Source organism: Acinetobacter sp. NIOH-H-8, assembly GCF_046635365.1.
In the GTDB taxonomy this organism is placed as follows: Bacteria; Pseudomonadota; Gammaproteobacteria; order Pseudomonadales; family Moraxellaceae; genus Acinetobacter.
The window spans coordinates 115344-173014 of the sequence record NZ_JBHDVN010000002.1; the positions used below are offsets into that span (position 1 = coordinate 115344).

The following is a 57671-nucleotide window of genomic DNA, read 5'->3' on the forward strand; positions in this document are numbered from 1 at the left end:
GTATGGCAGAGCGTATGCTGGAAGACGCTTTAAATTATGCAGTGGAACGTAAGCAGTTCGGTCAACCAATTGCGAATTTCCAACTCATCCAAGGCATGCTGGCAGACTCTAAAGCTGAGATTTATGCGGCGAAATGTATGGTTCTAGATGCTGCTCGTCTGCGTGACGAAGGCAAGAATGTAACCACTGAATCTTCATGCGCGAAAATGTTTGCCACTGAAATGTGTGGCCGTGTAGCGGATCGCTGTCTGCAAATTCATGGTGGCGCGGGCTATATCAGTGAATATTCAATTGAACGTTTCTATCGTGATGTGCGTTTGTTCCGTCTGTATGAAGGTACTACTCAAATCCAGCAAATCATCATCGCACGTGAAATGATTAAACAAGCGACTGCTTAAGCAGCAGATTTTTAGAATATTGGAAATATTAAAATGAGCACAAGAATTAGATTTGACTGGCAAGATCCATTTTTACTGGAACAGCAACTGACTGAAGAAGAACGCATGATCCGTGACAGCGCGCATGCGTACTGTCAGGATAAGCTGATGCCACGTGTACTAGAACAGTTCCGCCATGAAAAAACTGATCCAACCATTTTCCGTGAAATGGGTGAACTCGGTCTGCTGGGTCCAACCATTCCTGAGCAATACGGCGGTGCCGGCTTAAATTATGTCAGCTATGGTCTGATTGCCCGTGAAGTAGAACGTGTGGATTCAGGTTACCGTTCTATGGCCAGTGTGCAAAGTTCTCTTGTGATGGTGCCAATCAATGAATTTGGTTCTGAAGAACAGAAACAGAAATATTTGCCAAAACTGGCGACCGGTGAATACATCGGTTGTTTCGGTCTGACTGAACCAGATCATGGTTCAGATCCGGGCAGCATGATTACCCGTGCGAAAAAGGTGGATGGTGGTTACCGTCTGACGGGCGCGAAAATGTGGATTACCAACAGTCCGATTGCTGATGTCTTTGTGGTTTGGGCAAAAGAAGTGTCTCCTGAAGGCAATGTCGGTGATATTCGTGGCTTTATTCTAGAAAAAGGCTGGGAAGGGCTTTCTGCACCAGCGATTCACGGTAAGGTTGGCCTGCGTGCTTCGATTACCGGTGAAATCGTGATGGACAATGTTTTTGTTCCAGAAGAAAATGCGTTCCCGGAAATTCGTGGTCTAAAAGGTCCATTTACCTGTCTGAACAGTGCGCGTTATGGTATTGCCTGGGGTGCGATGGGTGCAGCTGAATTCTGCTGGCATACAGCGCATCAATACACCATGGACCGTAAACAGTTCGGTCGTCCATTGGCTGCGAATCAGCTGATCCAGAAAAAACTGGCGGATATGCAAACTGAAATTGCGTTGGGTCTGCAAGTGGCTTTACGTTTTGGCCGTATGAAAGACGAAGGCATTGCTTCAGTAGAAGGTACTTCACTGATCAAGCGTAATAATTGTGGTAAAGCCTTAGATATTGCCCGTTTAGCGCGTGACATGATGGGTGGTAACGGGATCTCTGATGAATTTGGTGTAGCTCGTCATCTGGTGAATCTGGAAGTGGTCAACACTTATGAAGGTACCCATGATGTACATGCCTTGATTCTAGGTCGTGCTCAAACAGGAATTGCTGCATTCTCCAACTAAATGCAGATCAACCTCTAGCCAGCATTGCTGGCTAGTTTGTTTTGGCTGACTTCTATTGAAGTCATCCAATCCAGTTCTGGGATAGATTTTAAAAATCTAGTCAGATTCAGAATTAAAGATCAATCAAACCCTTTATGTTTCATTTAATTAATTAGGTGAAACATAAACTTCTAAAAGGCACAGGAGTGCCAGCAAAGTGTAAAGGACATTATGAATACGCTTAATTCACAACAAAACCTTCTACCAGAAGAAAATATGCCTAAGAAAAAGGTCTGGATTCTGGCTTTTATCTTTTCATTTTTAGCGTTATTGGTAGATGGTGCAGATCTTGCACTATTAGCCTACAGTCTAACCAGCCTCAAACAAGAATTTTCTTTAAGTAGTATTCAGGCAGGTGCACTCGGTAGCTGGACACTTGCTGGTATGGCAATCGGTGGCTTTTTTGGTGGCTGGGCTTGTGACCGCTTCGGACGAGTGCGGGTGATTGTTGTTGCGATCGCTTTATTCTCTTCATTAACCTTCTGGCTGGGCTTCACTCAAAGCTATGAAGAATTCAAATGGTTGCGATTCTTTTCAGCAATTGGCTTAGGTGCCCTCTATATTGCCTGTAATACTCTAATGGCAGAGTATGTGCCAACAAAATATCGTTCTACAGTACTTGCTGCTTTAATGACAGGTTGGACACTTGGTTCAGTCGTTGCCACTGTACTTGCAGGATGGCTGCTTCCAGAGCTAGGCTGGCGTTACCTTTACTATATTGCCATTCTTCCGATTGTTCTTGCCATTGGCATGTTCTTCCTGGTACCAGAACCACAAGCCTGGTTAAAGGCACGTCAAGAAAGATTGGCCGCCAAAGCCAGTGGCGTAGTGCAGGAAAAACCGAAGAATACGTTTAAAATGATTTTTGCCGATGCTTTAAGCCGTCGCATGTTCATCCTCTGGTCATTCAGTACTGCATTTTTACAGTTTGGTTATTACGGTGTAAGTAACTGGTTACCGGCTTATCTGGAATCAGACTTAGGTATCAAATTTAAAGAAATGACTACCTATATGATTGGGACCTTCCTGATCATGATGTGTACCAAAGTGATCGCGGGCATTATTGCGGATAAAATTGGTCGTCGTGCTGTATTTGCTTTCGGTACCATGGGCACCGCAATCTTTATTCCTATCATTGTCTTTGGTAACACACCGGACAATATCTTATGGCTGATGCTGTTTTTCGGATTCCTTTACGGTATTCCATATGGCATTAATGCGACTTATATGACTGAAAGTTTCTCTACTAAAGTCCGTGGTACAGCAACAGGTGGCGCTTATAACATTGGCCGTCTAGGCGCAGTATTGGCACCTTTAACCATCGGTTATTTTGCGCAAGGTGGCTCAATTGGTACAGGTCTACTCATCATGAGTGTGGCTTATTTTATTTGTGGTTTGATCCCGGCAATTTTCATTAAAAACCGTTTGTTTGACCCACAAAAAGCTGACTAATTAATTGATCAAATATTTATAAAGACAGGAAGATGCTAGGAAGCAATTAAATGAATAAAATCACACAGGATATCGAAACCATACTCAAGCAGATTCCAGATGGTGCACATATTATGACCAGCGGCTTCGGTCTGGCAGGACAGCCAATCGAACTGATTGAAGCTCTGATTGATATTGGTCCTAAAGATTTGACTATCATCAACAATAATGCAGCTTCTGGTGATCGTGGCCTAACCAACCTGTTATTGTCAGGACTGGTGAAGAAAATGATTTGTTCATTTCCTCGTGCCAATAACTCAAAGGTGTTTGAAGAGCTGTATAAAGCTGGAAAAGTAGAGTTAGAACTGGTGCCACAAGGAAACTTAGCTTGCCGTATCCAAGCAGCGGGTGCAGGTCTAGGCGCTATTTTTACGCCTACAGGTTACGGCACTAAGATAGCTGAAGGTAAAGAAACCCGCCATATCAATGGCAAGGACTATGTGCTGGAATATCCAATTCATGCGGACTATGCCTTGGTTTATGGCAATCAGGCTGATCAATGGGGCAACTTGACCTACCGTAAAGCAGCACGAAACTTTGGCCCGTTAATGGCAAAAGCGGCCAAAACCACGATTGCCCAAGTGCATGAAATTGTAGAGTTAGGCGAGCTTGATCCAGAGATTATCGTAACGCCGGGTATTTTTGTGCAGCATGTGGTGAAGGTAGGAGATATCAAATAATGACAATTCAAAAACGTACACGCGAACAGATTGTAGAAAAAGTTGCACAGGATATTCCGACCGGTTCTTATGTGAATTTAGGCATTGGCTTACCAACACGCGTTGCCGGTTATTTAAAGCCTGAGCAAGATATTGTCTTGCATTCCGAAAATGGCGTTCTGGGTTTTACCGCTTTAACTGATCCTGATCAAGCTGATGATGATCTGATTAATGCCGGTAAAGAACTAGTCAGCATGCTGGATGGCGGCAGTTTTATGAACTCTGCCGATTCTTTCGATATTATGCGTGGCGGCCATTTAGATTTCTGTATTATGGGCGCCTTTCAGGTTGCTGTGAACGGTGATCTCGCTAACTGGCATACCGGTGCACTGGATGCGGTTCCAGCGGTGGGCGGGGCGATGGATCTGGCGGTTGGTGCTCGCTGTGTCTATGTCTGCATGGAACATGTCACTAAAAATGGCGAACCACGAATTGTGGAAGAACTGACTTATCCGATTACCGGCAAAAACTGCGTTGACCGCATTTATACCGATTTATGCATTATTGAACTCAAAGATAATCAGGCTTGGGTGCTAGAAATGGTCGATGGCTTGAGTTTTGAGGAACTTCAGCAACAGACCGGATGCAAGTTGCTCGATGGCCGTGCAGCTGCACAGTTAAAAGCATCCGTATAATGACCTAAACTATTTAAATATCATAAAAAATTGCAGCTTAGGCTGCGATTTTTTTTACGCTGTATTTTTATGCGTTTAGTTACGTATTCTAAAAGTGGACATTTCTATTTTTAGATTGCAACTAAATTTTGCATAATCGCCATTATGTTAAATGGGCTAGAAATTTTTAGGCAAAGCTTATTACAAAATCAATAATTAATAAGATACATCCAATTTTCCCTAGTGTATGAGCAAAGATCCCAACTGGTGAGAGATATAGAGATTTATCTTTGGAAAAGAAATTTCTTAACGTTACTTCAGCTGTGAGTCGTTCATAAGTCATTAGAACGCCCATTTCAATGCATACTAGAAATAACCCGATATTTCCTAAATATGCACCAATTTCTGTTTTACCATCTACGATATCCGAATAAATTAGGAATAAAGAGAATGCTGCAAATCCAAAACAGAAATACTTGAAATATGATTGCATCTTCATTCGGCTTCTATTCAAAAGATTAAGTGCCATCAATCTAATGTATTTGTACAAGAAGTAATAGATATACCTGGAACAAGAGAAAACATTTCTTAGCAACTACAAGGCTAAAAAATTTTAAACTTTCATTAGAAGAGACCATGTAACGAATGACATATTATTTAAGAAATTTATTAGGCTCATTTGTAGGTTTAGTAGCTTTAACTGGTGCTGTATTAACCCTGTTTGCATATAGCTCTGGGCCTTATATGACCCTAGGTATTATCTGCGGAATCATTGTTATGATATTAGGATTAACGCTTATTGGTTATATCAATGCAGCTACCGCACTGCAAAGTAAGACTCAACAAACCTTATACTTACATTCCGTATTAGTGATCTTGCTCTTCGCTACAGACTTAATTTTTGGCAATTTAGACTTATTGTTTACTATTTTAAGAAACATAGGCTTCTTTGTAATACTCCAATTTGGAGTCTATCTTTATGTAAAAAAGCGACAAATGAGCTTTAAAGAATTTCTAAAATTAACATAGATAATGTGTCATGTACTGCGCACCCAATCTTATATTCTATGAGTGCACAATGTGTGAGTCTAAATCGATTAGGATTGGGACTGAATATTGACCAGATTGCGTTCGCGGCTTAGGTCATAGCGGTTAATACTAAAGATGAGCAGGGCAAAGCCAAAGCCCAATGCAACACAGGCTGACCAACCATACATTTTCCATAGGTTTAGCGATAGAAATGCACCGATTCCAGCACCTGAAAAATAACAGGTCATATAGATTGCATTAATACGGGAACGGGCCTGCACTGAGATCCGATATACCAGATTCTGGTTTAAAACATGTAGCGAAGAAATCCCAAAATAGGCAGGAATTAATCCAATGATATACACCCATAAATAGCTTTGCGCATAGAACAGGGGAATCCAGGCCAGAATTAAGCCCGTTGTAGCGAGTTGTGCCACCCATTTTTCTCGGTGCCGTCCAATCATTTTACCAGTCCATTGTGATGACCAGATGCCAACCACACCAACAATGCCCATCAAGCCAATCTGGAAATCATTAAAATGATAGGGTGCTTCCGCCAGCACAAAAGTCATGGTGGTAAAAATAATACTCAGCATCCCAAAGCCCAAACCACCAATGATGCTGCGTCGAATCAGCATCGGTTCGGTTTTGGCAAAGGTAAATAGTGAGCGATAAATCTGCAAGATGCTCATTTGTAGCTGGCTTTTCGCTTTAGGTAACTGATACCACATGGCGATGCTGAGCAAGAGAATAGAACAGCCACTCAATAGGTATACGGCGTGCCAGGACCATAAGGTAGAAATCAGTCCTGATACAGTTCGGGCAAACAGGATACCGACCAAAACACCACTCATCAGCAGACCGACCACTTCAGCACTTTTTTCTCGTTGAGAAAGGTTGGCCGCAAAAGGAATTAGAATCTGGGTGGTAATCGAACAGAAAGAAGCTAGTAGAGTAAAACCATAGAGCATATGCAGATTAGTACTGGCAGAAAGTCCGATCAGTGCCAGTCCGGTACATAGCATGAGGCTGCAAATATAGAGACGTTTTTCAAATAAATCGCCTAGAGGTACAAACAAAAATAACCCAGTGGCATAACCAATCTGGGTTAAAACGACAGTCCAGCCAGACTCGGCCACACTGATATGCAGATCCTCTGCAATAGAATAAATTAATGGCTGGTTAAAATAGTTACAACCTGCGCAGAGTGCGCAGGTCATAGCCATCATAAACATAAACTTTCTTGAAATTTGCCCTTGGGCTGACATCCTTGTCTCCTAAGGCTTTAGAAACTATAAGTCGCTGATAAGTTCACACGAGAAACATCCGCTTCTCGATTATCAAAAGTTTCACGCTTACCGTGGTGATATTCTGCGCCCAGATTAACCTTTGGAACTGGAGAATAAATCACGTTTGCTACATAGTCAGTTAAACGTTTATTGGTTTCAGGATTCGCGCGTGCATAGTCGCTGGAATCATCAAAATCAACAACGCTAGCATTAATGCTACTACGTAGTTTCGGCGTGAATTTATGTGTAAAGCCGATATTTAAGCTATTAAACTCATTCAGTAGAAGTTCATTATTGATTGGATCGACTGAGTAATCTCCACCCCAGGCAGCACCGTCGGTGGTTGAACCTTGAGTCAAGAAAGCTGCAATACGCTGGTCGCCGACCATATGGAAATAGTTACCCTGAATCGAGTTTTGATCATTGAGATGATAACGTCCACCAAGGCCTACACCCCAACCAACTTTTTCAATATCACCTGTATCTGTTTGCGCCTGCTTTTGATTGACAAAGCCTTGAGCCAATAAATGCAGCGGACCTGATTGATGAACATATTTAGTGGTTAAAGCAGGCAAGGCAGAAGAGCGATCACCACCGGCCATATACTCCAGACCTACATTCCAGGTATTTTCCGGATCAAGTTTGAAAGCATAGCTGACTTGAGGGGTACGTAGAACTGATCCACCCAGCAATAAACTGAAATCGACAGCTTCAGTACTAATTTCCGGTGTCGACATTAATGACCAGGCCTGACCAAAGGTCCAGTTATAGTATTTTAAGTGGGCATGACGAATACGTAATCCACCGTCACCTTTACCATTATTGGTCCAGAAGTCGGCTTCTAAGCGTGCAGAAACATTCGGGTTTCCACCCAAGTCTTTCGCCAAGAAACCAATTCGGCTGGCAGCTGCAGTAAAATCTGAACGGGTAGAGTCAGGTTCAGTGAAAGGCACTTTATTAATCTGGTTAATGGTACGGCCACGAGCTTCAGTAGTACTTTTGAAATCGACTGCGCCATCAAAGCGAATCAATCCATAAACATCGACATTATCTACCATTGAACTCAAAGTTTTAGAGTCTTGTGCTTTGGCTTCTTCTTGCTGGTTCTTTAACGCAAGTTGCGCGGCTTTTTGCTGTTCCAGTTCGGCCTGGATTTGCTTTAACTGTGATTCTAAAAACTGCATCCGGTCTTCAGAAGCTTCTGCTGAAAATGCCTGTGCTGAAGCAATACCACATAACGTCGCTAAAACTAATTTTTTCATTTCTTAATCCCTAAAGAAATTTTCTGATATCTAAAAAGGAAAATCTTTCCTTGTCATTGCTCTCATTGCTAAATGCAGAGATGCTGACTTTTGAATGATGAATACGATTCTCGTTCAACCCAGAAACATCCTGTTCAGGTCAAAGGGTATGTATTCGATATTTAAAGTCATAAAAATATGGATGAAGGAGGGCAATGAATTCATAGCTCTCCTAAGTTAAAACTTATTCTGCTTTTTGTGGATCGTATAAACGGTCTTTAATAAACAGGGCAGGAATCAAGCCGCAAAGGAAGTAAGCTGCACCCATCACCAATAGACCCGTACCGATCGAACCATTCATCGCTAGATAACCAATCGTAATTGGAGCGAAGATTGCACCGATACGACCGATATTGAATGCACCACCGACTGCTGTACCACGAACACCAGTTGGGAAACTTTCAGTGAGATAGGTTGCATTAATCGCATATGGAATACCGTACAGGAAGCCGAAGATCAGCATCAGCACACCAATGTTATCGGCATTGTGCATATATACGACAACAGGAATAAACAGCGCTGTTCCCATGGTGCCGAAAGCAAACACAATACGACGACCAATTTTATCAGCCACATAACCTGCAATGATTTTGGCAAACATCATGGTGACAAAGGTACCTACCATGTATAGCGCCATTTCCTTGAATTTAATACCTAATTCAGCTTCAAGATAACTTGGTAACCAGTTACTTACACCGAAATAACCAAATAGCAGGAAACCAGAGCTGAAAGACCACAAGATGAACATCTTGCCATGGGTTTTATCTTTAAGAATGGTGATATATGGATTGCCTTTTTTGGCATCATTATCCACGATCTGACCAGTTCTTTTCATTTCACGGACACGTTTCCATGACTCTGGCTCTGGTACCATGAAGTGCATCAAAATACCCAAAGCTAATGGGGCAATTGTTACCCAGTACAGCATACGCCAGCCGAATTCAGGAATAATCCAGCCAGAAACCATGGTAATCACCAATGAGCCTAAAGTGAAACCAGTCATTAATGTTGCCAGTACTGTAGTACGGTATTTGGTCGGTACGTATTCTGACATCAGGGTATTACAGGCAATATATAAACAGCCTAAACCTAAGCACGAAAGGGTGCGTAAAATCGCAAACTCTTGATAAGACTGGGCAAAACCTGAATAGGCAGACAAAATCGAGAAGGAAATAGTGGCCAATACGATGACACGTACGCGACCGAATTTGTCACAGGCCCATCCGCCAATAAAGCCACCGATCCCCATACCCAAAAGAGAATAACTTCCCAAGGCACCGGCCTGTACAGAAGTTAGCCCCCATTCTGCTTTCAAACTGGTCAAGCTGAAAGCCAGAATACCAATGTCTGCACCGTCACATAGTAAAATCAAAAAAGCGAAGACAAAGGCCGTCATCCACAGGCGTTTAGGTGCCTGCTTAACGGTGTCGTCGGAGGAGACCCCCGTTTTAGTTTCCTCAGCTACGATGGTATCGCTTGTCATTCTTATATCCTCTATATATTAAAGTAGCATTCCTCTGCTACCGCTAAATCCATTTTCTTCCTCACGGAAAAGCATTTTCCTCATCTAAGGTCTAAGCGTCTGTGCGCATTCGCCCTGTTACGATCAGGCTGGATCTGATTTTTCCGTTTCACCTTGAGTGAAAAATCACTGAACAACGTAGTATCCTTATGACGGAAATTAATTTTTTTATTTTGTATTGTGGTTAATATTTACATAAATGAATAACCAAAATTCGAATTAAATAATTAATTCCGTATTGCGAAATCAATTAATCATAAAATAGCCAACTGAACAAGAGTTTTTACTCTAATTTTTATTAAAAAATAACTTTTTTGAGTTTTTGAGAGAAAAAATCTTGATTTATGGGTCTAGAAACCGTAGTTTTATATAAAATAAAATTTCGCTATACAAAATAAATGGAGATTTTTGATGGAACAGGTAGTTCAAGTAGAGCAAATCTCGACACATGTGGCGATGGTCAAGATCCATCGTCCAGAAGCTAAAAATGCCCTGAATACAGAAGTGCGTCAGAAACTGGCTGCGGCTTTTCTGCAATTGAATGACGATGAAAATATCCGTGCCATTATTCTCACTGGCGGTGAAACTGACTTCGCTGCAGGCGCTGACCTTAAAGAACTGGCAAATGCTGAAACGATCCAGATGATGCAGCGTCGTACCGAACGTTACTGGCAAGCGATTGCACAATGTTCAAAACCAGTGATTGCAGCAGTAAACGGTTATGCATTGGGCGGCGGTTGTGAACTGGCAATGCATGCGGACATTATCATTGCTGGAAAAAGTGCCCAGTTCGGTCAGCCTGAAGTCAAAGTAGGGGTAATGCCGGGTGCTGGTGGTACACAGCGTTTATTCCGTGCCGTGGGTAAATTTCATGCAATGCGCATCATTATGACGGGTTGTCTGGTTCCTGCACCAGAAGCGTATCAGATTGGTCTGGTGTCTCAAGTAACTGAAGACAGCGAAACCCTTGCAACAGCAATCAAAATGGCTGAAGGTTTGGCAAAAATGCCGCCAATTGCGCTTGAACAAATCAAGGAAGTGGCTTTACTGGCTGAAGATGTGCCACTCAATGCCGGCTTAATGCTGGAACGTAAATCTTTCCAGATGCTGTTTTCTTCAGAAGATCAAAAAGAAGGTATGCAAGCCTTTATCGAAAAACGTAAACCAAATTATCAGGGACGATAAGCATGAGCATTCAAATTCAGAAAATCGGTATTATTGGTGTAGGTACCATGGGTGCGGGCATTGCCCAGATCGCAATTCAATCTGGCCACGATGTCGTGTTGTTTGATGCCAAAGCAGGTGCTGCTGAACAGGCACAGGAAAAGCTGGCTAAAACATTAAATACCCTGGCTGATAAAGGTAAATTCAGCCATGAAAAAGCTGCTGAAGATCTTGCTCATTTATCCATTGCTCAGCAGATCGAAGACCTGAAAGATTGCGATTTAATCGTTGAAGCGATTATTGAAAATCTGGAAATCAAACAAAAACTGATGCAGCAACTGGAAGGTATCATAAAACCGGAAGCGATTCTGGCATCTAATACATCTTCATTGTCGATTAGTGCGATTGCTGCTAATTGCAGTCAGCCAGAACGTGTTGCTGGTTATCACTTCTTTAACCCGGTTCCACTGATGAAAGTGGTTGAGGTCATTGAAGGCTTTAATACCCGTGCTGATATTGTGGATGCGCTCACTCAGTTATCTACGAAAATGGGACATCGCCCGGTAAAAGCCAAAGATACCCCAGGATTTATTATCAACCATGCTGGCCGTGCTTTTGGTAGCGAAGCCTATGCGATTCTGAATGAAAATGTCACTCCATTTTATGACATTGACCGCATCTATCGTGACGGGATCGGTTTCAAGATGGGGCCATTCGAGTTAGGCGATCTGACCGGGATGGATGTATCTCATCCAGTGAGCGAATCGATCTATCACCAATATTATGAAGAAGCGCGTTACCGCCCAAGCGTGATTACCCGCCAGCGTTTTATTGCTAAACAGCTAGGTCGTAAAACCGGTAAAGGTTTTTATGATTACACTTCAGGGAGCAAAGTAGGTGATGTGGCTCCAACCTTGGTTGAAAAGCTGGATCAATATCCATCGGTTTGGTTAGGTACAGAATATAGCGAAGACCGTCAGGCGCTTGAGCAATATCTGCAGCAGTTCAATATTCAGATCGAGCAAACAGAAGCACCTTCAGCAAATGCTTTAATTCTGATTGCCACTTATGGCGAAGATGCCACTTCAGCCGCAGTCCGCTATCAGGTGTCTCCGCAGCAAGTAGTCTGCATTGATCTGCTTTATGGCCTAAATAAACACCGTACCTTGATGCCAACGTTTGTGACCAAAGCTGAACTGATTCATGCAGCACAATCGATTTTCAATCTGGATGGTGTGACCGCGAGCACAATTCAGGAAAGTGTTGGTTTTGTGGCTCAGCGTGCTTTGGCAATGATTGTGAATCTCGGCTGTGATATTGCCCAGCAAGGCGTTGCAACTGTAGAAGATATCAATATCGCGGTGAAATTAGGCCTTGGCTATCCATATGGCCCAATTGAATGGGGGGATGTGCTGGGAGCTGAAAAAATCCTGAAAATTCTGGATCGTATGACTGCGATTACTCGTGACCAGCGTTACCGCCCAAGTCCTTGGTTGCGCCGCCGCGTTCAGCTCGGTTTAGCTCTTGTTCATACTACACATTAATTAAAAAGTTAAAGGAATAACACTCATGTTAAATGCCTATATTTATGATGGTTTACGTTCACCAATCGGTCGCCACGCAGGAAGCCTGGCCACTGTGCGTCCAGATGATCTGGCAGCAACAGTCATTAAAAATCTGCTAGAAAAAACCAGTATTCCAGCAGCTGACGTAGAAGATGTGATCTTTGGTAGCACGAACCAAGCCGGTGAAGACAGCCGTAATGTGGCTCGATTTGCAGCATTGCTTGCTGGTATGCCAGTGACCGTTCCAGGTCAAACAGTTAACCGTCTATGTGCGTCGGGCCTGGGTGCTGTGATCGATTCAGCACGTGCCATTACCGCAGGTGAAGGCGAACTGTATATTGCAGGTGGTGTAGAGAGCATGACACGTGCACCGTTTGTAATGGCTAAAGCTGAAAGCGCGTATTCACGTGATGCCAAAATCTATGACACCACCATTGGTACACGTTTCCCGAACCGTAAATTCACCGATCAGTTTGGCGCGCACAGCATGCCGGAAACAGGTGATAACGTCGCTGAAGAGTTTGGCATTACGCGTGAACAGGCAGATACTTTTGCTGCTGCATCACAAGCGAAATATCAAGCTGCAAAAGAAGCAGGTTTCTTTGAAGGTGAAATTACCCCGATTGAAGTTTCACAAGGGCGTAAATTGCCGCCTAAATTAGTGACTGAAGATGAACATCCACGTCCATCTTCAACATTTGAAGCATTATCCAAGCTAAAACCGCTTTTCGAAGGTGGTGTAGTGACTGCGGGTAACGCATCAGGTATCAATGACGGCGCTGCAGCACTGATTATCGGCAGTGAAAAAGTTCAGGAACAGTATGGCTTAAAACCTTTAGCACGTATCCTGTCTTCTGCAGCCGCTGGCATTGAGCCACGCATCATGGGCGCGGGTCCAATCGAAGCAATCAAAAAAGCCGTAAAACGTGCAGGTTTGACGCTAGATGATATGGACATTATCGAGATCAATGAAGCATTTGCCAGCCAGGTATTATCTTGCCTGAAAGGCTTGGATGTTGCATTTGATGATCCGCGTGTGAATCCAAATGGTGGTGGTATTGCGATTGGCCATCCATTGGGCTGTTCAGGTGCGCGTTTGGCTTTAACTGTTGCGCGTCAATTACAGCGTACTGGTAAAAAATATGCCGTGATCAGCTTATGTATCGGTCTAGGTCAAGGTCTTGCGATGGTGATTGAAAACCCTGAAGCTGCATAACCACTTTAGTCATCGTATTAATGCCATGTATAGCTGATATACATGGCATTTTTTATTGGATTATTTATATAGAAATAAAAATCCCTGCATATCGCAGGGATTAATTTAATCAGCGTCAGGATTATTTGCGGCTAGTGACTAATAAAGTTGCTGAACCAAAGGCATAAATTTTACCGTCTTTGTCGACAATTCGGCCTTCTGAAGTCAGCACATTACGACCGATCCGGATTACTTCACCAATGGCTGTATAAGTTTCACCATTTTTCATGGCTTTGAGCATTTTGACATTCAGGTCAATGGTTGAAAAACTGACGCCAGCATCAACTGTAGTATGAACTGCTGCACCGGTTACACTGTCCAGAACAGTGGCGCAAAATCCACCATGAATGCCACCTTGCAGGTTGAAATGACGTTCATCTGGATAAACTTCATATTCCACATAGTTTTCACGGACAACACTGAGTTTCATGGGAATCAATTGTCCCATCGCTGAACCAGGCAATTCGCCATTTTTAATTGCAGTTAAATATTCGAGTCCATTCATTTGAGCTGTAGTCATATAGCTTCCCTTTAATAAAAATATTTCGCTTTATGAAATAATATTCTGTTTTTCTAAAATTATGATATAACAGATAGTGATCGAAATGCTATATTTTTCCAGGATGGAATGATGACAATAAAAAATCTCGTCACAGATGCTGAATGGCAGGCACGCTGTGAACTCGCAGCACTTTATCGTATTATTGCGCATTATCGGATGACCGACCTGATTGATACTCATATCAGCCTAAGAGTCCCAGATCAACCAGACTGTTTTCTGATTAACCAATATGGTGTCGCATTTGAAAAAATGCGTGCCTCAACGCTGGTGAAGATTAATCATGAAGGACAGGTGGTAGAAAGCTATGAGCAGGACAAGCCAGTCAATATGGCAGGTTTTGTAATTCATTCTGCGATTCATGACGCGCATCCTCATCTCAACTGTGTCATTCATACGCATACTGCAGATGGTATTGCCGTCTCTGCTCAGAAACACGGGCTTCTCCCAATTTCCCAGCACGCCATGAAATTTTATCAGCATGTGGCCTATCACGAATATGAAGGCGTCGCGCTTTCAACTGATGAACAAGAACGCTTGATTCAGGACTTGGGCAGCCATCGCGCCATGATTTTACGCAATCATGGCCTATTAACGGCTGGGGAAACCATTGCGCGGGCTTTTCATGAAATCTATTTCCTGGAGCGCGCCTGTCAGGCACAGGTGAAAGCCTTAAGCGGCGGTGCTGAATTGCATTATCCAGCAGAAGAAGTCCGAATTAAAACAGCCAAGCAGTTCGCCAGTCCTCTCATTGAACCGATTTTACAGCGTGCCTGGCAGGCCGCTTTGTCCCTGATTGAGCATCAATATACGGAGTATGCATCATGATTGTTATTTCCAGTTCTGTACCAAATATTGAAGCCATTCTGGTCAAGTCTTTTCAAAAATATGCGCCTGCTGGCAGTTTCTGTACAGTGGACAGTCCTGAAGCTGAACAGGCAACCACAGTCGCTGCCTGGTTTCCAGATCTGGAAAAAGTGCAGCAGCTACCAAAGCTTGGCCTGATTCATTCGATTGCTGCTGGGGTAGAACATTTAAACTTAAATGCTGTACGTCCAGATCAAGCCGTTTGCCGGGTACTGGATCCACATCATCAAAAGGGCATGTTTGATTATCTGCTTTGGGGTGTGCTGTATTTTCAGCGCTATTTTGACCGCATGATCCAGCAGCAAAAGCAGCAACTGTGGAAGCAGTATCGCCAGAGCTATAGCCATCATATCCAGATCGGGATTATGGGACTCGGGCATATGGGCGGATACGTAGCAGAACGTTTTGCAGACATGGGCTATCAAGTTTCTGGTTGGTCGAATTCCCCAAAAGATATTAATCAAGTTAAAAGTTATGTGGGTCAAGAACAGCTTTCCGAGTTCCTGGCGCAAAGTCAGATTCTGATTAACCTGCTACCCCTTACCGAAGAGAATACTGGGATTCTTTCTGCTGAATTATTTCAGCAACTGCCTGAACAGTCAGCTTTGATTCATGTCGGGCGTGGCCAGCATTTAATCGAGCAGGATTTATTGGATGCGCTGGATTCTGGTCATCTGCGTGGTGCAATTGTCGATGTCTTTGAGCAGGAGCCGTTACCTGCGGACCATCCATTCTGGCAGCACGAAAAAATTGTGGTAACGCCACATGTCGCCTCACATGCGCCGATGTCTGTGGTGGTAGAGCAGATTCTGGAAAATGACCGTCGTTTAAATCAAGGGCTGGATTTGTGTCATCAGGTGGATGTCAATAAAGGCTATTAATTGTAGGGATACAGACAAAAAATAAGGAAATTGATGATGTGGGAAATGATTCAGACCCAGGTTCAGCAAGGCGTTGCCACTTTAAGTTTTAACCGTCCAGATTCACTGAACAGTTTCAATCGGCAAATGCATGAGGAAGTGCAGCAGGTGCTGAAAAGCTGGAATACAGACTCGGATATTCGGGTGATTGTGATTCGTGGTAATGGTCGGGCATTTTCAGCGGGACAGGATTTAAAAGAACGTGCCGGGCAGCTCGGTAGTGTGCCGTTGCCTCCCGAAGGCTCTCTAGCCAAATATTATAATCCTTTGATCAACCTGATTCGTAAAAGTCCCAAACCGGTGCTTGCGGCAGTAAATGGTGTGGCTGCCGGTGCAGGGGCCAATATCGCGCTGGCTTGCGATCTGGTCATTGCCAAAGAAAGTGCCAAATTTATTCAAGCCTTTTCAAAAATTGGCTTGATTCCTGATGCTGGTGGCACCTGGATGTTGCCGCGTTTAATTGGTTATGCACGCGCTATGGCACTGACTTTACTCGGTGAACCTGTGCATGCCAAAGAGGCTGCTGAAATGGGCATGATCTGGAAAATGATCCCTGATGCAGAATTTGATGCTTATATCGATGAGCTTGCACAGCGACTGGCACGACAGCCGACCTATGCACTGGCCTTAACCAAACAGGCTTTGCAACGCAGTGCTGAAAATAGCATGGATCAGCAACTGGAGCTGGAACAAAACCTGCAATACTTGGCCTTAAGTAGCCAGGACTACAAAGAGGGTGTGCAGGCCTTTGTCGAAAAACGCCCTGCACAATTTACCGGACGCTAAGGAGAGCATTCATGAAAATTCAAACGCGTATCACCGAGCTTTTAGGCATTCGCTATCCGATTATTCAGGGCGGCATGATGTGGGTCGGTACCGCAGAAATGGCCAGTGCAGTCTCCAATGCGGGTGGTTTGGGAACGCTGACGGCATTGACACAACCCACACCTGAAGCGCTGACCAAGGAAATTGCACGTTGCCGTGAAATGACGGATCAGCCTTTTGCGGTCAATTTAACTTTATTACCCGCTGTAAACCCACCGCCGTATGCCGAATATCGTCAGGCCATTATTGAAAGTGGAATCAAGATTGTAGAAACGGCAGGTAACAAGCCACATGAACATATTGAGGCCTTTAAACAGCACGGCATCATTGTGATTCATAAATGTACCTCGGTCAGACATGCACTTTCAGCACAACGAATCGGTGCGGATGTGATCTCGATTGACGGTTTTGAATGTGCCGGCCATCCGGGTGAAGATGATATTCCTGGACTAATCCTGATTCCAGCAGCCGCTGATCAGCTCACTATACCGATTGTAGCGAGTGGTGGTTTTGCGGATGGTCGTGGTCTGGTAGCAGCACTCGCTTTAGGTGCTGAAGGCATCAATATGGGGACACGTTTCTGTGCCACACAAGAAGCGCCAATCCATCCCAACATCAAGCAGTTTTATGTCGACAATGATGAAAGGGCAACGCATCTGCTTTACCGCCAGTTCAGAAATACTGCGCGTGTTGCGAAAAATGCGGTATCTGACCTCGTCGTTAAAATGGGTGAAGATCCAAATCTGGAATTTGAACAGATTCGCCCTTATGTCAGTGGCTTAAAAGGCAAGCTGGCTTTGGAAAATGGCGATGTAGATGCAGGCGTACTGACAGCAGGTCAAGTCATGGGATTGATCCATGATATCCCGACCTGTCAAACGCTGATTGACAATATCATGCAAGAAGCAGAACAGATTGTTCAGCAACGTTTGGCTCAGTTTTTCCCGCGCTAGATCGATTTATTTTGATCATTTAATAAAAAGCCATTCATTACCGAATGGCTTTTTTATACCAAAGTTTTAATTTTTTAAATGTGATTTTTTATGTCATGACTAGATTTTATCCATGCACTTATATTATATTCGACCTAAAACATAATTTCGTATTATGAAATTAATTGTCATAAATATACAAATTAGAACTCATACAAGGGAATTACGATGAGAAATTATATTGCGCCATTAAAAGACATGAAGTTTGTCCTGAAAGATCTGCTCAATGTTGAACAGAAATACGAAGGCTATGCAAAGTTCGCAGACAAAGTTTCTATGGATATTATGGAACAATATCTGGAAGTCGCTGCTGATTTTTGCCAAAACGAACTTCTACCAATTAATGCGACAGGCGACCAGCAGGGCTGCCGTCTGCAAGATGGCGTCGTGACTACACCGGATGGTTTTAAAGCTGCTTATGACAAATATGTAGAACTTGGTTTTACCTCATTAACTGGTGATGAAAAATATGGTGGCCAAGGCTTCCCGACCTTATACCGTATTGCTATTTCAGAAATTATTACGGCGACTAACTGGTCTTGGGGTATGTACCCAGGCCTGTCTCATGGTGCGATGCGTACTTTAGAGCATCATGGTAGCGATGAACAGAAACAGAAATTCCTGGTACCTTTAATTGCAGGTCGCTGGACCGGAACCATGTGTTTAACTGAATCACATGCCGGTTCTGATCTGGGCCTGATCCGTACTAAAGCGGTGCCAAATGAAGATGGCAGCTACAGTATCAGCGGTGAGAAAATCTTTATTTCAGCAGGTGAGCATGACCTGGCTGAAAATATCGTACACATTGTATTGGCGCGTTTACCGGATGCGCCTGCAGGTACTAAAGGTATTTCGCTGTTTATCGTGCCTAAATACAATCTGGATGAAGCTGGAAATGTGGCTTCACGCAATGGTGTGGTGTGTAGCGCGATTGAACACAAGATGGGTATTCATGGCAATGCGACCTGTGTACTGAATTTTGATAATGCCAAAGGTTTCCTGATCGGGCCTGAAAACCGCGGCTTGAACTGCATGTTTACTTTTATGAACTCTGCGCGTATTGGTACAGCGATTCAAGGTTTGGCTGCAGCTGAATCTTCTTATCAAGGCGCGTTGGCTTATGCCAAAGACCGTCTGGCGATGCGTTCACTTGAAGGTGCGAAAGAGCCAAACCTGCCTGCGGATCCAATTATCGTGCATCCGGCAGTGCGTAATATGCTACTGACTCAAAAGGTATTTGCAGAAGGTTCACGTGCCTTGGCTTATTATCTGGCAACGTATGCTGATATCGCTGAAGCAACGGATAATCCTGAAGAGAAGAAAGCTGCAGAAGACCGTCTGGCATTATTGACTCCAATTGCTAAAGCCTTAATGACCGAAACAGGTGTAGAAGCTGCCAAACACGGTATGCAGGTCTTTGGTGGACACGGCTATATTGCTGAACATGGCATGGAACAGATTGCCCGTGATGCACGTATTGCCAGTCTGTATGAAGGTACTACTGAAATTCAATCAATCGACTTGCTGGCGCGTAAAGTGCTAGGTTCAAAATTGGGTTTGCTCACTGCATTAACGGATGAGATTCAGGGCTTTGTTAAAGAGCATCAGCAACATGCCCAGTTTAACCAGCAGGTTGCACAAGTGAGCCAGCTGACTGAGCAATGGCTAGAATTAACCAAAACGATTCAGGCTCAGGCACAACAGTCTGCCAATGAAATCGGTGCGGCATCTGTGGATTACCTATATTTCTCTGGTTATGTGGTGTCTTCGTATTTATGGCTGAAAATGGCGATTACGGCGCAGCAAAAGATTGAAGAAGGTAATACTGATCCGTTCTATGCAGCGAAGATCAAAACGGCACAATTCTTCTTTGCCCGGATTCTGCCAAGAACTTCAACTCACGTTGCCAATATTCAGGCCGGTGGTGAGAGCCTGTTCCTGCTGACTCCTGAAGAGTTTAAATTCGATTAATCCTTTTGCCCACGATCAATCTCTCGATCGTGGGTCTTTTTTTGTTACTACTTTTTTTATCCTGCACAAAACTCAATATCGATAGGTACTTTTCAGTATTACATCGGCCATAAAACAACAAGATCAGGAGTCTATATGGATTTAGACACGATTACTCGACAATGTCCTTATGGTGATCTGCAACTGACTTATCATGAAGTCGGACAGAAATCCTCATATCCCACCATCATTCTGATCCATGGTACGGGTGGAAATACCGACAAGCATTTCAGCCATATTTTCCCCATGCTCGGTATCCATCAGCGGGTTTTATCGCTTGATTTGCATACTCCAGATAAAGCCGATCTGGCAGTGACTGATTTTAGTCAACAAGTTGAAGCACTGATCCAGCATGCAGTTGCAGAAGATGAAGCAATTACTGTGGTGGGTTATTCACTTGGTGCTGTGATTGCTGCACAAGTAGCTGCGAGTCTTAAACAGCGCGTGGCACGTTTGATTCTGTTAGCAGGTTGGGCAAAAACCAGCTCGGTGCAACAACTACGGACCACGATCTGGCAACAGCTATTTAACGATCAATCCGCAGTTTTACCGCATTTTGTGAATTATTGCCTGTATAGCGATGATTATTTGTCTGCACGTAGTGAACAGCAGGTGTTGGATCTGGCACGCTTCGTTAAGCCTTCTCAAGATGCAGCCAAACAGCGTGAACTGAATTATCGCATTGACATCACCGCCATTTTGCCGAACATCTCTGCGGAGACTTTGATCGTGGCTTGCCGTGAAGACCGGATGGTGCCTTTAGCGCAAGCAAAATTACTGTTTGCTTCGATTCAGAACAGCCGCTATATCGAAATAGCTTCAGGACATGCAATCCATATTGAAGCGCCAGCGGAAGTGGTGCAACTGATCAACCAGTTTAGCCAGCATCCAGAACAGTATCCGGCGAATCAGAAAATCCAGCCCATGATGCCTTAAAAAAAGGAGAAAAATAATGCAAGCTCAAGGACAGCGCAGCAAGATTTTAATTGTAGGCAGCGGTTTTGGTGGATTAGGCATGGCGATCCGTCTTAAACAGCAGGGCATTCACGATTTTAAAATCATTGAACGTGCAGCAGAAGTGGGCGGAACATGGCGTGATAATACCTATCCCGGTGTCGCCTGTGATGTACCTTCCCATTTATATTCTTTCTCGTTTATTAAAAATCCCAACTGGTCACGTGTCTTTCCGCAAGGGGCAGAAATTCAACGTTACTTAATTCAATGCTGTGATCAGGAAAATATCCGGCCACATATTGATTTTCATACTCAGCTCGAAAAAGCCAGCTGGAATACCGAAAAACGTATCTGGAATATTCAGACATCTAAAGGTTCTTATGAAGCAAATTTTTTAATTACAGCAACCGGGCATCTGGCAGATGAACATCTGCCACAAATTCCGGGACTAGAAAAATTTCAAGGTCAGGTGATGCATTCTGCACGCTGGAATCACGAAGTAAATCTGGAAAACCAGCGCGTAGTTGTGGTGGGTTCAGGGGCTTCTGCCATACAGCTTGTACCAGAAATTGCCAAAACAGCCAAAAGCCTGACCGTATTGCAGCGCAGTGCACCGTATATCTTGCCGCGACCAGACCGACCTTATTCTGAGTCAGAAAAACAGCTTTTCCGCAAAGATCCGGACAGCATGGCAGAGTTAAGACATTCCTTGTTCTGGGGCAATGAATATAATTTTGCCCAGCGCCGTAATCTGAAAAGCCAGATCGAGCGGGTCAAGAAAAACTGCCTGCAATTCTTGAAACATCAGATTTCAGATCCTGAATTACAGCAGAAACTCACACCGAATTATGAACCGGGCTGTAAGCGCTTATTGCTGTCCAATAATTATTACCCGACTTTTCTAAAGCCGAATGTCACGCTTGAAGATTCTGCTTTGGCTCAAGTGAATAAGGATGGCGTGATCAGTAAGTCCGGCAATGAATTCCCTGCAGATATCATCGTATTCGCCACCGGGTTTGAAGCGGCACGTCCACCTTATGCAGCAAAGGTGGTAGGTAAACAGGATTTAAGCCTGGAGCAGCAATGGTCTAGTGGTATGCAGGGTTATCAGTCTACAACCGTACATAACTTTCCGAATCTGTTTATCTTAAATGGTCCAAATACCGGAAGTGGGCATAACTCAGCACTTTATTTCCTGGAAACCCAGTTTGATCTGGTACTGGACGCCTTGCAGTTTTTTGAACAGGAACAGATACAGGTATTCGAAGCTGATCAAGATGCTGAAAATACCTATATGCAGGAGTTACAGCAGCTTTCCCAAGGCAGTGTCTGGTTATCAGAAAGCTGTAAAAGCTGGTATCTGGACCCGGTGAGCCGCAAGCTGACTTTGGTCTGGCCAGATTATGCGCATTCATTTAGAGACAAAAACCAGCATTTTATTCGCAGTGGTTACCATTATGAATACATGGAAAATGTTCAAAGAAAAGTCGTCTGATTTTTAAATTTTATTCATTAAAAAACCAGTCTATTTGACTGGTTTTTTATCAAAAGATGATAGAGATTAATCTGCTTTTTGCGGATCATATAAGCGATCACGTATAAACAGTGCAGGAATCAGACCACAAATAAAATAGGCGCCTGCCATAACTAGTAGTCCCGTTCCAATTGAACCTCCATGAGCAAAATATCCAATTGTGAGTGGTGCAAATACTGCTCCGATACGGCCTATATTGAATGCACCACCTACAGCCGTACCACGAATCGAAGTAGGGAAGCTTTCAGTCATATACGTGGCATTAATGGCAAATGGCATACCATATAAGAAGCCGAACATGAGCATCAGGTACAAAATATTGGTCGGTGTATTGAAATAAATTACAATCGGAAGAAACAGGGCTGTGCCCATGGTTCCAAAAGCGAACAAGGCACGTCGTCCGAAACGATCTGCCAGAATGCCTGCGACGATCTTGGCAAAAATCATGATCATAAACGTGCCAACCATATAGCCAGTCATGGCCTTAAAACTGATGCCCAGATCCGATTCGAGATAGGCAGGTAACCAGTTACTTAAACCGGCATAACCAAATTGCAGGGCACCTGCACTTAAAATCCATAGTAAAAACATCCAGCGGTGATTTTTATCTTTGAGAATGACTTTATAAGGATTCTGCTTTTTCACCTTAACATTGCTAGCTGCTTCCTGACGTTTTAATTCACGTGAACGTAGCCATGAATCCGGCTCAGGAACAAGGAAATAAAGCAGAAAAGCCAGAACGATCGGGCAAATGGTAATCCAGTACAGCATACGCCAGCCATATTCAGGAATAATCCAACCCGCCAGTAAAGTTGCACATAATGAACCTAAGGTAAACCGGTCATAAGTGCTGCCAGAACAGTCTTCCGGTATTTTTCGGAACATATTCTGACATTAAGGTATTACAGGCGATGTATAGGGAACCCAGTCCAATAGCTGCAATACTGCGGATAATTAAAAACTGATGGTAAGATTCTACAAAGCCCAAGGTGCAGGATAAGCTGGAAGCAAGAATCATATAAAATACAATAACTTTCACCCGGCCAAAACGGTCACAGGCCCAACCGCCAATCACTCCACCGACCAGACTCCAGCTCCCTAAGGCACCTGCCTGAACGGTGGTTAAATTAAATTCAGCTTTGATACTGGTAAGGCTATAGGCCAAGAAAGCCAGATCAACACCGTCTGCAAAGTAAAATAAGAAAACATAGAATAAACGCGGTCATCCATATTTTTTTAGGCTGAACTGTGACCCGTTCAGCTTCTAGCACTGAAGTTTCATACGTCATCATCGACATCCTTTTCTTGTTACGTTGTTGTTTTATAAGAATGAATCCACATTCTTTTGTTGCTTTTACTGATTTATTATTTCGCTATAAGAAATGTTATATTATTAATTGATAAAATATATCCAAATAATTAGCCATAAAATTCGTGATTTTATTTGTAAAAATTTGAAATTAGCCAAATATTGCATTGATTTGGGAGGAAAGATAACGTTATTATTTTTTAATCAAAATAAAGTTTCACAATACAAAATAAATTTAAAATCAAGGATAGGAGTGCTGTAATGACAAGTCAGCCATGGATGGAAGAATATAAAAAATGGAACGTCAATCCGGAATTTACCCGGCCCGATCCTGACAAAACTTTGAGTACGATGATTGCTGAGAATCTGCTTAAGTTTAAGGATAAGACTGCATTCTTTTATCTGGATCGAAAGTTCAGCTATCAGGAGATTGACGTTTATAGCCAGAAACTGGCGACCTATCTTCAAAATCTAGGCTTGGCAGCCGGTAGCCGAATCGCGGTGATGTTGCCGAATATTATTCAATATCCGATTGCGACTTTCGCGATTATTCGTGCGGGTTATATTCTGGTTAATGTAAACCCGATGTACACCCAGCGTGAGTTGTATCATCAAGTTCAGGATTCAGGAGCAGAAGCCTTGATTATTCTGGGCTCAACCTTAGAACAGTTAAATAATCTGGATGAATGTTCTGCGCTAAAACATGTGATTTCTACCCATCCGCTCGATTTCATTCAGGATCAGTCAGTTTCAATTTATAGCCAAACAGCGCAATATCCTGATAAACATTTTTCTGACTTTAAGCAGGCCATTGATCAGGTACAGGTGATTGATTTTGTAGCGCCTGTACAGCAGCAGGAAGATACTGTCATTCTGCAATATACCGGTGGGACTACAGGTGTTTCCAAAGGGGCTGAACTCAGTCATCGCAATATCTTATTTAATATTGCCCAAAACAGTACGGTGTTTATCAGTCATTTTGGGGACCGCTATGCGACTGAAGATGAATATGTGTTTTGTGCCTTGCCGCTGTATCACATTTATGGTTTTACCATCTGCCTGTTCAGTTATGGACTAAGTCGCGGTTTTGCCAATGTCCTGATTCCAAATCCAAGAGATCTGGATGCACTGGTAGATCAATATCATAAGCATCCTCCGACGGTGTTTCCGGGCGTGAATACCATGTTTAATGCATTGGCTCATCATCCACGTTTCCGCGAGCTGGATCACTCACGCCTAAAAACCACGACAGGCGGCGGTGCATCTGTTTTAAAAAACACGGCAGAATTATGGTACGAAGTCACAGGCTGTCATATCTATGAAGGCTACGGTCTTTCTGAAACCTCACCAACGGCAACATTTAACCCGCCTTTAAGCAAGCGCTTTAGCGGTAGTATTGGCTTGCCATTGGCAGGCACAGAAATTCAGATTCTGGATGATGAAGGAAAACCTGTAGCACTTCATCAGGCTGGAGAAATTGCTATTCGCGGCCCTCAGGTGATGAAAGGTTACTGGAAGCAACCGGAAGCAACAGCACAGGTATTTACCAAAGATGGTTTCTTCCTGACAGGTGATATCGGTTGTATGGACGAGCAGGGTTATATCACTATTCTGGACCGTAAAAAGGACATGATTCTGGTCTCCGGCTTTAATGTCTATCCAAATGAGCTGGAAGGCGTTTTATCCAAACATCCTAAAGTACTGGAATGTGCCGTCATTGGAGTGGATGATGAAAAATCTGGACAAGTTCCGAAAGCCTTTATTGTAAAACAGGATACCAGTCTGACCGAGAATGAAGTCATGACTTATCTGAGACTACAATTGACCAGTTATAAGCTGCCAAAATATATTGAGTTTTTGTCTGGATTGCCAAAGTCTGCAGTCGGTAAAATTCTACGCCGTGAGTTGCCTAAAACCGTGCAGCCGGATGCCAAAGCCTGCTGAGAAATGACATAGTCAAAATAAAAAAGGAATCTTTCGATTCCTTTTTTTATTGCTGAGCAGTTTAGCGCTGCTGGATGACTTTTTTACTTTTCAGCTCTTCCATTTCAGCAGGGCTTAAATACTGGCTCAAGATGGCGTCGGTATCTTCACCCAGACACGGTGGTGCTTTTTTATATTTTACCGGGGTCTTGGAAAGTTTAATCGGCGAACCAATCGAGGTGTAATCGTCACGTAGAGTATGCGGCATCTGAATGACCATTTCACGCGCCAGAACCTGTTCTTCTTCCAAAGCCTGTTTCAGGTTATTGATCATGCCCACTGGGACTTTGACTGCATGAATAAGATCTACCCAGTGTTTTGCCGGTTGAGAATAGAAATGCGCCTGCAGAAGGGTGGTCAGTTCTTCACGATGTGTAACCCGGCCTGAATTTTTCAAGAAACGCGGATCTTCTGCCACTTTGGTCAAACCCACGGCCTGACACAGCGCTTGAAATTGCAGGTCATTCCCACAAGCAATAATGAATTCACCTTCCTGTGCTTTAAACACCTGATAAGGCACAATATTGGCATGGGCATTTCCGAAGCGGCCAGGGACTTTACCTGAGGTCAGATAATTCATGGCTAGAACAGAAAGGGAAGCAACTTGGGTATCCAGCAGTGCCATATCAATATGCTGACCTTCACCGGTTTTTCCACGGGACAATAAAGCAGCCTGAATCGCAATTGCAGCATATAAGCCAGTGGTCAGATCAGCAAAGGCTAGACCTGCTTTTTGCGGACCACCCCCTGGAAGGTCATCACGTTCACCCGTAACACTCATCATACCGCCCATACCCTGAACAATGAAGTCATAGCCTGGTTCTTGCGCACGCGGGCCATTCTGGCCAAAGCCGGTAATTGAACAGTACGCCAGACGCGGATTTATCTGGCTCAGACTTTCATAATCCAGACCATATCTTTTCAATGAACCCGCTTTATAGTTCTCAATGACTACATCGCTTTGTTCTGCGAGTTTCTTGATAATGCGTTGACCTTCCGGGGTAGATAAATCTACGGCAACCGAATGTTTACCACGATTGGCTGAAAGGTAGTAAGCCGATTCATGGGTATCTTCCTGCTGATTATTTTTAAGCCAAGGTGGTCCCCAGATTCGTGTGTCATCTCCATGATCAGGCTTTTCAATTTTAATCACTTCTGCACCTAAGTCCGCCAGAATCTGGCTACACCAAGGACCAGCCAAAATCCGGCTTAAATCCAGTACACGAAAGCCTGTTAAAGCACCCATCGTTACGCTCCCTGTTCGATGTTATTTAGATTACATGTCATTTTAATAATCGCTTTAAAGCTATATGAAAATGGAAAAACAATCAACTTTATGATACTTAATTTCGCCTAACAAAATAAAACACCTAAAATGATTGAAAAATCATCCTAACTTCTTTAGCCTGATGACGAGAATAAATACGATTCAAAAATAACAGGAGAGGGAAAAGTCTCGGGAATGAGACTATAAGAACAGGAGTAAGTACTGTGCTTTGAAAACGGATCGCGCTTAAAGCGCATGCATACAGAAGTGTGCATACTCAAGATCAGAATGAAAAAACCTAAGGATAGGAATAGAGATTTAAATATGACGGAATTAGTAAGAGAACAAGTTTTAGAAAGAGAACTCGCAAAGATAAAACCCACCACCAAGCGAACCCAGCAGATCGCCTTTGTCTTTGCCTTTTTGGCACTCTTGGTCGATGGCGCGGACATGCTACTGCTGTCCTTCAGCTTAAACAGCCTGAAAGCAGAATTTGGTTTAAGTAATTTACAAGCCGGTACCTTGGGTAGTTTTACACTGGCGGGTATGGCGATTGGTGGTTTTATTGGTGGCTGGGCTTGTGACCGTTTAGGCCGGGTACGTACAGTCGTTATTTCAATTCTGATCTTTTCAGTATTAACTGCAGCCTTGGGCTTTACCCAAAACTATGAACAGTTCGCGGTACTACGTTTCCTGTCTGCGTTTGGGATCGGGTCTTTATATATTGCAGCCAGTACCCTGATGGCTGAATATGTACCAACCAAATACCGGACTACAATTTTAGGTACCTTACAGGCAGGTTGGACGGTCGGCTATATCGTAGCTACTGTATTGGCAGGTTGGATTATTCCTGAATATGGCTGGCGTACACTGTTTTTTGTCGCGATTATCCCATCCGTCATGGCGATTTTTATCCAGAAACTGGTTCCTGAACCAGAATCGTGGCAGCGTGCAAGATTACTGCGTTTATATGCACCCGCTGAAGAAACCACCAAACAGCCTGTTAAGAAAAGTACTGTCAAAGAAATCTTTGCAGATCCTGCGAATCGTAAAATGTTTATTTTATGGATTTTTACGGCTGGGTTCCTGCAGTTTGGCTATTACGGTGTAAATAACTGGATGCCGGCTTATCTAGAATCTGAATTACACATGAACTTTAAATCAATGGCGGGCTATATGATCGGGACTTATGTCGCCATGATTTTGGGTAAAGTTCTGGCCGGTTTTGCTGCAGACCGTTTAGGTCGACGCGCCGTTTTCTCTTTTGGCGCGATTGGTACGGCGATTTTTCTACCCGTAATTGTGCTGTTCAACACCCCAGATAATATTGCCTATCTGCTAATTTTCTTTGGTTTCCTATATGGTATTCCATATGCAATTAACGCAACTTATATGACTGAAAGCTTTGCGACGTCAATCCGCGGTACAGCAGTCGGTGGTGCTTATAATGCAGGGCGTATTGGGGCCATGTTTGCGCCTGCGATTATTGGCGCAGCAGCGAGTGGTGGTTCAATTGGCTTGGGCTTCCTGATTATGGGCGGTGCCTATTTCTTGTGTGGTGCAGTGTCTGGGATCTTTATCAAAGATCGTCAATATGACCCACAAAAAGCATAATGATCATTTTAAACAATGATGTTAAAAATGAGCCTCATAAGGGCTCATTTTTTATCTATTTAATTTAAAAATAAGATTTCTATTTTTTATTGGTCCGACTCTTTTTGCAGATGAATACTTTTCAGACCATCATTTACTTTATTGAGTAAATGAATCAGGGTAATCACATCATCAAAAGCCAGTTTATTTAAGGCTTGTCCATAAAACTCAAAAAAATCATCCTGCAGGCTATCCCAGGTCTGAAAACCTTCAGTGGTAAGCGCAACAATTTTGGCACGTCGATCCTGCTCATTGATAACACGCTCTACCAGTCCATCACGTTCCAGTCGTTTTAAGACAGCATCCAGATTTTGTCGGCTTACACCCAGATATTCGGTCAGATCTGAAAAAGACATACCAGATTTAACTTTAGGACGAGACAGGGCACCCAGCACAGCCCAATGCACGGGAGATATTTTTAGCTCATTTAAGCATTTTCGATCCAGACTGTTTCCCACCTGAAACAGACGGAAAAACAGCCGGTTATGAGCGGAATATAAGGATTGATCATATTTTTTTGACAAAGTATCACTCACTATATGCAACATCCTCAAAACTGAAATAGCCAAACGGCGCAAAGTATAACCTATCGCTTTTTCGCATAAATCAGTTTCTTTTATAATTTGTTTTAAAAATCATAGTTTTTTAGTAGAAATCTGCATCTTTAAATCCTGTACTAAGCGATTAAATCATTTAAAAATATCTTTCTTGATATTCACAGTTTCAGTTTGTTCTCTAGCTGAATATCAAGGCAGTCATCTAGCAATCTAAAGAAATAAAACATCCTTCATTAAATAGAAATAGTTTAGTAATAAGCTGGGACTAGATATTGGTTACTCTAAAGATAAAAGTCAATATAGGTCAATACATTGAATAAATAAAATTATTAAATAATTGTTATTTATACATTTATAAAAATATAAATATTATTTTATGTAAATATGTTGACATAAATTCAATCTCTTTCTATTTTAGATAAAACACACCGAATTAGAACAATAGCCGATTAAATTCGACAACAAATAGCGTAGGGATAAAACAATGAAAGGATTAAAAGATAAGGTCGTGATTGTGACAGGCGGTGCAGGCGGAATTGGTTCCGCAACCTGCCGACGTTTGGCAGAAGAAGGCGCTAAAGTTGCCATTTTTGATATGAATCTGGAAGCTGCCGAGAAGTTGGCAAATGAAATTAATCAATACGGTCGGGCGCTGGCGATTCAATGTGATATTACCCAAAGTGACGTCGTTGAACAGGCGGTTCAAAAAACGGAAACTGAATTAGGCCCGATCGATGGACTAGTGAATAATGCTGGTTGGGACATTTTTAAACCCTTCATTAAAAGCACCCCAGACGAATGGCAGAAACTGATCCAGATCAATCTGGTCGGTATGCTGAATATGCACTTTGCTGTGCTGAAAGGCATGGTCGAACGTAATTCCGGCAGCATTGTTAATATTGCCTCAGATGCAGCCCGTGTCGGTTCTTCGGGCGAAGCTGTCTATGCCGCCTGTAAGGGAGGTTTGCTATCTTTCTCCAAAACTCTGGCACGCGAACATTCACGCCACAACATCAAAATTAATGTGATTTGCCCAGGCCCAACAGACACCGCTTTACTTGCAGGCGTGACTGAGGGTGCATCGAATCCCGAAAAATTACGTGAAGCCTTTGTTCGTGCCATTCCACTGGGCCGTTTGGGTCAACCGGATGATTTAGCCTCTGCGATTGCCTTTTTCTTGAGCAAAGATGCCAGCTTTATTACCGGACAGGTGCTTAGTGTCTCTGGTGGCCTGACCATGAACGGTTAAAGCATCAAATTAATCGACAATAAATTAGATAGATAAAAACAGTACAGGACGTAATGAATATGAATTTTGAAGATATCTTATATGAAGTAAAAAACGGTGTGGCCTGGATCACAATTAACCGCCCAGAAAAAATGAATGCTTTTCGTGGTACAACCTGTGACGAACTGATTAAGGCCTTAAACAAGGCTGGTTATGACCGTAATATTGGTGCGATTGTATTGGCGGGTGCCGGTGAAAAAGCCTTCTGTACCGGTGGTGACCAGTCTGCACATGATGGCAATTATGACGGTCGTGGCACCATTGGTTTACCGATGGAAGAATTGCATACCGCCATTCGTGATGTCCCAAAACCGGTGATTGCGCGTGTACAAGGTTATGCAATTGGTGGTGGTAATGTACTGGCAACCATTTGTGATCTGACGATCTGCTCAGATAAAGCCATTTTCGGTCAGGTCGGACCAAAGATGGGATCTGTTGATCCTGGTTATGGCACGGCATTTTTAGCGCGCGTCGTGGGTGAGAAGAAAGCCCGTGAAATTTGGTATATGTGCCGTCGTTATTCTGGTCAGGAAGCGGTTGAAATTGGCTTGGCCAATAAATGTGTGCCGGCAGATCAACTTGATGCAGAAGTTCAGGCATGGGGCGAAGAAATCTGTCAGCGTAGTCCGACCGCAATCGCGATTGCCAAACGCAGTTTCAATATGGATACCGCACATCAGGCAGGGATCGCTGGCATGGGCATGTATGCGCTAAAACTTTATTACGATACCGAAGAGTCTCGTGAAGGCGTCAATGCACTGAAAGAAAAACGTCAGCCTGAATTCCGTAAATATGCCAAATAAGGAGACTGATCAATGAAAAAGAATCCTTATATCACCGAAGATCTAGAATTTTTAGCTGAAACGGCAGAAAAATTTGCCCAGAAATATGTGGCTCCCGGTTTTCTGGAGCGTGATCAAAGCCGAGTCTTTGATCGTGATCTGGTGAAAAAAATGGGGGAAATGGGCTTTATAGCCCCCGAACTCCCTGAACAATACGGTGGTCAGGGTATGGGCCGACTGGCAGCAGGGATTATCCATGAAGCCATTGCCAAGGCTGATTTAAGTTTTTCCTATATCAATCTGCTTGCATCGTTAAATGGCCAGATTCTGGCAGAACATGGCCAACCTGAAGTGGTGGAGCCGTGGTTAAAAAAACTGACAGCTGGTGAAGCGATTTTTTCAATTGCGTTGACCGAGCCGCGTGGTGGTTCAGATGCTGCCAACTTACGTTTAAAGATTGAACGTGATGGCGATGAATATGTCATTAACGGTGAAAAAACTTCGATTTCAGCAGCCGATCAGGCAGATGCTTCAGTGGTCTTTGGCCGCAGCGGTACAAATGAGAGCGGAGCCCATGGTGTTACGGCGCTTTTAGTTCCAATGAACTTACCAGGCATCAGCACCACACGATTTGACTGCCATGGTCAGCGTGCGATTGGCCGCGGTTCGATCTTCTTTGACAATGTCCGTGTACCAGTAAATCATCGTCTGGGCAATGAAAATAAAGGTTTCGTTCAGGTTATGCAGGGCTTTGATTTCTCGCGTGCCCTGATTGGTCTGCAAGTTTTGGCGGTTGCACGCGTCAGTCTGGATGAGGCTTGGGAATATGCTGCGCAACGTGAAGCTTTTGGTCAGCCATTGACTGCTTTCCAGGGTGTTTCCCATCCGTTAGCAGAATATGAAACGCAGGTTGAAGCTGCGCGCTTACTTTGTCTGCAAACATTATGGTTGAAAGACAACCATCTGCCACATACCTCTGAAGCAGGCATGTGTAAATGGTGGGGGCCGAAACTGGCCTATGATGTGATTCATCAATGCCTGCTGACTTTTGGTCATGCCGGTTATGATCGTGGTGTGATGGAACAGCGCATGCGTGATGTACTGGGCTTCCAGATTGGCGATGGCACAGCACAGATCATGAAAACAATTATCGCTCGGCATAAGGCAGGACGTAAGGCTGTACCAGCTTAAGGAAAGTATGCCCCCGCCAAAATAAGACTATTATAAAAAATGAGGAATAAGCGAATGGATTTCGATGCGGTTCTGATCCCGACAAGAAAAGAGGCCATGCTCAAACAGGGACACTGGCTCAATCAAACAATTCTCGATTTTTTACGCAGTGCAGTAGAAAAAAATCCAGACAAAACCGCTTTAGTGAGTTTTAAGGTCGAGAATCAAACTGAACAGACCTTCAGCTACCAGCAGCTTTGGGACATGACCAATAAAATTGCGCTGGGCTTGAAACAGTTGGGTATCGAGAAAAATGATGTGGTGTCTTGCCAGTTGCCGAACTGGTGGGAATTTACCTTGCTGTATCTGGCTTGTAGCCGTATTGGCGTCGTATTGAATCCACTCATGCCGATATTCCGTGAACGTGAATTGGAATTCATGCTGAAACACGGTGAATCTAAAGTATTTGTTGTGCCTAAAATCTTTCGTAATTTTAGCCATGAACAGTTGGCCAATCAGCTATACAACAAGCTGGACAGCCTAAAACATGTCGTCGTAGTGAATGGGGATGGTGAGAATAATTTTGATCGCCTGTTACTGAATCATGGGCTAGAACAGAATCCTACAGCCGTTGCTGCGCTGGATGAGCTTGAGTCTAGCCCCGATGATATTACCCAACTGATCTTTACCTCGGGTACCACAGGTGAACCCAAAGGCGTGATGCATACCGCCAATACCTTATTTTCTAATATTGTGCCTTATGCAGAGCGACTGCATTTAACTGAAAATGATGTGGTGTTGATGGCATCACCGATGGCGCATCAGACCGGATTTATGTATGGCCTGATGATGCCGATTCAGCTCAATACCAAAGTGGTATTACAGGATGTCTGGGATGTCTCCAAAGCAGTCGATCTGATTCATCAGCATCAGGTGAATTTTACCATGGCTTCAACACCATTCCTGAATGACCTATCCAATACTGTGGCTGAACAGCATGACAAAGTCGATTCACTGAAAATTTTCCTTTGTGCTGGTGCGCCAATTCCTGGACCACTGGTACAAAAAGCCCGGGAGATTTTAGGCGTAAAAGTGATTTCAGCCTGGGGGATGACTGAATGTGGTGCGGTCACTACTACCTGTCCAGAAGATGACGATGAACGTTCTTTTAATACTGATGGTATTGCCTTACCGGGTGTAGACGTCAAAATTGTCGATAAAACAGGACAGACCAAGCCGGTAAATGAATCTGGTCGCTTGATGATTCGTGCTTGTTCCGGATTCGGTGGCTACCTCAAACGTGCTCATTTAAATGATACCGATGCAGATGGCTGGTTTGATACGGGCGATATCGCCTATCAAGATGAGAAAGGTTATATCCGGATTTGTGGCCGTAAAAAGGATGTAATCATTCGTGGCGGTGAAAATATTCCGGTCGCAGAAATTGAATCACTTTTATATAAACATCCCAATGTGGCGGTGGTCGCTTTAGTGGCCTATGCAGATGAACGGCTAGGTGAGCGTGCCTGTGCGATTATCAAGTTAAAAGATCAAGCACAGTCTTTAAGTTTTAATGAGCTGGTGGATTTTCTGAAAACCCATAATCTGGCAATGCAATATATTCCAGAACGTTTGGAGATTTGGGACGAGATTCCGATGACGCCATCGGGGAAAATCCAGAAATTTAAACTCAGAGAATTACTGGCCCAGCATATTGCATCAACTGTGGCAGTAGCAAATTAGAACTGAGAATAAAACTGAACAAACCCTGATGTGACATCACATCAGGGTTTTTTACCAGCAAATAAGTAAATGAACAAAATTACTTATATCTGGATGAAATTATTTTAATAACTTTAACAGCGCCTCAGCCGTTGCGGCAGAAGATGCCGGATTCTGTCCGGTAATTAACAGGCCATCTTGCTGTACATGCACTTGCCAGTCTTCAGTTTTGGAATACTGTCCGCCTTTTTCTTTCAGCGTATCTTCAACTAAAAATGGCACAATATCAGTCAGGCCAACACCATCTTCTTCTGTATTACTAAAACCAGTTACCGACTTACCTTCAACGATAGGTCGGCCTTCTGCATTTTTAACATCGCGAAGTACACCTGGTGCATGACACACAAGTGCCACAGGTTTATTGGCCTGTAAAGTCTGTTCAATTAAGGAAATAGAATTCTGGTCATTGGCCAGATCCCATAACGGTCCATGACCGCCCGGATAAAAGACCGCATCAAAATCCTGATTTAGCACTTCACTTAATTTATGCGTATTGGCAAGTGCCTGCATGGCCACTTCATCTGCTTCAAAACGTTTGGTAGTTTCGGTTTGCGCATCAGGTTCATTACTTTTTGGATCAAGTGGTGGCTGGCCACCAGCAGGAGAGGCTAACGTTACGTCTGCGCCTGCATCAATAAAAGTGTAGTAAGGCGCGGCGAGTTCTTCGAGCCAGAATCCGGTTTTTTTACCCGTTTCGCCAAGTTGATCATGTGAGGTTAATACAATCAGAATTTTCATATTTTTCCTTAAAATTATCTTGAATGACTTGATGAAATAACGAAACAAAGGAAGGAATCTGACTTCTAACGCAATCAGATTTTTTCGATTGTTTAAAAAATAAAAAGAATAAAATCTGGATAGTTGAAATGATGCTAAATCAATAGCATCACTTTCCTTGAACTTTGGATAGCTCAGTTTTTCTTTTTCTTGCCACCGCCGTCCTGCTTATTCACAGTCGACCAAGCAATACGCTCTGCTTCGTCTTCAGAACGACCACGATCTTTTTCACTGTCTTCAATATGCTTAGCTTGCCGTTTTTGCTTTTCGGTATAAGCTGATTTATCACCTCTAGGCATTTTACTATCCTCATCAGATATGCGTTGAAATCACTATACCAAGGGATGATTTTTACGCGGGTAATCATCTGTCAGGATTTGTTTGATTTGTTTTATAGCTATAAGATGAATTTTATAGATATCCATCAAATTCTGTTTTTTAAAGATTCTAAAACTAAAACGTATTAAATATTTTAGAAAAAAGTAGATAACAGTTAGAAAGACTGCTATCTACTTTCAAACTTTGATTAGCCGTTAATAATACTGCCACCATTTACGTGAATGACCTGTCCTGAGATATAACTGGCTTCTTCACTGGCAAGAAATAAATAGGCAGGAGCGACTTCACTCGGTTGTCCCATACGTCCCATCGGTGTCTGCTTACCAAAATCTTCCAGTTGTTCTTCATCAAAGCTGCTTGGAATGAGTGGCGTCCAGATTGGGCCGGGTGCAACACCATTCACACGAATTCCGGTTTTATTTTTAGAAAGATTAGTAGATAAGCTGCGGGTAAAAGAAGTAATCGCGCCTTTGGTACTCGAATAGTCTATCAGTGTGTCATGTCCATGATAGCTGGTGATACTGGTGGTATTGATAATACTGTCACCTGCCTGCATATGTGGAAGTACCGCCTGAGTCAGGTGGAACATGGACAGGATATTGACATTGAAGGTCTTGAATAACTGGTCTGGAGAAATATCGGTAATACTGTCCTGCGGATACTGCACACCTGCATTATTTACCAGAATATTAATGGTTTTAAATTCCTGAAGGGTCTGCTCAACCATTTTCTTGATTTCATCAGGATGCTGTAAATCGCATTGAATCAGCAGGCAACGGCGTCCTTCTGCTTCAACCATTTTTTTGGTATCAAGCGCATCCCGGTCTTCATCCAGATAGCAAATGGCAATATCAGCACCTTCGCGGGCAAATAAGACTGATACAGAGCGACCGATCCCGCTGTCACCACCTGTAATCAGAGCTACTTTGCCTTTTAATTTATCGCTACCTTTATAATTTTCTTTAATGACTTCCGGGGTAGGATCCATTTTGGTCTGGTCACCCGGTTGATGGGCTTGGGTTTCAGTTGAAGCTGGAGTTTCAGGATAGTTATTCATATTTTTTCCTTGATTGCTCTTGATGAAAAAATATATTAGGAGCTTTTAGTTGGGATTGAATTAGGCTCAACATTTCATAACAGAACCTCTGCAAGATTTAGCATTTATTCATTTAGCTTAAATTGACACTTTAGAACTGCCTGTTTTAGTTATTTAAAATCGACTTCTAGGATGAAATATCGGGTTTATTTGTAGGGAAAAGACCGATAAGCAGGAATATACCTTCAGTGGATTGCAGCAGAGTTAAGTCGATTTAAGAACCAATCTGCAAAATAAAACCAATAACTTATTTACAACCAAATAAATCTAAAATATACAGCTAGATAAGCTACAAGTATTTCTTTACAACTGTGCTTTTAACCAGAATGGAGAAGCACATTGCGCGCTATCCGCGATAAATATATTGTCCTGATTCTTTTACTTCTGCTCGCTGCATTTGGCGTATTTCGCTGGTGGCAAGGGCCACAAGTCACAGGTTATACCTTAGAGCCGATGCCGCTGGTGCAATCAGTGGTTGCCACCGGACAGGTCATCACCGTTTCACGTGCTCAAGTTGGTAGTGAAGTAACCGGCGTTGTGCTGGAACGTCGGGTTAAATAAGGTGATCGGGTCAAACCGGGCGATTTGCTGGTTGTACTCAAATCGGATGAACTGGCAGCTCAAGTTCGTCAGGCAGAAGTCGCATTGAATGAACTGGCAACCAATCGCCGTCCACAAGCCTCAGCAGAATTAGCTTCAGCAAAAGCTCAGCTGGAACAGGCCAGCCGTGAAGCGACGCGTCGTCGCAATGCCGAAGCAGGCATCCTTTCGGCAGAAGAAATTGAACAGGCTGTAGAGGTAGAAAGGGTAGCACGCAATAATTATGAAACTGTGCGTTTAAAAGCAGCTGCACTGGCACCGGGTCAGGTAGAAGAGGCTTCATTACGTGAGCAGCTTTCGGTGGCACAGGCTCAACTGGCTAAAACCAAAATCCGGGCAACTGTTGCAGGAATCGTGCTGACCCGTGATGTTGAGCCTGGCGATCTGGTTCAGCCAGGACGTACCTTATTTACCATTGCAATGGATGGTAATACCGAAATCCGTGTACCACTGGATGAACGTAATCTGTCACGACTGGCGTTGTCCCAGAAAGCGACTGCAATTGCCGATGCTTACCCGGATAAACCTTTCCCAGCCCGGATTAATTTTATTGCACCGAGTATCGATCCTCAACGCGGCACGGTAGAAGTGCGTTTATCGGTTGATCCGGTACCAGATTTCCTGCGTCAGGATATGACGGTATCGGTTAATGTCGAGACAGGTCGCCGTGATCGTACCTTGGCGATTCCGAATGATGCGCTAGGGAAAGTACAGGGCGATCAGGCCACCGTATTACTGGTACGTGATAGCAAAATCCAGCGACAAAAAGTGAAACTGGGTCTGCGCGGACTTGCCATGTCTGAAGTGATTTCCGGTTTAAAAGTGGGTGACCAGGTACTGTCAGATGCAACTTCAACTTTAAAAGATGGCACACGAGTTCGATTTAAGCCCGAAGAAATCAACTATGCCGACCAGAATAATGATGCTACTAGCAATAAAAATGAATTACCGGTGAAATTCGAGTGAAAAAATTACTAGGGCGTCTCTGAATCGAATGGAAAATCGCAATCAGTTTTTTGCGAGAAGACCGAATGCAGTCTCTGATGATTACAGTAGGTGTTGCTGTAGGAGTGTCTGTGATTGTTTTTATCTCGGCACTGATACAAGGCTTGCAGTCCAATATCATCGACAGGACTTTGGGAACGCAGGCGCATATCCGTTTACTGTCCCCCAAGTGAACCAAGTTATACCAGCACTCGCAGGCATTGTGCAGCTTGTTCTGGAAGATAAACGGGCCCAAAGACTACGCTCTATCAATAATTGGCAAGAGGTCGTGACGACCTTGGATCAGGTGCCTTTATTGACAGCTGTTTCTCCAGTAGTTTCTGGACCTGCATTCGCACAGCGTGGTGAAGCTCAGGAATCGGTTGCGCTGGTGGGCATGGATCCAGAACGTTATCAGAAAATAATTCCACTTAAAGAATATATGATCAGTGGGCAGTTACGTGTCGGCGCGGATGATGTACTCATTGGCAGTCAGCTGGCTAAAGATCTGGGTGTACAGGTGGGTAGCAAGCTACGATTAGATACTGGGTAGGATAACAGTACTGTCGTAAATATTGCCGGGATTTTTGAACTCGGAGTACGTGAGCTGGATTCGCGCTATGTCTATATGGATTTAAAGCAGGCGCAGTCCTTACTCAGCCTGCCAGGTGGGATCACCGTAATCGACCTGACGGTAGAAGATATTTTGAAGCAGAAAATATTGCAACGCAGGTCGGGCGTTTGACATCCTTACAGGCAGAAAGCTGGATTAAAACCAATGGTCAGTTAATGAATGCCATCTCAGCGCAAAGCCTTTCCACCAATATGATTATTATTTTTGTGGCCATATCCGTTGCTTTTGGTGTTGCCAGCGTCTTGTCAGTCAGTGTCGTACAACGGACTCGTGAAATTGGCATTTTAAGGGCGACAGGGGCTACACAAAGACAAATCCTGCGCGTTTTCCTGTTTCAGGGCGCAATTTTTGGCTTGTTGGGGTCTATTATCGGCAGTGCAGTCAGTTATTTACTGGTCTGGATCTTTAATGAATTTGGCCCAGGCCTGTTCTATATTCCAATTTCAATCAATCTGCTATTGCTGGCTTTATTGCTGGCCACATTGACTGGTGTAGTGGCAGCGGCTATACCATCCCGTCGTGCTGCGGCACTTGATCCTGTGGAGGCAATTCGTCATGTCTGATTATCGAATGAAGTCTTGCGGCTGGAAGCACTACGTAAATCTTATAATATTGGTCAGCCTAATGAAGTCGAAGTTCTGCATGGCATTGATTTGTGTATTGAACGTAATGACTTTGCAGCACTAATTGGTCCTTCAGGCTCGGGGAAAAGTACTTTATTGAATATTCTGGGTCTATTGGACCAGCCAACTAGCGGTGAACTATATCTGCTTGGTCAACCCACCAGCCGTATGGATGACGCTGCACGTACCGCATTACGCGGCAGCAGTATTGGATTTGTATTTCAGTTTCATCATCTGATTCAAGCTTTTAATGCATTAGACAATGTCCTAATGCCGTTAATGATGGCACATGGTAAACCGGATCAAAAAGCTCTAGACCGCGCTCATGAACTTCTGGCTGCAGTCGGGCTGGAAAAGTATGCACATCGAAAACCGAATGAGCTTTCCGGCGGGCAACAGCAACGTGTTGCAATCGCTCGAGCACTCATTACAGAACCCGCCTTGTTACTGGCCGATGAACCGACCGGGAACCTGGATACCCAGACCGCGTCTGAAGTTTTTGAACTGTTTCGTAAAGTAAATAAGGAACAGGGCTGTGCCATTTTGCTGGTGACTCATGATCCGCGCTTGTCTGTTAGTTGTGATCGCACCATCAAGTTAGTTGACGGCCTGATTCAAAGTGATACCAGAACAGCTCCAGCAGATATTCCTGAAAATACTTAATTTTTAAATATTTTAAGAATTTGTATTCTCCAATTATGGATAAATAAAGATTTTTCTTATCACTTAAGCCTTGCAATAAAGCTGATACAAGGTTTGCATCAGGGTAAGTACTTTGGGGTCGGAAAGCTGATAGAAAATCTGCTTTCCTTCACGACGCGTGCTGACCATTTCGGCTTTTCGCAGTACCGTAAGTTGTTGTGAGAGAGTGGGTTGGTGAATATCTGTTTGTAGCTCAATCTGTTGCACATTCATTTCACTATCGACCAGTACACATAGAATTTTCAGTCGGTCAGAATTCGACAACACTTTTAAGCGTTCGCTTACCACATGAGCCTGAGAAAAATCAATACGTGTCTGAGTTTCATCTGCTGTCATATAAAAAACCTGTATTAGTCACACAATATTTAAAAACCGTCTTGATTAATATTTATAATTATATAATATAAAATTATATATTTTAAGTGGAATATGCTCATGCATGACTTTTTGGCAGCGTTTCTCGGTGGATTACTGCTTGGTCTTTCAGTGGTCGGCTATCTGTATGTGAATGGCCGTATTGCGGGCGTGAGTGGGTTGGTTGGGCAGGTACTTAATCGAAAGACAATTTTCAAAACTCCTGCGGTCTGGTTTTTAGCAGGACTATTTATAGTTCCATTTATCTACGGCGTATTGTTTCAGCCAGAAATTGAGCTGAATGCCAGCCCATGGATGATGGTCATTGCCGGTTTGCTGGTTGGTTTTGGTACACGTTTAGGTTCAGGTTGTACCAGTGGACATGGCATCTGTGGGATTAGCCGTCTGTCAAATCGCTCCTTTGTTGCGACCGGGTCTTTTATGCTGGCGGGATTTATCACGGTTTATGTTGTTCGTCATCTGGTTGGAGCTATCTAAATGAAAAATCTATTCGCTTTTCTATTTGGTGGCCTGTTTTCAGTCGGCTTAATGCTCTCAGGTATGTCTAATCCTGAAAAAGTTCTGGATTTTCTGGATCTGTTTGGGGATTGGGATGCCAGTCTTGCCTTTGTCATGATGGGGGCAATTCTGGTGGCTTTTATTCCTTTCCAGAAAGCTAAACATAATCCACATCCGACCACTTTATTTAATGAACCCATTGATTTACCAAAGAATCAAAAGATTGATCCTAAACTGCTGGCGGGTAGTTTATTATTTGGTATCGGTTGGGGAATTGCAGGGATTTGTCCGGCACCCAGTTTTACCCTGATTGGCTTGGGACATTATCAAGCTCTGTATTTTATTGCAGCTATGCTGCTTGGGGTCTGGATTCACCGTAAATGGGCAGGAGTATAAATATGACACAGCAGCCATACGTCAAAGCATTTTTTGATAAAAATACCAATACTTTTAGTTATGTAGTGAGCGATCCTCAAACTGCCCAATGTGCCATTATTGATAGCGTGCTGGATTACGATGCTGCATCTGCCACCACATTGACCGAGCATGCCGATCAGATGATTGCTTATGTGAAATCACAAGGTTTGACGGTGGAATGGATTCTGGAAACCCATGTGCATGCTGATCATCTGACAGCTGCCCAATATCTGAAACAGCAATTAGGTGGCAAGATTGCAATCAGTAAGAAAATTGTGCTGGTGCAGGAAACTTTTGCCGAGATTTATCATCTGGACATGAAACAGATCAATGCGCATCAGCCTTTTGATTATCTGTTTGAAGATGGTGAGCATTTCAAGATTGGAAAACTGGAAGTTTATAATATTCCTACGCCAGGCCATACACCTGCCTGTTTAAGCTATGTGATTGGTGATGCCGTCTTTGTAGGGGATACACTGTTTATGCCGGACTATGGCACGGCCCGTTGTGATTTTCCAAATGGCAGTGCCTCGGTTTTATATGATTCTGTTCACCAGCTGTTCCAACTTCCGGAAAGTACCCGGGTATTTCTGTGTCATGACTATTTGCCAGAGTCACGTCATGAATATCAATGTGAAACCACGATTCAGCAACAAAAACAGCAAAACGTTCATATCCGTGAAGGGATTAGCAAATCTGAATTTGTACAGATGCGTCAGCAGCGTGATGCAGGTCTAAGTATGCCTAAACTGATTTTGCCTGCGATCCAGATTAATATGAATGGCGGACAGTTCCCAATGCCAGAAGCCAATGGTGTGTCTTATGTGAAGCTGCCGCTAAATTATTTTAAGAAGTGATCAACTTAACAGGAACAAAATATTAATTTTTAAATTAAGCGCTTATAAAGTTTGCGAATTTTAATATTCCCCCCTATGCTATTTGGATTATCTCATTTTTATATTTTCAAGGTGCATCTTGCTCAGACAGTTCTTTAAACAGATCTGGTTTGTGATGCTTATGGTCTTCGCCGTAGGCTGGAGCAGCATGTCTGTTGCTTCAGCAAAAACGATGCATCTGGAAACGTCAACCAAGCAGATGGGTTCCCATTGTCAGGAAATGGAAAAAATAGAGAAGTTACATCGCCAGCATCAAGCTATGCATGATTCTGCTCATGATATGAGTCAGGACATGGATTGCCACTCCGATTTAAATGAACACAAAGATGACTGTCTGGATTGTATTTATAGCTCTTGCCATAACCTGAGTAGCTGGATCGATGTGGAAATCTCGAAGTTAACACTCCCTGAGATTTACTCCTTAGAAACCAATTTTATCTCTAATTATCAAGCCAAGCACCTTGCCGGGTATTGGCAGGAAATACTGCGCCCACCTAAAGCTTAATCCTCGCTATTTATATTTTAATAAATCAAGGATTAAGTTATGTCGATTAAAATTAGTCAAAGCCTGTTATTGGGCTTAAGTTTAGTGATCTCGTCTTCATTATTGGCTGCTGTAAAAGAATATCAGCTGGTTATTGATGAAGGTCCAGTCAATATCACCGGTAAAACCGTACAACGTATTACAGTGAATGGAAAATTTCCTGCACCTTTACTGGAATTTGAGGAAGGTGATGAAGCTGTTATTCGCGTCAAAAACAAGCTAAAGAATAAAGAAAGCTCTCTTCATTGGCATGGTTTATTGCTACCCGGTCTGATGGATGGTGTCCCGGGATTTAACGGGTTTCAGGGCATTGCACCCAATCAGGAATTTGTCTATCGCTTTAAAATTCGTCAGAGTGGAACCTACTGGTATCATGCCCATTCCAAGGGGCAGGAACAGGACGGCCTTTACGGCGCCTTTGTAATCTATCCCAAAAACCAGGCGGAAGTTCCCGCACATGAGCAGACCGAGCGTGATTATGTGGTCATGCTTTCAGAATTTCATGAGCAGTCCGGCCAGCAGATCATGAATAATTTAAAAAAATCTGCCGAGTATTATCAAAATCAGCGTGAAACTCTGAGCGATGTTTTTCAGCAAATCAAACGGGAAGGGCTTAAAGCCACCTGGAATGATCGCAAAATGTGGAACCAGATGCGCATGCTGAAAACCGATCTGTCTGATGTAACCGGTTATACCTTTCTGGTGAATGGAAAAACGCCTGAACAGAACTGGATGGGACAGTTTAAACCAAATGAAAAAGTGCGATTGCGTTTTATCAATGCCTCTGCCATGTCATTTTTTGATGTGCGTATTCCACAGTTGAAAATGACGGTGGTCAGTGCAGACGGACAGCCTGTCAAACCTGTAGTTGTCGATGAATTCCGCATTGGTGCCGCAGAAACCTATGATGTGATTGTGGAGCCCACTGCGGAACATTATCAGATTGAAGCTGAATCGATTGACCGTTCCGGTTTTGCGATTGGCAGCTTACAGAATGAATTAAAGCCAGCTCATCATGCCATACACAAACCTATATCCCGTCCTCGTGCCTTATTGACCATAGAAGATATGGGACATGGCAATATGCAGGGTGAAGCACACGAGCAGATGAATCATCAGAATCATGCTAGCCATGACATAAATGTTAAAAAAGATACTGAACATTCGATGATGGGACATAAGCAGCATGCATCAGCCAAAATTATCGAACAAGGAGAGGACAATCATACCGAGCATTCAGATACTTCATCCGCTATAGATCATGTGAATCACTCAAATATGACCGGGGATATGCAACATGAAAAAGATGCCAAAACTTTTACGCAGCAACCAGTTTACGGCTGGGCCAATGCCTCTACACCGGTAGGGCATAAAGCTTTGCAATATAGCGACCTCAAATCTTTAACTCCGCAAAAAGATATTCGCGACGCAGAAAGCGAATTGGTGATTCGTTTAGGCGGCACCATGGAACGGTATATCTGGACCATGAACGGCAAGAAATTTAATGAAGCAGAGCCGCTCAAAGTGAAATTTGGGGAACGGATCAGGCTGAAATTTATCAATGACAGTATGATGGCACATCCGATGCATTTACATGGCATGTTCATGCAGCTCGAAAATGGCCAGTTTGCAATAGATATGCCGAATAAACATACAGTGATTGTCCCACCTGGAAAAACCGTTACGACTTTGCTGACTGCAGATGAACTAGGTGAATGGGCGATTCATTGTCATCTGTTGTATCACATGACTGCCGGAATGATGAATAAACTGATTGTAGCAAATGTTCAGGAAAATGACGTTTCGACTCAGAATACTGTGCGGGAAGAGCATTCCCATCATCACATGACAAAACCAGTAGAAAAACAAGGAGATGCTCATGCACACCATTAATCTTTGTTTGAAGCCTGTTTTGGCTAGTGTATTGGCGTTGGGAAATATGACTGTTTTTGCCGAAGATATATCTCAACAGCATGCTGATCATTCGATGCATCATCAACAATCACTCCAATCGTCAGAGCATCATTTAACTTCAGTAGCACTGGAAGTTACTGAAAGTTTAATTTCAGATTCAGCTTCAACCTATTCCAGCGAACATGATCATCGCAAGGAACATGGAGGGCAAATTTATACGCAGGTTAAACTGGACAATAAATGGATCGAAAATTCAGAAGGTGAGGGAAGTTTACAGTCTGAGAATGAGCTTCGGATTGGCACGGATGAAAATAAACTGTTCATTAAACTCAAAGCTGACAAACAAGAATCCAGAGCAACAGAATATGCAGTCCAAGCTCTGTATAGCCGGAATATTTCAGATTTCTGGGATGCTCAGGCGGGTCTTCGCTACCGTCAGGAAAATTTGGGGCAGCCTAATACTGGGCAAGATATTGAACATGTAGATGCAGTATTTGGATTCCATGGACTGGCGCCGTATTTCTTTGAAACCAATACACATCTGTATCTTGGTGAAGATGATTTTATCGGACTTGAGCTAGAAACAGAACGTGATCTGCTACTCACACAAAAACTGATTTTGCAGCCTTATGTTGAAGTTGACCTCATTTTGAAGGATAAAGCAGCCAATGCTAAAAAGACTGGAATAAGTCATGCGGCATTCGGTCTGGAAACTCGTTATGAGATCAATAAAAAGATCATGCCTTACCTTGATATTGCTTATGAATATTCCAAGGGCAACGAGAAAACTGCATGGCAGGACGCATCTGATTCTGAACAGGGCTGGCGTTATGGAATCGGTTTAAGAATGATGTTCTAAACAGATATGTATGTAAGCTAATATTTATGAGGCGGGAAAATCATTTTCTCGCCTCATATACTCAGCTATATCTTATTCTTAAGGCCTCTATAAACTTTTATATTTTTCTTTGTTTTAAATTATTCATTTTCAGAATAAATATAAATACGATTGGACTTATAACAACCCAAAGTGCCATAAAGCTAATACTACTACTGAATTGAGTTCGTAAAAGGAACAATACCAACAGTAAAAGACTGCCTGAGATCAATTTAACGATGACCGGATAACTCACCAGAAAAGAATATCGAGACTGTCTGGTTTTTAAAATCTGTTTTTCACTCACTGCATAAAAACCAAAACAGGCCATCCAGATCAGTCCTACTATTGCCATCCATATCATGAAGAAGACTCCTGCTGTGCAGTTTTAAGCTTGGCCTGAATTTTATGAACAGCTTTTTGCTGGATAGGTGTAATTTTCTGATGTAGGAAGTAAGCGAGAAGTGCCAAGATCCAGAGCATCAGATCGATACGCAAAAACAGCCAATAGTTCGCAAAAGAATCCAGATAATGCTGGGACCACAAATAATACAGGTCGATGAGTGGAAGCATAAAAGCGGCACAGATGAGAATTTTAAGCTGCGTTTTCCATAAATGCTGTTGTGGCGTTAAACAGGCCAAGATAAAACTACTCAGCCAAATACTAAAGAAGATATAGATTTCATAATTTGTGGTGCCCACAGGAATGTGAATCAAACGGTTTGCATAAAGATAAGCCAGCATGGCAATAGGTAAACCAATTATCATGGTGATATTCAGACGATTCACCAGATAATATCCAAAGTGAAAACGATCCGATTTTTTCTGCATCTGTCGTTTCAGGCTCCAGAGCAATAATCCGGAAGCGATCATGGCACAGCCTAATATGCCTGAGAAAAATAGGGCGAAACGTAAAACAGGTTCGGCAAAACGTGCCATATGCAAACCATATACTCCAGCATTCAGGGTAGCAATTGCACTGTCATTACGGGTGTTTTCAAGCAATTTGCCTGTCGTCGCATTTAATACGAGTTGTGCCTGATTGCGGGTAATAGAATGATCTTTCAATTCGGTTAAGGTAATCTTTGCCAGCTGGGTATTCGGCTGCTTCACGGTAATATTGTCAAATTCTGATTTTCCCCAGTGCTGCTGCGCCGTAGTGATAAAATGTTGAATCGGTAACATCTCCGTTTTAATGGGCACAGCAGAGGGAGCAAGCACATTTTTGGTTCGGATTTCTTCAAAATATTGAAATGGATTTTCTGGATATAGCTGCTTCATGCCAGAAGGCAAAACAATATAAAAGAAAATAGCCAGTCCAGTAAAAGTCATAGTTAAAAAGAACGGTAGCGCAATGACGGAACTGACATTATGAAAATCCAGATAGGAACGTTGTCCTTTAAAAGCTCTCAGAGTAAAGAAGTCGGTCAGAATTTTTTTATGGGTAATGATTCCGGAAATCAGGGTCATCAACATGATGAATGCAGCAATGGTGACAATCAGACGGCCAATGGTATAAGGTACGCCATATAGCTGAAAATGAAAGTTATAGAAAAAATCTCCGCCCTGTGTAGCCGAAAGCGTTAATTCCTTACCTGTCATAGCATCCAAGGTTTTAAGTTGATAAGCACCCTCTGCAGTTTGCCAATAAATTTTATTAACCGGTAAATCATGATTTGCTACCCCGATATACCAGTTCTGTGCATCAGGTGCATGTTGCTGTAAATAGCTATAAGCAGTTTTTAAAGCTGTTTCCTGGTTCACCTGCATCATGACAAATTGTGGCTGCATCCACATTGTAATTTCATGGCGATAATAGGTAACCGCACCTGTTAAAAAGATCGCGAAGAGGAGCCAGCCAAAACTTAAACCTAGCCATGAATGTAGCCATGCCATAGATTGACGGACAGATTTATGCATGGTTTAACCTATGAAGCGGGAAATGACAAATAAAACAATGAGAGGAATCAGGCTATAGACTGAAAGTGTTTTAAGACTTTGGATACAGAAGATTTCAATCACAAAACAGACATAAAAAATGAGGGCAGTAAATGCAGCAAAATAGACAGATTCTGCTTTAGGCAGAAAAGCCTGTAGAAAGTAAGCCAGATCGAGTGCGATCAAATAACTGCACAAGTAGCCCACCCCAAAGCTCATGCCTAAGCGATAGAGAATAGCGAGAGGCTGCATTACAGAAATCATATTTGGCCTTGAATAAATCTATACTGATGAAAATTTAAAAAACTTAATGAACAAAACTTAAAGTCGTGACCAGATACTGTTTTTTATAGGCCTGCTGATTCAATTTTCCTGCCTTGTCTGCTTCTTTGCCGACTTCAATAACATATTGACCTTTCCATGGCGTGGCGATCGTAATCTGGCCTTGGCTGTTGGTGGTGTATTTCTTTAGCCAGAATTGCGGGGAAAAGACTGTGACTTCAACATCAGCAGCAGGTTTACCCTGATACAGTACCGTGAATGTATTGCTGTTGATTTGGGTCGGAACAATATCCAGTTCTGACTCTGCTTTCAAGTTTTGTCTGCCGGATTTGGCATGATAGCTCAGCAATGATTCTCCATAGATCAATTCATGACTGAGTTGGACATCTGTCTGGCCTTGGGTGGCATAGAGCAAATGATCCTGTTGCATTTGAGGACTAAAGGTCTTTCTAGACTGAATGGCCTTTGCCTGATTGAAAGACTTCAGGGCACCTTGATGCGTTTCTTTAAGCTGTTCACTATATTCACCAAAGAAAGCATGAGTCTGCATATCTGTACCACGTTCCAGCCAAAGCATATGCGCCTGAGTTGAAAGTGTCATAGACAGTCCGAGGGTCAGAGCGATCATTTTTTTCATTTGTTTTACCTGTTTTTGTGTATGTAGTGATGATTTAGCCCTGAACATGTCGTCAAAGCTAAGCTTAAAAATCAATATTTAAAGTTCACAGCAACGCTGTAATTCGCTGGTGCACCATAAAAACCTTGCTGATTCGGGAAATTGAACAAATATTTTTCATTGGTCAGATTGTTGCCGTTGGCTTGCAAGGTCATATGTTCATTCAGTTCATAGCTGGCCATTAAGTTCACGAGCGCATAGGCATCCTGCTCGATCACACCGGCTTTTTGAGTGGTCACCCCATTGGTTGTTGCTTCAGGTACATCCAGATAGGTCTGATCCTGCCATTGCACCCCGAGGCCCAGTTTCAGTTTTGGAATCTGCGGAACCTGATAAGTTGTCAGCAGATTAAACGACTGCGTTGGATTGAAAGTACGCGCATCGCCGCCATTGATCAGATCTTTCAGGCTAAACTGGGTATAACCAAAGCTTAGGTTTAAATGGTCGGTCAGCTGTCCAGCGAGGCCAAACTCGTAGCCTTGGGAACGCAGGTCACTGACCTGAGTTGTGCGTAAAGTCGGTATACCATCAGAATCACGAAGCGGATAATTACTTTGCTCGGTTCTGAACACGGCCATAGTGGCGGTAAGCTTGTCATCTAGCCAAGAACCTTTTACTCCGACTTCATAGCTTTCACCTTCGATCGGTTTGTTAATGCTGCCATCATCTGCTTTGGTGGTTTGCGGACGGAAGATCGAGGTATAACTCAGATAGCCTGTATATTCAGGGCTAAAGTTATAGGTCAGACCGGCATAGGGTAAAACTTTATCTTCATCATAAACAGTATCTTTTCCATAACTACTGCCACTGCTTTCAGCCTGAACGTAGTTCGCACCTAAAAGCAGTTTCAGATCATCATTCAGATGCAGTCGGGTTGCAGCATAAAGGCTCTGGTTCTTCTGCCGGATATGCATTTCCCCACTGGTTTTCGATAGATCCCAGCTCGGTTCTTCTGGGCTAAAACTGGCTAAATCTGTGGTGAGTGGCTGAGCAAAATTACCTCCGTAACCCAATTCATCCAGACGATTTTTAGCCCAAATATAGCCCAATGAGGCTTCATGGCGTTGTCCCCAAAGCGGATAGGTACCGCTGAAACTCAGGCTGGCTTGTTGTTCTTTATTGTCATCAATATACATCCCTGGATACAGGAAAATACCTGAAGTGCCATTTGCGTCAGGTTTGCCGGACAGAAACAAGAGCTTTGAATCGCGTTGAGTGCGTTTTTCATCATAGGTCAGTTTGGCTGTCCAGTCGCCACCCAGTTTTTGTTCAAGCTCGGCAAAGTAACTTTTAATATTGCTATCCCAGTGCGCCCAGCTTGGACTGTAATTATAATTCCGTGAGTAACTGAGCTGCTCGCCTTCAGTATTGATCAGTGGATTAGAACCCCAATTGACACCATTCGGCTTGTGATTGGTTTCAGTATAGCCAGCAGTTATTAAGGTCGAATCAGTCAGGTCAGCCTCAACCACGGCACCAATGCCATTTTTTTCGAGTTCATAGTGATCCAGATAACTATCACCTGTCTGCTGATAGCCAAATACTCGGCCTCTGATTTTTCCATCCTGTGTCAGGGGAGAGGAAACATCTGCTTCATAACGTTGGGTATTCCATGAACCATAACTGGTATTAAACGCGGCCTGAAGTTCCTGAGTAGGGCGTTTTCTAATCATATTAATGGTAGCGCCCGGATCGCCAATACCATTATTTAAGGCATTTGCACCTTTAACGATCTCTATACGGTCAAATAAAAAGCTGTCTGGATTGTCATTATTGTAGTTATAGCCTTCAAGCGGAATCCCAACGCCGTCTACCAATACGTTTGAGATTTCAAAACCACGTGATAGATAGGAAGTTCGTTCGGTCTCCTGGTTACTTACAATGATCCCCGGTGAGTTGCGGAGTACATCACGGGTATTATCCAGTGCAAAGTCATCTAATTGTTGACGCGTCACTACATTCACTGTTTGTGGCGTTTCCTTAAGAGGAATATTTAGTTTAGAAGCTGTTGCAGAATTTTGAATAATATAGCTTTTAGTCTGTTCAGAGCTTTCTGTTGTTTGTGCTGCATCAGTGACTATCGTGATGGTAGGAAGTTGCTGACTATTTTCTGCAAAACTTTGCTGTGTCATCAATATGGCAAAACTGAGCAAAGATAGCTTGAAAGTTGGATGATTGGTATAAAACATTTTAATGAATGTAAATGATAATAATTATCGCTAATGTTATTGATTAGATATTTTTAAATCAATCTAAATACAATAGGAAATTTAAATTAAAAATTACTCATTGATAGAGGAATACTTTGCAGTTAAAGCAGATTAAAAGAAGAAGGGGTTAAGATTTTGCTTAAAATAAAAACGATTTATTTTAGTAAAATAATATGTAAATTATTGACTTCATATTAATTTTTTAAATTTATAAAGTATATTCGCTAAATTTTTTTCATGTAGAGAATGAGATTAATGCTCAAATATAAAAAGAAAAATGAAATAAAAAAAAGCCATCACATTGATGGCTTTTTATAAATGATATTGATCAATAAGTTTTATAAGGCAAGAACTTGCCAGACAATACGACATTGACACGGTCGCCATTCGGATTTTCTTCGCGTTGAATATCCATACTAAAATCAATCGCGCTCATAATACCGTCACCAAATTCTTCATGAATCAGTTCTTTAATGGTAGAACCATATACATTCACCACTTCATACCAACGATAAATTAAAGGATCGGTCGGTACGCTGGTTGGCAGGGAACCTTTATATGGCACGATCTGTAGCCATGCAACGGCTTCATCACTTAAGCCAAAAATCTGACCAATCTTTTCTGCTTGCTCTTTATTAAACGCCATCTGACCTAAACATGCAGCGGTTACCCATTCTTTAGAAAGACCAATCTCTTTGGCAACATCTGACCACTTAATTGACTTTAAAACTTTCGCTGAAATGATCATGTCAGTTACTTGTTGACGATGGGTAATCATAATCCTCTCCAAATTATTCTCAAATGAATGTATGCAGAACGCATAATGCAGATATCATGCCAACAGCATTTTAGAGTTCATGCTAAATAGAAAATGAATATTTAAGTGATTGTTAATTATTTGTGGCATAGCTTTTGCTTCTATTTCGATATACATGGCAACGACGCCATTCACCATTACCTGTTCTAATATTCAAGGCAACGGCGCCTAAGGTCTTCAATGATCTTAGGCGTCTTTTTTTCGAAAAACAGGTCCGTATATTGAAAAAGAGGACGACAACATGGCATATCTTGCTCCTGCGGAGTTTGCAAAAAAAGTAGTAGATGCGGGTGAATCCAAGCTTCATATGGCAACCCGTGATGTTTTGATTCGTGCCTTTATGGCAGGTGCGATTTTGGCCTTGGCAGCCGTATTTGCAATTACGATTGCAGTGCAAACTGGTGTGCCACTGATTGGCGCATTACTGTTTCCTGTCGGCTTCTGCATGTTGTATTTATTGGGCTATGACTTGCTAACCGGGGTATTTGTATTAACACCGCTGGCATGGCTGGATAAACGTCCTGGCGTAACCTGGGCACGCATTTTAAAAAACTGGGGACTGGTATTTTTAGGTAACTTTACTGGGTGTTTAGTCGTTGCAGTACTGATGGCTGCTGTTTATACCATGGGCTTTGCGACTGATCCGAATCCAGTCGGTGAAAAGATTTCTCATATTGGTGAAGACCGTACCTTAGGTTATGCGGCTTATGGTTTCTCAGGTTGGATAACTATTTTTATTCGCGGCATGCTGTGTAACTGGATGGTGTCTTTAGGGGTGATTGGTGCGATGATGTCAACTACAGTGAGTGGCAAGTTCATCGCAATGTGGATGCCAGTGATGCTGTTCTTTGCCATGGGCTTTGAACATTCAGTGGTAAACATGTTCCTGTTCCCATTTGCCATGATGATGGGTGGTGACTTCTCGATTGCAGATTATTTCCTGTGGAATGAATTACCGGTTGCTTTAGGTAATCTGGTAGGGGGTTTAGCCTTAACAGGTCTGGCACTTTACACCACACATGTACGTACTGGCGCGAAAAAAGAATTCTAATAATGAATCATTTTTAAAGGGATCAATATGATCCCTTTTTGAGTTTTCAATATGAAAAAAACATTAAAAGTCGCTATTGGACAGTATTCTACGGCTGGTATTAAAGATCAGAATCAGGATTTTTATGGCATCTATTTGCCAGAAGGTCATGTACTGAAGCAAAAAGGTATAGGCTGTGCGATTGCCGACGGGATCGGCAGTAGCAATGTCAGTCACATTGCCGCAGAAACAGCCGTTAGCAGTTTTCTCTCTGATTATTATTCGACTTCGGATGCCTGGAGCACTCAGACTTCAGCAGCACGGGTGATTCGTGCCACTAATTCATGGTTATATGCACAAACTCAACAAAGTCAGGGACGTTTCGATAAAGATCGAGGCTATGTCTGTACCTTATCCGCACTTATTTTAAAGCAGCATCAGGCGCATATTTTTCACGTCGGTGATAGTCGTATTTATCGAATCCGAGATGGTGAAATTGAATTATTAACCCATGATCATCGCGTCTGTCTGTCTTCGACAGAACATTATCTCAGTCGTGCCTTAGGGGTGGATTATCGTATTGAAATTGATTATCAAAGCCTTGAACTAAAAGAAAAAGATGTCTTTCTACTCATGACTGATGGGGTTTATGAGTTTGTTACAGACCAACAATTATTAGATTTCACCTTAGCAGCAGATCACTTAAATCAGCTTGCCAAATTCCTGGTTGAACAGGCTTTAAAACAGGGCAGTGATGATAATTTAAGTCTTCAAGTGCTCCGTATTGAGCAGTTGCCTGAACCAGATCAGTTTTATATGCACCAGGATTATGTCTTTCCACCCCAGCTCAGCAAAGGTGAAGCATTTGAAGGCTATGCCATTGACAAAATCCTGCACCAAAATCACCGCAGTTGCCTGTATTTGGCACACGATCATGATCGGCAACCGCTAGTGATTAAAACTCTGGCAGTAGATTTACAACAAGATGAACAGGCTGTTGAACAGTTTCAACTTGAAGACTGGGTTTCAAAGCGTCTTAAGCACGAAAATCTGCTGCAATGTTATACGCATCAATCAGAGAAAAAATATTTATTCCAGAGTTATGAATATTTGCAGGGAGAAACCTTAGATCGCTGGCTGCATCAACAGAAAAAGCCTTTGCAGATGGAAGATATTCTCCCTATTTTGCAGCAAACAGCATTGGCCTTAAATGCAATGCACCGACTGGAAATGTTGCATCAAGATGTACGTCCTGAAAATGTTATGGTCTTAAACGTTGATAATACACTTAAAGTCAAACTGATTGATTATGGTTCAACTGCTGTACGAGGTTTAGTCGAAATTAATCCTAAACATGTGAATCGGCCACTTGGTACCTTGGCATTTATGGCACCTGAATATTTCATTGAACATTCACCATCCGTGCAGTCTGATCAATTTTCTTTGGCGGCAATGGTTTATTATTTACTGACTAAACAGCTTCCTTATGGTACAGATTTGGCTCGTTGTAATACGCTGAAGCAGCTAAAGAAAGTTCAATATCATTCCATTCAAAAATATCGGCCAGATTTACCACTTTGGTTAGACCAGATTCTAAAAAAGGCTCTGAGTATCGAGCCAATGTATCGTTATGAGGCATTGACTGAATTGATCCATGATCTGGAACACCCATCCAAGGAATTATTAAAATCCAAAGCCCCTACCATCATTGAACGTGATCCTTTACGTTTCTGGCAAATCAGTTGTGCTGTATTAGGAGTTTTACTTTTATTAAGTATTGCATGGCCATTTATTTAAGAAGGTTGGAGTGAATATAAGTAAAAAAATTAGACAGCGTTCTATACTTTAGGCAACTTGCGTCACTAGTATATTTACGGCAATCAATCCACAACCAGAAACTACAAGAACTATATCATTACGATTTCAACCACCTTTTAAAATGGGAGAGATAAAAACAAAAAGCAAGGAAATACCATGGCGGCTCAATTTCTCCTATCAGCCTTAAGTACCGTAATCATATTGGCATTTACCGGCTGTACAGTTTCATCCAAAACACCTGTAACAGATAGTTATGGCGCTCAGCCGTCTTTACCTGAACCAAAATCAAGACTGTTTCCGGTCGTCAACATTGCCCCTGCAAAAGGTTGGCCTGAAGGTGTCATGCCGACGCCAGCACCAAGTTTAAAAGTGCAAGCATTCGCACAAGGCCTTCAACACCCGCGCTGGTTATATGTATTGCCGAATGGAGATGTACTGGTGGCTGAAACCGATGCTCCGCCTAAGCCCGAAGATAGTAAAGGCATTAAAGGCAAAATCATGAAAATGGTGATGAGAAGAGCAGGATCATCCTATCCGAGCGCCAACCGTATTAGCCTGTTGCGTGACAGTAATCAAGACGGCATTGCTGACCAGAAAACAGTATTTCTGCAAAATTTAAACTCGCCGTTTGGAATGACCTTAGTGGGTAATATGCTTTATGTCGCAAATACAGATGCTTTAGTGCGATTCTCTTATCAGCCAGGTATGACCCAGATCAAAGAAAAAGGAACTAATGTATTAGACTTGCCTGCAGGCCCTTTAAATCATCACTGGACGAAAAATGTTATTGCCAATCCTGCAGGCACGAAGCTCTACATTACGGTAGGCTCCAATAGTAATGTGGCTGAAAATGGCATAGCTCAGGAAGAAGGACGCGCCCTGATCATGGAATTGGACCTTTCTACAGGTCAAGCCCGGCCGTTTGCTACAGGCCTGCGTAATCCCAATGGCATGGACTGGCAGCCTCAGAGTGGAGCCTTATGGACTGTAGTGAATGAGCGTGATGAGCTGGGCAATGATCTGGTTCCTGATTATGTGACCTCAGTAAAAGATGGCGCTTTTTATGGCTGGCCTTATAGTTATTATGGCCAGCATGTGGATACCCGGGTAAAACCGCAAAAGCCTGAACTGGTCGCGAAAGCAATTAAGCCAGATTATGCCTTGGGAAATCATACTGCATCACTGGGTCTGACATTTTATAAGGCTAATTTAATATCCCAATATCGTGATGGTGCACTCATTGGCCAGCATGGTTCCTGGAATAGGAAACCTCATAGTGGTTATAAAGTTATTTTTGTGCCATTTCAAAATGGTCAGCCTTCTGGTCAGCCTCAAGAGGTTCTGACCGGATTTTTAAGCAAAAATGGAGATGCATTTGGTCGGCCTGTGGGTGTAGCTACAGATGCTCAAGGCGCAATATTAGTTGCTGATGATGTAGGGAACGTGATTTGGCGAGTATCACCGAATCAATAAATAAGTAGATGCTAATAAAATAAAAGCCTTATAGTCTCTCCCAAAACTATAAGGCTTAGCGGCTGTAGTCTCTACTTTTATCACTTACCATCCCAGTAAGTTCGCTGTCTTTCGACTTTATTATCATTGTAATGCGATTATTATCAGCTTTCCTTGCTGACTCTTTATGTGAAACATAATGTCAAAAATTGAGGAAACAGAATATAGAGTATTTGCTCCAATCGATGTAAGCTTAAACTTAAAAAAAAATAATATATTTATACAAAAGTTAACATTATGTGAACTTTCCTATATTTTACAAAGGGCTTTATGACTAAAAATAATTTAATTGTAGTAGATAAATAATGTTAAAAAATCATCTTTAAGGTTTTAAACAGCATTAAAATTAAAAGATATGATTTAAGAATCATCTTTTGCTTCAGGTTTGGCAGACAGGGTTCCATGTTATAGAAGATACTTATGAACACTTTAACTAAGGTAATTGATGGATCTGATTTCTCTGCCATATATGTGGTTGGGGATCTGCATGGTTGTTATAGCTTGCTCATGCAAGAATTAGAGAAAGTTCATTTTAATTTTGAGAAAGATCTACTGATTTGTACCGGAGATCTGGTCGATCGTGGTAATGAAAACCTGGAATGCGTTTCATTGCTAAGTCAGCCCTGGTTTTATTGTGTTCGCGGCAATCATGAGGAAATGTGTATCAAGGGCCGTGACGATGCATGGATTCAAGATATGCATGCGCAGAATGGTGGTGAGTGGTTCTATCTTTTATCAACCGAAAAACAGGATGAACTCAGTGAAATTTTTTCTGCACTTCCTTTGGCCATTGAACTAAACCTCGAGTATAAAAAGATTGGCATTTTACACGCAGATATTGCGCTTAATGACTGGAATGTATTTAAAAAGAAAATTGCAAAAGGTGAAAATAGAATTCCAGGCTTAACTTCAGCATATACCAATGCTCTTTGGGGTAGAGGGAGAATTCGCAATCATTCTTATCGCTATGGAACCGTTAAAAATATCGATGAGATCTATCTGGGTCATACGATTGTAAAAAACCATACTCAAATTGATAATTGCCACTATATTGATGTAGGTTCTTCTTATACGAAGAAGTTGTGTGTTATTAAAATAAAAGATGCAAACTAGGTGCTACAGCAAGAGCCAATTGAAAGATACATCAATAATTTTTACCTTTAAAATTAAATTGATAGCTCATTTTTATAAAAGGCGATCTATATTTATTTTTGAATGAGAAACTGTATTTTGTTCTATTTAATTTTGAGTAAGTATTCATACAATTAATTCATCTATAGTGAATTTCTCTCATCTTTTACTGAATTTATATCGTTTTACTCATCTCTAGATTCACGTTTAAATGAAGTTATACAGAAATTTGGCTTTATTTAAAAATTAGGATAGTGAATCTCCATGGGTAATCAATTTACATGCTCAATCAAGCGCATCCGTTTCGATGAAAATTATCAACCAGCAGACAACACACGTTTAACCACAAACTTTGCCAATCTGGCACGTGGTGAAAGTCGACAGGAAAATCTGCGCAGAACTCTGGCCATGATTAATCAGCGTTTTAATTCATTAGCGACAAGTGATAATCCTAAAGGCGACCGTTATTCCCTTGAAATTGACATTATCTCTGCGGAACTTGATGTCGAAGGCCATGGTCAAACTTTCCCTTTTATCGAGATGCTGAAAAGTACCGTCATTGATCATAAAACCAATGAGCGCATTGAAGGCATGATTGGCAATAGCTTTTCATCTTATGTACGTGATTATGACTTTAGCGTTGTATTGCCATCCATCAGCGATAAAACTGATGCAAAGCTTGACGACTTTGGTGATTTGCACGGCAAACTTTATCAGCATTTAATTCATTCAGATGTGTTTAAAGCCGAGTTTAAGAAACAGCCGGTGATTTGCCTGAGTGTATCTACCACGAAAACCTATTACCGTACTGCACATGTGCATCCTGTACTCGGTGTGGAATATAAAAATGATGATTATTCACGTACAGATGCATACTTCAGAAAGATGGGCTTAAGCGTTCGCTATTTCA

50 protein-coding genes and 3 pseudogenes (2 of these 53 cut by a window edge) are annotated in these 57671 nt (G+C 42.6%); 36 read left to right on the plus strand and 17 right to left on the minus strand.

What is annotated here, in order from left to right; genetic code table 11:
- From ACEWB7_RS01940 to ACEWB7_RS01960, 5 genes are all read left to right on the plus strand, one after another.
- A protein-coding gene (locus tag ACEWB7_RS01940; protein WP_034171043.1) for an acyl-CoA dehydrogenase family protein crosses the window boundary here: on the plus strand, positions 1-398 show its final stretch. It extends 757 nt beyond the left edge of the window; only the last 398 of its 1155 coding nucleotides appear in the window; its start codon lies beyond the left edge, outside the window; it ends in the stop codon at positions 396-398.
- A 33-nt stretch (positions 399-431) separates the two neighbouring features.
- A complete protein-coding gene (locus ACEWB7_RS01945) occupies positions 432-1631 on the plus strand; it encodes an acyl-CoA dehydrogenase (RefSeq protein WP_005235711.1) in 1200 nt (399 codons plus the stop codon).
- Between the two features lie 210 nt (positions 1632-1841).
- Positions 1842-3122, plus strand: coding sequence for an MFS transporter (locus tag ACEWB7_RS01950; protein WP_125278502.1), 1281 nt, complete (start codon positions 1842-1844; stop codon positions 3120-3122).
- Positions 3123-3172: 50 nt separating this feature from the next.
- Positions 3173-3841, plus strand: coding sequence for a 3-oxoacid CoA-transferase subunit A (locus ACEWB7_RS01955; RefSeq protein WP_005235708.1), 669 nt, complete (start codon positions 3173-3175; stop codon positions 3839-3841).
- On the plus strand, positions 3841-4515 hold the full coding sequence (locus ACEWB7_RS01960) for a 3-oxoacid CoA-transferase subunit B (protein ID WP_125278503.1): 675 nt from the start codon (positions 3841-3843) through the stop codon (positions 4513-4515). The genes ACEWB7_RS01955 and ACEWB7_RS01960 overlap by 1 nt, the downstream gene beginning before the upstream one ends.
- Before the next feature lie 166 nt (positions 4516-4681).
- Here ACEWB7_RS01960 and ACEWB7_RS01965 read toward each other — a convergent pair whose 3' ends face one another.
- Positions 4682-4993 (minus strand): hypothetical protein, encoded by a 312-nt coding sequence (locus tag ACEWB7_RS01965; RefSeq protein WP_125278504.1) that lies wholly within the window; start codon positions 4991-4993, stop codon positions 4682-4684.
- A 146-nt stretch (positions 4994-5139) separates the two neighbouring features.
- Between ACEWB7_RS01965 and ACEWB7_RS01970 the strand changes: the two genes are divergently transcribed.
- Positions 5140-5523 (plus strand): hypothetical protein, encoded by a 384-nt coding sequence (locus ACEWB7_RS01970; protein ID WP_125278505.1) that lies wholly within the window; start codon positions 5140-5142, stop codon positions 5521-5523.
- A 68-nt stretch (positions 5524-5591) separates the two neighbouring features.
- On the opposite strand, the gene ACEWB7_RS01975 is transcribed toward ACEWB7_RS01970, so the two are convergent.
- The 3 genes from ACEWB7_RS01975 to ACEWB7_RS01985 form a co-directional block, all read right to left on the minus strand.
- A complete protein-coding gene (locus ACEWB7_RS01975; RefSeq protein WP_125278506.1) occupies positions 5592-6791 on the minus strand; it encodes an MFS transporter in 1200 nt (399 codons plus the stop codon).
- A 17-nt stretch (positions 6792-6808) separates the two neighbouring features.
- A complete protein-coding gene (locus ACEWB7_RS01980; protein WP_125278507.1) occupies positions 6809-8074 on the minus strand; it encodes a DcaP family trimeric outer membrane transporter in 1266 nt (421 codons plus the stop codon).
- A 223-nt stretch (positions 8075-8297) separates the two neighbouring features.
- Positions 8298-9596 carry an MFS transporter gene (locus ACEWB7_RS01985; protein ID WP_125278508.1) on the minus strand — a complete coding sequence of 433 codons (1299 nt, stop codon included), beginning with the start codon at positions 9594-9596 and terminating at the stop codon, positions 8298-8300.
- A gap of 450 nt (positions 9597-10046) precedes the next feature.
- Between ACEWB7_RS01985 and ACEWB7_RS01990 the strand changes: the two genes are divergently transcribed.
- Genes ACEWB7_RS01990 through ACEWB7_RS02000 form a run of 3 tightly spaced genes read left to right on the plus strand, consistent with a single transcriptional unit; the run spans position 10047 to position 13580 of the window.
- Complete coding sequence (locus ACEWB7_RS01990; protein ID WP_004785705.1) at positions 10047-10820, plus strand: enoyl-CoA hydratase; 774 nt, start codon at positions 10047-10049, stop codon at positions 10818-10820.
- Positions 10821-10822: 2 nt separating this feature from the next.
- A complete protein-coding gene (locus ACEWB7_RS01995; RefSeq protein WP_312309883.1) occupies positions 10823-12343 on the plus strand; it encodes a 3-hydroxyacyl-CoA dehydrogenase in 1521 nt (506 codons plus the stop codon).
- Positions 12344-12368: 25 nt separating this feature from the next.
- Positions 12369-13580 carry a 3-oxoadipyl-CoA thiolase gene (locus ACEWB7_RS02000; RefSeq protein ID WP_125278510.1) on the plus strand — a complete coding sequence of 404 codons (1212 nt, stop codon included), beginning with the start codon at positions 12369-12371 and terminating at the stop codon, positions 13578-13580.
- A gap of 121 nt (positions 13581-13701) precedes the next feature.
- Here ACEWB7_RS02000 and ACEWB7_RS02005 read toward each other — a convergent pair whose 3' ends face one another.
- Positions 13702-14139 (minus strand): PaaI family thioesterase, encoded by a 438-nt coding sequence (locus ACEWB7_RS02005; protein WP_125278511.1) that lies wholly within the window; start codon positions 14137-14139, stop codon positions 13702-13704.
- A gap of 111 nt (positions 14140-14250) precedes the next feature.
- Here ACEWB7_RS02005 and ACEWB7_RS02010 point away from each other — a divergent pair, with 111 nt between their 5' ends.
- The 7 genes from ACEWB7_RS02010 to ACEWB7_RS02040 all read left to right on the plus strand — a co-directional run bounded on the left by ACEWB7_RS02010 (position 14251) and on the right by ACEWB7_RS02040 (position 22241).
- Positions 14251-15006, plus strand: a complete 756-nt coding sequence (locus ACEWB7_RS02010; RefSeq protein WP_125278512.1) for a class II aldolase/adducin family protein — start codon at positions 14251-14253, stop codon at positions 15004-15006.
- Positions 15003-15926 (plus strand): 2-hydroxyacid dehydrogenase, encoded by a 924-nt coding sequence (locus ACEWB7_RS02015; protein WP_125278513.1) that lies wholly within the window; start codon positions 15003-15005, stop codon positions 15924-15926. The genes ACEWB7_RS02010 and ACEWB7_RS02015 overlap by 4 nt, the downstream gene beginning before the upstream one ends.
- A 36-nt stretch (positions 15927-15962) precedes the next feature.
- Positions 15963-16751: an enoyl-CoA hydratase-related protein gene (locus ACEWB7_RS02020; protein ID WP_125278514.1), complete on the plus strand. Its 789-nt coding sequence runs from the start codon at positions 15963-15965 to the stop codon at positions 16749-16751.
- An 11-nt stretch (positions 16752-16762) separates the two neighbouring features.
- A complete protein-coding gene (locus ACEWB7_RS02025) occupies positions 16763-17743 on the plus strand; it encodes an NAD(P)H-dependent flavin oxidoreductase (RefSeq protein ID WP_125278515.1) in 981 nt (326 codons plus the stop codon).
- Between the two features lie 207 nt (positions 17744-17950).
- On the plus strand, positions 17951-19753 hold the full coding sequence (locus tag ACEWB7_RS02030) for an acyl-CoA dehydrogenase C-terminal domain-containing protein (protein ID WP_125278516.1): 1803 nt from the start codon (positions 17951-17953) through the stop codon (positions 19751-19753).
- Positions 19754-19888: 135 nt separating this feature from the next.
- A complete protein-coding gene (locus ACEWB7_RS02035; RefSeq protein ID WP_125278517.1) occupies positions 19889-20728 on the plus strand; it encodes an alpha/beta fold hydrolase in 840 nt (279 codons plus the stop codon).
- A gap of 16 nt (positions 20729-20744) precedes the next feature.
- Positions 20745-22241, plus strand: a complete 1497-nt coding sequence (locus tag ACEWB7_RS02040) for a flavin-containing monooxygenase (RefSeq protein ID WP_125278518.1) — start codon at positions 20745-20747, stop codon at positions 22239-22241.
- Positions 22242-22307: 66 nt separating this feature from the next.
- Here ACEWB7_RS02040 and ACEWB7_RS02045 read toward each other — a convergent pair.
- Positions 22308-23569: pseudogene (locus ACEWB7_RS02045) on the minus strand (MFS transporter).
- A 281-nt stretch (positions 23570-23850) separates the two neighbouring features.
- On the opposite strand from ACEWB7_RS02045, the gene ACEWB7_RS02050 reads away from it, so the two are divergent.
- On the plus strand, positions 23851-25533 hold the full coding sequence (locus ACEWB7_RS02050) for an AMP-binding protein (RefSeq protein ID WP_125278519.1): 1683 nt from the start codon (positions 23851-23853) through the stop codon (positions 25531-25533).
- 61 nt (positions 25534-25594) lie between these two features.
- Here the strand turns inward: ACEWB7_RS02050 and ACEWB7_RS02055 are convergent, their stop codons facing one another.
- Positions 25595-26818, minus strand: coding sequence for a CaiB/BaiF CoA transferase family protein (locus tag ACEWB7_RS02055; RefSeq protein WP_411580368.1), 1224 nt, complete (start codon positions 26816-26818; stop codon positions 25595-25597).
- A gap of 345 nt (positions 26819-27163) precedes the next feature.
- On the opposite strand from ACEWB7_RS02055, the gene ACEWB7_RS02060 reads away from it, so the two are divergent.
- The gene (locus ACEWB7_RS02060) at positions 27164-28453 is read left to right on the plus strand and encodes an MFS transporter (protein WP_125278521.1); all 1290 of its coding nucleotides are present in this window, start codon (positions 27164-27166) and stop codon (positions 28451-28453) included.
- An 86-nt stretch (positions 28454-28539) separates the two neighbouring features.
- On the opposite strand, the gene ACEWB7_RS02065 is transcribed toward ACEWB7_RS02060, so the two are convergent.
- Positions 28540-29028 carry a MarR family winged helix-turn-helix transcriptional regulator gene (locus ACEWB7_RS02065; protein ID WP_034706362.1) on the minus strand — a complete coding sequence of 163 codons (489 nt, stop codon included), beginning with the start codon at positions 29026-29028 and terminating at the stop codon, positions 28540-28542.
- A gap of 505 nt (positions 29029-29533) precedes the next feature.
- Between ACEWB7_RS02065 and ACEWB7_RS02070 the strand changes: the two genes are divergently transcribed.
- Genes ACEWB7_RS02070 through aliA form a run of 4 tightly spaced genes read left to right on the plus strand, consistent with a single transcriptional unit; the run spans position 29534 to position 34032 of the window.
- Positions 29534-30298, plus strand: a complete 765-nt coding sequence (locus tag ACEWB7_RS02070) for a glucose 1-dehydrogenase (RefSeq protein WP_125278522.1) — start codon at positions 29534-29536, stop codon at positions 30296-30298.
- Positions 30299-30357: 59 nt separating this feature from the next.
- Complete coding sequence (badI, locus tag ACEWB7_RS02075; RefSeq protein WP_166138718.1) at positions 30358-31140, plus strand: 2-ketocyclohexanecarboxyl-CoA hydrolase; 783 nt, start codon at positions 30358-30360, stop codon at positions 31138-31140.
- 12 nt (positions 31141-31152) lie between these two features.
- Positions 31153-32310: a cyclohexanecarboxyl-CoA dehydrogenase gene (gene aliB / locus ACEWB7_RS02080; protein ID WP_125278524.1), complete on the plus strand. Its 1158-nt coding sequence runs from the start codon at positions 31153-31155 to the stop codon at positions 32308-32310.
- 54 nt (positions 32311-32364) lie between these two features.
- Positions 32365-34032 carry a cyclohexanecarboxylate-CoA ligase gene (gene aliA, locus ACEWB7_RS02085; RefSeq protein WP_125278525.1) on the plus strand — a complete coding sequence of 556 codons (1668 nt, stop codon included), beginning with the start codon at positions 32365-32367 and terminating at the stop codon, positions 34030-34032.
- Between the two features lie 99 nt (positions 34033-34131).
- Here aliA and ACEWB7_RS02090 read toward each other — a convergent pair whose 3' ends face one another.
- From ACEWB7_RS02090 to ACEWB7_RS02100, 3 genes are all read right to left on the minus strand, one after another.
- Entirely contained in the window at positions 34132-34809 is a 678-nt protein-coding gene (locus ACEWB7_RS02090) for a type 1 glutamine amidotransferase domain-containing protein (RefSeq protein ID WP_125278526.1), read from the minus strand.
- Between the two features lie 173 nt (positions 34810-34982).
- Positions 34983-35147, minus strand: coding sequence for a hypothetical protein (locus tag ACEWB7_RS02095; protein WP_034706264.1), 165 nt, complete (start codon positions 35145-35147; stop codon positions 34983-34985).
- A gap of 227 nt (positions 35148-35374) precedes the next feature.
- The gene (locus ACEWB7_RS02100; protein WP_125278527.1) at positions 35375-36244 is read right to left on the minus strand and encodes an SDR family oxidoreductase; all 870 of its coding nucleotides are present in this window, start codon (positions 36242-36244) and stop codon (positions 35375-35377) included.
- Between the two features lie 378 nt (positions 36245-36622).
- Between ACEWB7_RS02100 and ACEWB7_RS02105 the strand changes: the two are divergent.
- From ACEWB7_RS02105 to ACEWB7_RS02115, 3 genes and pseudogenes are all read left to right on the plus strand, one after another.
- Positions 36623-37849: pseudogene (locus ACEWB7_RS02105) on the plus strand (efflux RND transporter periplasmic adaptor subunit).
- 23 nt (positions 37850-37872) lie between these two features.
- Positions 37873-39064 (plus strand): annotated as a pseudogene (locus ACEWB7_RS02110) (ABC transporter permease).
- Positions 39065-39079: 15 nt separating this feature from the next.
- The gene (locus ACEWB7_RS02115) at positions 39080-39787 is read left to right on the plus strand and encodes an ABC transporter ATP-binding protein (RefSeq protein ID WP_411580369.1); all 708 of its coding nucleotides are present in this window, start codon (positions 39080-39082) and stop codon (positions 39785-39787) included.
- 63 nt (positions 39788-39850) lie between these two features.
- On the opposite strand, the gene ACEWB7_RS02120 is transcribed toward ACEWB7_RS02115, so the two are convergent.
- Entirely contained in the window at positions 39851-40162 is a 312-nt protein-coding gene (locus tag ACEWB7_RS02120) for an ArsR/SmtB family transcription factor (protein ID WP_125278654.1), read from the minus strand.
- A 99-nt stretch (positions 40163-40261) separates the two neighbouring features.
- Between ACEWB7_RS02120 and ACEWB7_RS02125 the strand changes: the two genes are divergently transcribed.
- The 6 genes from ACEWB7_RS02125 (at position 40262) to ACEWB7_RS02150 (ending at position 45329) form a co-directional block, all read left to right on the plus strand.
- Entirely contained in the window at positions 40262-40678 is a 417-nt protein-coding gene (locus ACEWB7_RS02125) for a YeeE/YedE family protein (protein WP_034170880.1), read from the plus strand.
- Positions 40679-41095 (plus strand): DUF6691 family protein, encoded by a 417-nt coding sequence (locus ACEWB7_RS02130; protein ID WP_125278655.1) that lies wholly within the window; start codon positions 40679-40681, stop codon positions 41093-41095. It abuts the gene before it with no gap.
- Between the two features lie 2 nt (positions 41096-41097).
- On the plus strand, positions 41098-41973 hold the full coding sequence (locus ACEWB7_RS02135; protein ID WP_125278656.1) for an MBL fold metallo-hydrolase: 876 nt from the start codon (positions 41098-41100) through the stop codon (positions 41971-41973).
- A 118-nt stretch (positions 41974-42091) separates the two neighbouring features.
- Positions 42092-42517 carry a hypothetical protein gene (locus ACEWB7_RS02140; protein ID WP_125278657.1) on the plus strand — a complete coding sequence of 142 codons (426 nt, stop codon included), beginning with the start codon at positions 42092-42094 and terminating at the stop codon, positions 42515-42517.
- Positions 42518-42556: 39 nt separating this feature from the next.
- Positions 42557-44449 (plus strand): copper resistance system multicopper oxidase, encoded by a 1893-nt coding sequence (locus ACEWB7_RS02145; RefSeq protein ID WP_125278658.1) that lies wholly within the window; start codon positions 42557-42559, stop codon positions 44447-44449.
- Entirely contained in the window at positions 44436-45329 is an 894-nt protein-coding gene (locus ACEWB7_RS02150) for a copper resistance protein B (RefSeq protein WP_125278659.1), read from the plus strand. Before ACEWB7_RS02145 ends, ACEWB7_RS02150 begins: the two co-directional genes overlap by 14 nt.
- A 378-nt stretch (positions 45330-45707) precedes the next feature.
- Here the strand turns inward: ACEWB7_RS02150 and ACEWB7_RS02155 are convergent, their stop codons facing one another.
- The 5 genes from ACEWB7_RS02155 to cynS form a co-directional block, all read right to left on the minus strand.
- The gene (locus tag ACEWB7_RS02155) at positions 45708-47267 is read right to left on the minus strand and encodes a PepSY-associated TM helix domain-containing protein (RefSeq protein ID WP_125278660.1); all 1560 of its coding nucleotides are present in this window, start codon (positions 47265-47267) and stop codon (positions 45708-45710) included.
- Positions 47268-47270: 3 nt separating this feature from the next.
- Positions 47271-47549 (minus strand): hypothetical protein, encoded by a 279-nt coding sequence (locus tag ACEWB7_RS02160; RefSeq protein WP_125278661.1) that lies wholly within the window; start codon positions 47547-47549, stop codon positions 47271-47273.
- A gap of 43 nt (positions 47550-47592) precedes the next feature.
- Positions 47593-48204 (minus strand): DUF4198 domain-containing protein, encoded by a 612-nt coding sequence (locus ACEWB7_RS02165; RefSeq protein ID WP_125278662.1) that lies wholly within the window; start codon positions 48202-48204, stop codon positions 47593-47595.
- 71 nt (positions 48205-48275) lie between these two features.
- Entirely contained in the window at positions 48276-50432 is a 2157-nt protein-coding gene (locus ACEWB7_RS02170) for a TonB-dependent siderophore receptor (RefSeq protein ID WP_125278663.1), read from the minus strand.
- A gap of 349 nt (positions 50433-50781) precedes the next feature.
- A complete protein-coding gene (gene cynS / locus ACEWB7_RS02175) occupies positions 50782-51231 on the minus strand; it encodes a cyanase (protein ID WP_004785763.1) in 450 nt (149 codons plus the stop codon).
- 280 nt (positions 51232-51511) lie between these two features.
- Between cynS and ACEWB7_RS02180 the strand changes: the two genes are divergently transcribed.
- The 5 genes from ACEWB7_RS02180 to ACEWB7_RS02200 all read left to right on the plus strand — a co-directional run.
- Positions 51512-52321, plus strand: a complete 810-nt coding sequence (locus ACEWB7_RS02180) for a formate/nitrite transporter family protein (protein WP_125278664.1) — start codon at positions 51512-51514, stop codon at positions 52319-52321.
- Between the two features lie 51 nt (positions 52322-52372).
- On the plus strand, positions 52373-54097 hold the full coding sequence (locus ACEWB7_RS02185; protein WP_125278665.1) for a bifunctional protein-serine/threonine kinase/phosphatase: 1725 nt from the start codon (positions 52373-52375) through the stop codon (positions 54095-54097).
- 177 nt (positions 54098-54274) lie between these two features.
- Positions 54275-55591, plus strand: coding sequence for a PQQ-dependent sugar dehydrogenase (locus tag ACEWB7_RS02190; RefSeq protein WP_125278666.1), 1317 nt, complete (start codon positions 54275-54277; stop codon positions 55589-55591).
- Between the two features lie 459 nt (positions 55592-56050).
- Positions 56051-56743 (plus strand): metallophosphoesterase, encoded by a 693-nt coding sequence (locus ACEWB7_RS02195; RefSeq protein ID WP_125278667.1) that lies wholly within the window; start codon positions 56051-56053, stop codon positions 56741-56743.
- 282 nt (positions 56744-57025) lie between these two features.
- Positions 57026-57671: the 5' portion of a putative oxygenase MesX gene (locus ACEWB7_RS02200; protein ID WP_125278668.1), read on the plus strand. 353 nt of this gene lie beyond the right edge of the window; only the first 646 of its 999 coding nucleotides appear in the window; its start codon is at positions 57026-57028; its stop codon lies off the right edge, out of view.

Excerpts from the sequence above, each read along its gene's own strand:
- badI (WP_166138718.1), top strand. The coding sequence starts at position 30,358 with ATGAATTTTGAAGATATCTTATATGAAGTAAAAAACGGTGTGGCCTGG.
- ACEWB7_RS02180 (WP_125278664.1), top strand. The coding sequence starts at position 51,512 with ATGGCATATCTTGCTCCTGCGGAGTTTGCAAAAAAAGTAGTAGATGCG.
- aliB (WP_125278524.1), top strand. The coding sequence starts at position 31,153 with ATGAAAAAGAATCCTTATATCACCGAAGATCTAGAATTTTTAGCTGAA.
- ACEWB7_RS01965 (WP_125278504.1), bottom strand. The coding sequence starts at position 4,993 with ATGAAGATGCAATCATATTTCAAGTATTTCTGTTTTGGATTTGCAGCA.
- ACEWB7_RS01985 (WP_125278508.1), bottom strand. The coding sequence starts at position 9,596 with ATGACAAGCGATACCATCGTAGCTGAGGAAACTAAAACGGGGGTCTCC.
- ACEWB7_RS02020 (WP_125278514.1), top strand. The coding sequence starts at position 15,963 with ATGTGGGAAATGATTCAGACCCAGGTTCAGCAAGGCGTTGCCACTTTA.
- ACEWB7_RS02170 (WP_125278663.1), bottom strand. The coding sequence starts at position 50,432 with ATGTTTTATACCAATCATCCAACTTTCAAGCTATCTTTGCTCAGTTTT.
- ACEWB7_RS02025 (WP_125278515.1), top strand. The coding sequence starts at position 16,763 with ATGAAAATTCAAACGCGTATCACCGAGCTTTTAGGCATTCGCTATCCG.
- ACEWB7_RS01975 (WP_125278506.1), bottom strand. The coding sequence starts at position 6,791 with ATGTCAGCCCAAGGGCAAATTTCAAGAAAGTTTATGTTTATGATGGCT.
- ACEWB7_RS02160 (WP_125278661.1), bottom strand. The coding sequence starts at position 47,549 with ATGATTTCTGTAATGCAGCCTCTCGCTATTCTCTATCGCTTAGGCATG.
- ACEWB7_RS02130 (WP_125278655.1), top strand. The coding sequence starts at position 40,679 with ATGAAAAATCTATTCGCTTTTCTATTTGGTGGCCTGTTTTCAGTCGGC.
- cynS (WP_004785763.1), bottom strand. The coding sequence starts at position 51,231 with ATGATTACCCATCGTCAACAAGTAACTGACATGATCATTTCAGCGAAA.
- ACEWB7_RS02120 (WP_125278654.1), bottom strand. The coding sequence starts at position 40,162 with ATGACAGCAGATGAAACTCAGACACGTATTGATTTTTCTCAGGCTCAT.
- aliA (WP_125278525.1), top strand. The coding sequence starts at position 32,365 with ATGGATTTCGATGCGGTTCTGATCCCGACAAGAAAAGAGGCCATGCTC.
- ACEWB7_RS02005 (WP_125278511.1), bottom strand. The coding sequence starts at position 14,139 with ATGACTACAGCTCAAATGAATGGACTCGAATATTTAACTGCAATTAAA.
- ACEWB7_RS01950 (WP_125278502.1), top strand. The coding sequence starts at position 1,842 with ATGAATACGCTTAATTCACAACAAAACCTTCTACCAGAAGAAAATATG.
- ACEWB7_RS02035 (WP_125278517.1), top strand. The coding sequence starts at position 19,889 with ATGGATTTAGACACGATTACTCGACAATGTCCTTATGGTGATCTGCAA.
- ACEWB7_RS02030 (WP_125278516.1), top strand. The coding sequence starts at position 17,951 with ATGAGAAATTATATTGCGCCATTAAAAGACATGAAGTTTGTCCTGAAA.
- ACEWB7_RS02190 (WP_125278666.1), top strand. The coding sequence starts at position 54,275 with ATGGCGGCTCAATTTCTCCTATCAGCCTTAAGTACCGTAATCATATTG.
- ACEWB7_RS02125 (WP_034170880.1), top strand. The coding sequence starts at position 40,262 with ATGCATGACTTTTTGGCAGCGTTTCTCGGTGGATTACTGCTTGGTCTT.
- ACEWB7_RS01980 (WP_125278507.1), bottom strand. The coding sequence starts at position 8,074 with ATGAAAAAATTAGTTTTAGCGACGTTATGTGGTATTGCTTCAGCACAG.
- ACEWB7_RS02090 (WP_125278526.1), bottom strand. The coding sequence starts at position 34,809 with ATGAAAATTCTGATTGTATTAACCTCACATGATCAACTTGGCGAAACG.
- ACEWB7_RS02000 (WP_125278510.1), top strand. The coding sequence starts at position 12,369 with ATGTTAAATGCCTATATTTATGATGGTTTACGTTCACCAATCGGTCGC.
- ACEWB7_RS01955 (WP_005235708.1), top strand. The coding sequence starts at position 3,173 with ATGAATAAAATCACACAGGATATCGAAACCATACTCAAGCAGATTCCA.
- ACEWB7_RS02095 (WP_034706264.1), bottom strand. The coding sequence starts at position 35,147 with ATGCCTAGAGGTGATAAATCAGCTTATACCGAAAAGCAAAAACGGCAA.
- ACEWB7_RS02060 (WP_125278521.1), top strand. The coding sequence starts at position 27,164 with ATGACGGAATTAGTAAGAGAACAAGTTTTAGAAAGAGAACTCGCAAAG.
- ACEWB7_RS02070 (WP_125278522.1), top strand. The coding sequence starts at position 29,534 with ATGAAAGGATTAAAAGATAAGGTCGTGATTGTGACAGGCGGTGCAGGC.
- ACEWB7_RS02135 (WP_125278656.1), top strand. The coding sequence starts at position 41,098 with ATGACACAGCAGCCATACGTCAAAGCATTTTTTGATAAAAATACCAAT.
- ACEWB7_RS02015 (WP_125278513.1), top strand. The coding sequence starts at position 15,003 with ATGATTGTTATTTCCAGTTCTGTACCAAATATTGAAGCCATTCTGGTC.
- ACEWB7_RS02155 (WP_125278660.1), bottom strand. The coding sequence starts at position 47,267 with ATGCATAAATCTGTCCGTCAATCTATGGCATGGCTACATTCATGGCTA.
- ACEWB7_RS01990 (WP_004785705.1), top strand. The coding sequence starts at position 10,047 with ATGGAACAGGTAGTTCAAGTAGAGCAAATCTCGACACATGTGGCGATG.
- ACEWB7_RS02145 (WP_125278658.1), top strand. The coding sequence starts at position 42,557 with ATGTCGATTAAAATTAGTCAAAGCCTGTTATTGGGCTTAAGTTTAGTG.
- ACEWB7_RS02100 (WP_125278527.1), bottom strand. The coding sequence starts at position 36,244 with ATGAATAACTATCCTGAAACTCCAGCTTCAACTGAAACCCAAGCCCAT.
- ACEWB7_RS02150 (WP_125278659.1), top strand. The coding sequence starts at position 44,436 with ATGCACACCATTAATCTTTGTTTGAAGCCTGTTTTGGCTAGTGTATTG.
- ACEWB7_RS02165 (WP_125278662.1), bottom strand. The coding sequence starts at position 48,204 with ATGAAAAAAATGATCGCTCTGACCCTCGGACTGTCTATGACACTTTCA.
- ACEWB7_RS02055 (WP_411580368.1), bottom strand. The coding sequence starts at position 26,818 with ATGGGTGCTTTAACAGGCTTTCGTGTACTGGATTTAAGCCGGATTTTG.
- ACEWB7_RS01970 (WP_125278505.1), top strand. The coding sequence starts at position 5,140 with ATGACATATTATTTAAGAAATTTATTAGGCTCATTTGTAGGTTTAGTA.
- ACEWB7_RS02010 (WP_125278512.1), top strand. The coding sequence starts at position 14,251 with ATGACAATAAAAAATCTCGTCACAGATGCTGAATGGCAGGCACGCTGT.
- ACEWB7_RS01945 (WP_005235711.1), top strand. The coding sequence starts at position 432 with ATGAGCACAAGAATTAGATTTGACTGGCAAGATCCATTTTTACTGGAA.
- ACEWB7_RS01995 (WP_312309883.1), top strand. The coding sequence starts at position 10,823 with ATGAGCATTCAAATTCAGAAAATCGGTATTATTGGTGTAGGTACCATG.
- ACEWB7_RS02050 (WP_125278519.1), top strand. The coding sequence starts at position 23,851 with ATGACAAGTCAGCCATGGATGGAAGAATATAAAAAATGGAACGTCAAT.
- ACEWB7_RS02195 (WP_125278667.1), top strand. The coding sequence starts at position 56,051 with ATGAACACTTTAACTAAGGTAATTGATGGATCTGATTTCTCTGCCATA.
- ACEWB7_RS01960 (WP_125278503.1), top strand. The coding sequence starts at position 3,841 with ATGACAATTCAAAAACGTACACGCGAACAGATTGTAGAAAAAGTTGCA.
- ACEWB7_RS02040 (WP_125278518.1), top strand. The coding sequence starts at position 20,745 with ATGCAAGCTCAAGGACAGCGCAGCAAGATTTTAATTGTAGGCAGCGGT.
- ACEWB7_RS02185 (WP_125278665.1), top strand. The coding sequence starts at position 52,373 with ATGAAAAAAACATTAAAAGTCGCTATTGGACAGTATTCTACGGCTGGT.